Annotated in this window: 50 protein-coding genes (2 of these 50 running past the window's edge); 28 read left to right on the top strand and 22 right to left on the bottom strand. The window is 61.5% G+C overall.

Going from position 1 to position 56,356, the window contains the following annotated elements; translation table 11 throughout:
• Together gorA and galU are read right to left on the bottom strand one after the other, a co-directional pair.
• Window positions 1–1,096, bottom strand: partial view of a glutathione-disulfide reductase gene (gene gorA, locus AC0Z8Z_RS13050; RefSeq protein WP_485619388.1) — the 5' portion only. The gene continues 260 nt to the left of window position 1, outside the view; 1,096 of the gene's 1,356 nt are visible here — the first part of the coding sequence; it begins with the start codon at window positions 1,094–1,096; its stop codon lies beyond the left edge, outside the window.
• A 136-nt stretch (window positions 1,097–1,232) separates the two neighbouring features.
• A complete protein-coding gene (galU, locus tag AC0Z8Z_RS13055) occupies window positions 1,233–2,075 on the bottom strand; it encodes a UTP--glucose-1-phosphate uridylyltransferase GalU (protein ID WP_122534637.1) in 843 nt (280 codons plus the stop codon).
• Between the two features lie 349 nt (window positions 2,076–2,424).
• On the opposite strand from galU, the gene AC0Z8Z_RS13060 reads away from it, so the two are divergent.
• Window positions 2,425–2,610, top strand: coding sequence for a hypothetical protein (locus tag AC0Z8Z_RS13060; protein ID WP_172612574.1), 186 nt, complete (start codon window positions 2,425–2,427; stop codon window positions 2,608–2,610).
• A gap of 181 nt (window positions 2,611–2,791) precedes the next feature.
• A complete protein-coding gene (locus tag AC0Z8Z_RS13065; protein ID WP_065987192.1) occupies window positions 2,792–3,073 on the top strand; it encodes a hypothetical protein in 282 nt (93 codons plus the stop codon).
• 56 nt (window positions 3,074–3,129) lie between these two features.
• On the opposite strand, the gene AC0Z8Z_RS13070 is transcribed toward AC0Z8Z_RS13065, so the two are convergent.
• The gene (locus AC0Z8Z_RS13070) at window positions 3,130–3,486 is read right to left on the bottom strand and encodes a hypothetical protein (RefSeq protein WP_122534636.1); all 357 of its coding nucleotides are present in this window, start codon (window positions 3,484–3,486) and stop codon (window positions 3,130–3,132) included.
• Between the two features lie 201 nt (window positions 3,487–3,687).
• On the opposite strand from AC0Z8Z_RS13070, the gene AC0Z8Z_RS13075 reads away from it, so the two are divergent.
• From AC0Z8Z_RS13075 to alkB, 3 genes are all read left to right on the top strand, one after another.
• Window positions 3,688–3,993 (top strand): DUF1883 domain-containing protein, encoded by a 306-nt coding sequence (locus AC0Z8Z_RS13075; protein ID WP_037010615.1) that lies wholly within the window; start codon window positions 3,688–3,690, stop codon window positions 3,991–3,993.
• 80 nt (window positions 3,994–4,073) lie between these two features.
• Window positions 4,074–4,253, top strand: coding sequence for a hypothetical protein (locus tag AC0Z8Z_RS13080; RefSeq protein ID WP_122534635.1), 180 nt, complete (start codon window positions 4,074–4,076; stop codon window positions 4,251–4,253).
• 24 nt (window positions 4,254–4,277) lie between these two features.
• On the top strand, window positions 4,278–4,961 hold the full coding sequence (gene alkB / locus AC0Z8Z_RS13085; RefSeq protein WP_485619389.1) for a DNA oxidative demethylase AlkB: 684 nt from the start codon (window positions 4,278–4,280) through the stop codon (window positions 4,959–4,961).
• 693 nt (window positions 4,962–5,654) lie between these two features.
• Here alkB and AC0Z8Z_RS13090 read toward each other — a convergent pair.
• The 4 genes from AC0Z8Z_RS13090 to gnd form a co-directional block, all read right to left on the bottom strand.
• Window positions 5,655–7,460: a glycoside hydrolase family 15 protein gene (locus tag AC0Z8Z_RS13090; protein WP_485619390.1), complete on the bottom strand. Its 1,806-nt coding sequence runs from the start codon at window positions 7,458–7,460 to the stop codon at window positions 5,655–5,657.
• 97 nt (window positions 7,461–7,557) lie between these two features.
• Complete coding sequence (locus AC0Z8Z_RS13095) at window positions 7,558–8,376, bottom strand: HAD family hydrolase (RefSeq protein ID WP_485619391.1); 819 nt, start codon at window positions 8,374–8,376, stop codon at window positions 7,558–7,560.
• A complete protein-coding gene (gene zwf, locus AC0Z8Z_RS13100; protein ID WP_485619392.1) occupies window positions 8,373–9,896 on the bottom strand; it encodes a glucose-6-phosphate dehydrogenase in 1,524 nt (507 codons plus the stop codon). Before zwf ends, AC0Z8Z_RS13095 begins: the two co-directional genes overlap by 4 nt.
• A complete protein-coding gene (gene gnd / locus AC0Z8Z_RS13105; protein ID WP_205483016.1) occupies window positions 9,896–10,873 on the bottom strand; it encodes a phosphogluconate dehydrogenase (NAD(+)-dependent, decarboxylating) in 978 nt (325 codons plus the stop codon). The genes zwf and gnd overlap by 1 nt, the downstream gene beginning before the upstream one ends.
• Before the next feature lie 321 nt (window positions 10,874–11,194).
• Here gnd and AC0Z8Z_RS13110 point away from each other — a divergent pair, with 321 nt between their 5' ends.
• Both AC0Z8Z_RS13110 and AC0Z8Z_RS13115 read left to right on the top strand, forming a co-directional pair.
• Window positions 11,195–11,368 (top strand): DUF6026 family protein, encoded by a 174-nt coding sequence (locus AC0Z8Z_RS13110; RefSeq protein ID WP_108121958.1) that lies wholly within the window; start codon window positions 11,195–11,197, stop codon window positions 11,366–11,368.
• A gap of 347 nt (window positions 11,369–11,715) precedes the next feature.
• The gene (locus AC0Z8Z_RS13115) at window positions 11,716–13,461 is read left to right on the top strand and encodes a phosphoethanolamine transferase CptA (RefSeq protein WP_485619393.1); all 1,746 of its coding nucleotides are present in this window, start codon (window positions 11,716–11,718) and stop codon (window positions 13,459–13,461) included.
• 93 nt (window positions 13,462–13,554) lie between these two features.
• Here AC0Z8Z_RS13115 and AC0Z8Z_RS13120 read toward each other — a convergent pair whose 3' ends face one another.
• Both AC0Z8Z_RS13120 and AC0Z8Z_RS13125 read right to left on the bottom strand, forming a co-directional pair.
• On the bottom strand, window positions 13,555–15,111 hold the full coding sequence (locus AC0Z8Z_RS13120; RefSeq protein WP_485619394.1) for a TerC family protein: 1,557 nt from the start codon (window positions 15,109–15,111) through the stop codon (window positions 13,555–13,557).
• 400 nt (window positions 15,112–15,511) lie between these two features.
• The gene (locus AC0Z8Z_RS13125; RefSeq protein ID WP_205483011.1) at window positions 15,512–16,003 is read right to left on the bottom strand and encodes a GNAT family N-acetyltransferase; all 492 of its coding nucleotides are present in this window, start codon (window positions 16,001–16,003) and stop codon (window positions 15,512–15,514) included.
• Between the two features lie 605 nt (window positions 16,004–16,608).
• Between AC0Z8Z_RS13125 and glgA the strand changes: the two genes are divergently transcribed.
• From glgA to AC0Z8Z_RS13165, 8 genes are all read left to right on the top strand, one after another.
• On the top strand, window positions 16,609–18,195 hold the full coding sequence (gene glgA, locus AC0Z8Z_RS13130; protein ID WP_172612583.1) for a glycogen synthase GlgA: 1,587 nt from the start codon (window positions 16,609–16,611) through the stop codon (window positions 18,193–18,195).
• 26 nt (window positions 18,196–18,221) lie between these two features.
• Complete coding sequence (gene treZ / locus AC0Z8Z_RS13135) at window positions 18,222–20,048, top strand: malto-oligosyltrehalose trehalohydrolase (RefSeq protein ID WP_485619395.1); 1,827 nt, start codon at window positions 18,222–18,224, stop codon at window positions 20,046–20,048.
• Window positions 20,038–22,110, top strand: a complete 2,073-nt coding sequence (malQ, locus tag AC0Z8Z_RS13140; protein WP_485619396.1) for a 4-alpha-glucanotransferase — start codon at window positions 20,038–20,040, stop codon at window positions 22,108–22,110. The genes treZ and malQ overlap by 11 nt, the downstream gene beginning before the upstream one ends.
• Window positions 22,107–24,893 carry a malto-oligosyltrehalose synthase gene (locus AC0Z8Z_RS13145; RefSeq protein ID WP_485619397.1) on the top strand — a complete coding sequence of 929 codons (2,787 nt, stop codon included), beginning with the start codon at window positions 22,107–22,109 and terminating at the stop codon, window positions 24,891–24,893. The genes malQ and AC0Z8Z_RS13145 overlap by 4 nt, the downstream gene beginning before the upstream one ends.
• A gap of 16 nt (window positions 24,894–24,909) precedes the next feature.
• Window positions 24,910–25,383, top strand: coding sequence for a DUF2934 domain-containing protein (locus AC0Z8Z_RS13150; RefSeq protein ID WP_485619398.1), 474 nt, complete (start codon window positions 24,910–24,912; stop codon window positions 25,381–25,383).
• A 174-nt stretch (window positions 25,384–25,557) separates the two neighbouring features.
• Window positions 25,558–27,744, top strand: a complete 2,187-nt coding sequence (gene glgX / locus AC0Z8Z_RS13155) for a glycogen debranching protein GlgX (protein WP_485619399.1) — start codon at window positions 25,558–25,560, stop codon at window positions 27,742–27,744.
• Window positions 27,745–28,408: 664 nt separating this feature from the next.
• A complete protein-coding gene (locus tag AC0Z8Z_RS13160) occupies window positions 28,409–28,738 on the top strand; it encodes a hypothetical protein (RefSeq protein WP_074885710.1) in 330 nt (109 codons plus the stop codon).
• 207 nt (window positions 28,739–28,945) lie between these two features.
• The gene (locus AC0Z8Z_RS13165) at window positions 28,946–29,251 is read left to right on the top strand and encodes a DUF6482 family protein (protein WP_485619400.1); all 306 of its coding nucleotides are present in this window, start codon (window positions 28,946–28,948) and stop codon (window positions 29,249–29,251) included.
• Window positions 29,252–29,644: 393 nt separating this feature from the next.
• Here the strand turns inward: AC0Z8Z_RS13165 and adhP are convergent, their stop codons facing one another.
• Genes adhP through AC0Z8Z_RS13185 form a run of 4 tightly spaced genes read right to left on the bottom strand, consistent with a single transcriptional unit; the run spans window position 29,645 to window position 36,733 of the window.
• Window positions 29,645–30,676 carry an alcohol dehydrogenase AdhP gene (gene adhP, locus AC0Z8Z_RS13170; protein WP_485619401.1) on the bottom strand — a complete coding sequence of 344 codons (1,032 nt, stop codon included), beginning with the start codon at window positions 30,674–30,676 and terminating at the stop codon, window positions 29,645–29,647.
• Window positions 30,677–30,730: 54 nt separating this feature from the next.
• Complete coding sequence (locus tag AC0Z8Z_RS13175) at window positions 30,731–32,914, bottom strand: ornithine decarboxylase (protein ID WP_485619402.1); 2,184 nt, start codon at window positions 32,912–32,914, stop codon at window positions 30,731–30,733.
• A 49-nt stretch (window positions 32,915–32,963) separates the two neighbouring features.
• The gene (locus AC0Z8Z_RS13180) at window positions 32,964–35,468 is read right to left on the bottom strand and encodes a phosphoketolase family protein (RefSeq protein ID WP_485619403.1); all 2,505 of its coding nucleotides are present in this window, start codon (window positions 35,466–35,468) and stop codon (window positions 32,964–32,966) included.
• Between the two features lie 59 nt (window positions 35,469–35,527).
• Window positions 35,528–36,733: an acetate/propionate family kinase gene (locus AC0Z8Z_RS13185; protein ID WP_485619404.1), complete on the bottom strand. Its 1,206-nt coding sequence runs from the start codon at window positions 36,731–36,733 to the stop codon at window positions 35,528–35,530.
• A 208-nt stretch (window positions 36,734–36,941) separates the two neighbouring features.
• Here AC0Z8Z_RS13185 and AC0Z8Z_RS13190 point away from each other — a divergent pair, with 208 nt between their 5' ends.
• On the top strand, window positions 36,942–37,694 hold the full coding sequence (locus tag AC0Z8Z_RS13190; RefSeq protein WP_485619405.1) for a cyclic nucleotide-binding domain-containing protein: 753 nt from the start codon (window positions 36,942–36,944) through the stop codon (window positions 37,692–37,694).
• Between the two features lie 13 nt (window positions 37,695–37,707).
• Window positions 37,708–38,139, top strand: coding sequence for a potassium channel family protein (locus AC0Z8Z_RS13195; protein ID WP_172612590.1), 432 nt, complete (start codon window positions 37,708–37,710; stop codon window positions 38,137–38,139).
• A gap of 317 nt (window positions 38,140–38,456) precedes the next feature.
• On the opposite strand, the gene AC0Z8Z_RS13200 is transcribed toward AC0Z8Z_RS13195, so the two are convergent.
• The 4 genes from AC0Z8Z_RS13200 to AC0Z8Z_RS13215 all read right to left on the bottom strand — a co-directional run bounded on the left by AC0Z8Z_RS13200 (window position 38,457) and on the right by AC0Z8Z_RS13215 (window position 41,950).
• Window positions 38,457–39,242, bottom strand: coding sequence for a sulfite exporter TauE/SafE family protein (locus AC0Z8Z_RS13200; RefSeq protein WP_122534620.1), 786 nt, complete (start codon window positions 39,240–39,242; stop codon window positions 38,457–38,459).
• Window positions 39,243–39,388: 146 nt separating this feature from the next.
• Complete coding sequence (locus tag AC0Z8Z_RS13205; RefSeq protein WP_485619406.1) at window positions 39,389–39,892, bottom strand: cupin domain-containing protein; 504 nt, start codon at window positions 39,890–39,892, stop codon at window positions 39,389–39,391.
• Window positions 39,893–39,963: 71 nt separating this feature from the next.
• Entirely contained in the window at window positions 39,964–40,728 is a 765-nt protein-coding gene (tam, locus tag AC0Z8Z_RS13210; RefSeq protein ID WP_485619407.1) for a trans-aconitate 2-methyltransferase, read from the bottom strand.
• A 136-nt stretch (window positions 40,729–40,864) separates the two neighbouring features.
• On the bottom strand, window positions 40,865–41,950 hold the full coding sequence (locus AC0Z8Z_RS13215) for a glycoside hydrolase family 3 N-terminal domain-containing protein (RefSeq protein WP_485619408.1): 1,086 nt from the start codon (window positions 41,948–41,950) through the stop codon (window positions 40,865–40,867).
• 299 nt (window positions 41,951–42,249) lie between these two features.
• Here AC0Z8Z_RS13215 and AC0Z8Z_RS13220 point away from each other — a divergent pair, with 299 nt between their 5' ends.
• The 4 genes from AC0Z8Z_RS13220 to AC0Z8Z_RS13235 all read left to right on the top strand — a co-directional run bounded on the left by AC0Z8Z_RS13220 (window position 42,250) and on the right by AC0Z8Z_RS13235 (window position 45,665).
• Entirely contained in the window at window positions 42,250–42,597 is a 348-nt protein-coding gene (locus tag AC0Z8Z_RS13220) for a hypothetical protein (RefSeq protein ID WP_485619409.1), read from the top strand.
• A gap of 217 nt (window positions 42,598–42,814) precedes the next feature.
• Entirely contained in the window at window positions 42,815–43,378 is a 564-nt protein-coding gene (locus tag AC0Z8Z_RS13225; RefSeq protein ID WP_172612595.1) for a type 1 glutamine amidotransferase domain-containing protein, read from the top strand.
• A 197-nt stretch (window positions 43,379–43,575) separates the two neighbouring features.
• Window positions 43,576–44,241 (top strand): glycosyltransferase family 2 protein, encoded by a 666-nt coding sequence (locus AC0Z8Z_RS13230; RefSeq protein WP_485619410.1) that lies wholly within the window; start codon window positions 43,576–43,578, stop codon window positions 44,239–44,241.
• 149 nt (window positions 44,242–44,390) lie between these two features.
• Window positions 44,391–45,665, top strand: a complete 1,275-nt coding sequence (locus tag AC0Z8Z_RS13235; protein WP_216843222.1) for an Nramp family divalent metal transporter — start codon at window positions 44,391–44,393, stop codon at window positions 45,663–45,665.
• A 317-nt stretch (window positions 45,666–45,982) separates the two neighbouring features.
• On the opposite strand, the gene AC0Z8Z_RS13240 is transcribed toward AC0Z8Z_RS13235, so the two are convergent.
• Together AC0Z8Z_RS13240 and AC0Z8Z_RS13245 are read right to left on the bottom strand one after the other, a co-directional pair.
• Window positions 45,983–46,474, bottom strand: a complete 492-nt coding sequence (locus AC0Z8Z_RS13240) for a copper chaperone PCu(A)C (RefSeq protein WP_485619411.1) — start codon at window positions 46,472–46,474, stop codon at window positions 45,983–45,985.
• A complete protein-coding gene (locus AC0Z8Z_RS13245; protein WP_122534611.1) occupies window positions 46,474–47,082 on the bottom strand; it encodes an SCO family protein in 609 nt (202 codons plus the stop codon). Before AC0Z8Z_RS13245 ends, AC0Z8Z_RS13240 begins: the two co-directional genes overlap by 1 nt.
• Window positions 47,083–47,521: 439 nt before the next feature.
• On the opposite strand from AC0Z8Z_RS13245, the gene AC0Z8Z_RS13250 reads away from it, so the two are divergent.
• Genes AC0Z8Z_RS13250 through AC0Z8Z_RS13260 form a run of 3 tightly spaced genes read left to right on the top strand, consistent with a single transcriptional unit; the run spans window position 47,522 to window position 49,922 of the window.
• Entirely contained in the window at window positions 47,522–48,568 is a 1,047-nt protein-coding gene (locus AC0Z8Z_RS13250) for an acyl-CoA dehydrogenase family protein (protein WP_485619412.1), read from the top strand.
• Complete coding sequence (locus AC0Z8Z_RS13255) at window positions 48,565–49,326, top strand: PIG-L deacetylase family protein (RefSeq protein ID WP_485619413.1); 762 nt, start codon at window positions 48,565–48,567, stop codon at window positions 49,324–49,326. The genes AC0Z8Z_RS13250 and AC0Z8Z_RS13255 overlap by 4 nt, the downstream gene beginning before the upstream one ends.
• Window positions 49,323–49,922, top strand: coding sequence for an SAM-dependent methyltransferase (locus tag AC0Z8Z_RS13260; protein ID WP_485619414.1), 600 nt, complete (start codon window positions 49,323–49,325; stop codon window positions 49,920–49,922). The genes AC0Z8Z_RS13255 and AC0Z8Z_RS13260 overlap by 4 nt, the downstream gene beginning before the upstream one ends.
• Window positions 49,923–49,930: 8 nt before the next feature.
• Here AC0Z8Z_RS13260 and AC0Z8Z_RS13265 read toward each other — a convergent pair whose 3' ends face one another.
• Window positions 49,931–50,662: a GNAT family N-acetyltransferase gene (locus tag AC0Z8Z_RS13265; protein WP_485619415.1), complete on the bottom strand. Its 732-nt coding sequence runs from the start codon at window positions 50,660–50,662 to the stop codon at window positions 49,931–49,933.
• 354 nt (window positions 50,663–51,016) lie between these two features.
• Between AC0Z8Z_RS13265 and AC0Z8Z_RS13270 the strand changes: the two genes are divergently transcribed.
• Window positions 51,017–51,814, top strand: coding sequence for a CAP domain-containing protein (locus tag AC0Z8Z_RS13270; RefSeq protein ID WP_438826348.1), 798 nt, complete (start codon window positions 51,017–51,019; stop codon window positions 51,812–51,814).
• Window positions 51,815–51,858: 44 nt separating this feature from the next.
• Here AC0Z8Z_RS13270 and AC0Z8Z_RS13275 read toward each other — a convergent pair whose 3' ends face one another.
• Window positions 51,859–52,458, bottom strand: a complete 600-nt coding sequence (locus AC0Z8Z_RS13275; RefSeq protein WP_122534605.1) for a hypothetical protein — start codon at window positions 52,456–52,458, stop codon at window positions 51,859–51,861.
• Between the two features lie 147 nt (window positions 52,459–52,605).
• A complete protein-coding gene (locus AC0Z8Z_RS13280; RefSeq protein WP_485619416.1) occupies window positions 52,606–53,757 on the bottom strand; it encodes an ABC transporter ATP-binding protein in 1,152 nt (383 codons plus the stop codon).
• Window positions 53,758–54,000: 243 nt separating this feature from the next.
• On the opposite strand from AC0Z8Z_RS13280, the gene AC0Z8Z_RS13285 reads away from it, so the two are divergent.
• From AC0Z8Z_RS13285 to AC0Z8Z_RS13295, 3 genes are all read left to right on the top strand, one after another.
• Window positions 54,001–55,335, top strand: coding sequence for an ABC transporter substrate-binding protein (locus tag AC0Z8Z_RS13285; protein ID WP_485619417.1), 1,335 nt, complete (start codon window positions 54,001–54,003; stop codon window positions 55,333–55,335).
• A 91-nt stretch (window positions 55,336–55,426) separates the two neighbouring features.
• The gene (locus tag AC0Z8Z_RS13290) at window positions 55,427–56,332 is read left to right on the top strand and encodes a carbohydrate ABC transporter permease (protein ID WP_485619418.1); all 906 of its coding nucleotides are present in this window, start codon (window positions 55,427–55,429) and stop codon (window positions 56,330–56,332) included.
• 1 nt (window position 56,333) lies between these two features.
• Window positions 56,334–56,356, top strand: partial view of a carbohydrate ABC transporter permease gene (locus AC0Z8Z_RS13295; protein WP_122534601.1) — the start only. The gene runs 844 nt beyond the window's last position; the window shows 23 of its 867 coding nt (coding positions 1–23); its start codon is at window positions 56,334–56,336; its stop codon lies beyond the right edge, outside the window.

Below are 56,356 nucleotides of genomic sequence, written 5' to 3' on the forward strand. Positions count from 1 at the left end.
GCACCTCATACCCGTCCTTCATGGCTTCAGCCTCGGTGAGGCCCACCGTGCCGATGTTCGGCAGACTGAACACGGCAGTGGGAATGTGGCGGTAATCCACGGGGCGGTACTGCTCGGGTTTGAACAGACGCCGCGCGACGGCCATGCCTTCGGCGAGGGCCACCGGCGTCAACTGCACGCGACCGATGATATCGCCGACGGCAATGATCGAAGGCTCGGTGGTCTGGTAGTCACCGTTGACCTTGATGAAGCCCTTGTCATCCAGTTCGACGTTGACGGTGTCCATGCCCAGGTTGTCCAGCATCGGACGGCGTCCGGTGGCGTAGAACACGCAATCGGTGTTGAAACTGGTGCCGTCATTCAGGCTCAGTTGCAAGGTGCCGTCGGCCAGCTTTTCGATGCTGTTGATTTCGGTCTTGAAGCGAATGTCCATCTCGCGCTTGGCGAGCTCTTCGTGGAGATGGGTGCGCACGCTTTCGTCGAAGCCGCGCAGGAACAATTCGCCGCGGTACATCAGCGAGACGTCAGCGCCCAGACCGTTGAAGATCGAGGCGAATTCCACCGCGATGTAGCCGCCGCCGACCACGACGACGCGCTTGGGCATTTGCTCGAGGAAGAACACTTCGTTGGAGGTGATGGCATGCTCGCGGCCCGGAATCTCCGGCACCTGAGGCCAGCCACCGGTGGCGATCATGATGTGCTCGGCGGTGTGGACTTGGCCGTTGATTTCGACTTCGTGTGGGCCGCGCAGCCGTGCGTGGCCTTCCATCAACGTGACGCCGCTGCTGTCCAGCAACTTGCGGTACACGCCATTGAGGCGGCTGATTTCACGGTTCTTGTTGGCGATCAGGGTGGGCCAGTCGAAATGCGCCTCGCCACTGCTCCAGCCATACCCTTTCGCCTGTTCGAAGTCTTCCGAATAGTGCGCGCCGTAGACCATCAGCTTTTTCGGTACGCAACCGACGTTGACGCACGTGCCCCCCAGATAACGGCTCTCGGCCACCGCCACGCGCGCGCCGAAACCGGCGGAAAACCGCGCCGCCCGAACGCCGGCCGAGCCTGCGCCAATTACAAAAAGGTCAAAGTCGTAGCTCATGTGTCTCTCCTAAGCGATGCGCTAGCATAACCGCTTGAGCGCGCTCGGCAAGTTCCGCAGGGCAGAAACGACAAAGCCACCCGGAGGTGGCTTTGTCTGACAGCACAGCTAAACGCTGACTACCGATACAGATGCATCACTGAGTCGATTTGCCGGTCTTGTAGAAGTGCTCGAAGCAGAAGTTGGTGGCTTCAACGTAGCCTTCAGCGCCACCGCAGTCGAAGCGCTTGCCCTGGAATTTGTAGGCCAGCACGTTGCCTTCAGCCGCTTGCTTCATCAGGGCGTCGGTGATCTGGATCTCACCACCTTTGCCCGGCTCAGTGTTTTCGATCTTCTCGAAAATGTCCGGGGTCAGGATGTAACGACCGATGATGGCGAGGTTGGACGGAGCAACGTCCGGCGCCGGCTTCTCGACCATGTCGGTGACGCGGAACAGGCCTGGCTTGATTTCTTCGCCAGCAATAACGCCGTACTTGTTGGTCTCGTTCGGGTCGACTTCCTGAATCGCAACGATCGAGCACTTGTACTGCTGGTGCAGTTTGACCATCTGCGCCAGAACGCCGTCGCCTTCCAGGTTTACGCACAAGTCATCCGCCAACACCACGGCAAATGCCTCGTTACCGATCAGCGGACGACCGCTGAGAATCGCGTGCCCCAGACCTTTCATTTCGGTCTGGCGAGTGTAGGAAAAGCTGCACTCGTCGATCAGCCTGCGGATACCGACCAGGTACTTTTCCTTGTCGGTGCCCTTGATCTGGTGCTCCAGCTCGTAGCTGATATCGAAATGGTCTTCCAGCGCGCGCTTGCCGCGGCCGGTGACGATGGAAATTTGGTTCAAACCCGCAGCCAGTGCTTCTTCCACGCCGTATTGGATCAGCGGCTTGTTGACAACTGCCAGCATCTCTTTGGGCATGGCCTTGGTCGCTGGCAAAAAGCGAGTGCCGTAACCGGCTGCAGGGAACAAGCATTTCTTGATCATATAAATCCTTGATGAGCTGGGGGTGTTGCGGCGCAGTCTAATGAGGCGGCGATAACCTTACAATGCCGCTACTGGCCGTTAGCTGCCTAGGTAGAGGAACGCTGACGCAGATAGTTCCGCAGATAGCTCTGCAAATAGCTCAGCAAGTCGCTCCCTCGCAACGCTTCACCCACTGATTATTGGAATTCCATGCTGTCCTTCGTACGAGGGCATCCCGCGCCCCGTAACCGCCGTTCGGTGACCCTCGCAAGCGTAGCCCTGTTCGCCACCGCATGTGGGAAATTGTGCGATTGCCCTTTGGCATTTGCCGATTATCATGGGCGCCTGAATTATCAATCGAGACGAGTCGATGTCTGAAGTCAAAAGCGTTAACGGGTACCAGATCAAAAAGCTCCAGGACGGCCAATGGTGGCTGGTAGGCCATGACGGTGAAGCCGTGGCAGGCCCGTTCGCAAGCGAGAGCAGCGCCATTGAAGTCGCCGCCGTGTTTGAAGACACGCCAGCCCCGCGTCGTCGGGCTGACAAGAAGGACTGATCAGACGGCCCCGGCCCGCTCTGCAATGGAGTGCGGCCGAGGCCTTTCTTGCGCGGCTTCGGCCTCGAATGTGGCTGCAGGAGGCCTGCAAAAAATCTACGGTGATGCCGGAACGATGGCACAGCCTTTCAGTCTCAGACTAGCAATTCCCACACCGGCCCTCATCGCGAAGCATTCCACCATGATCAAGATCTTATCCGTCATTGCTGTACTGGCCCTGACCGGCTGCGCGACTGCGCAGAACACCTACCTCAAAGACGGCAAGCAGGCGTTGAGCATCGACTGCTCCGGCGAAGCCATGTCCTGGGCCGCCTGCTACGAAAAGGCTGACGCTTCCTGCGCGGGCACCGGCTACAACATCGTCAGCACCAACGGCACGCCGCAACCCAAGGAAGATGACAAAACCCTGGGTGTAGATGTCGGCAACTACAAGAACCGCACGGTGCTGGTGGTCTGCAAATAACGTATCACCCGTCTAACCGTTGAAACGCGTCACGCTTGATCCGCCCCGCAGCCGCATCACTCGCCCGAGATACAGGCCGTCACGGCGTGCTGCACGTCTTTGGGCCGCAGCGGGTTGTTCGACAAGCGCTCGAACAGCTTGATCGAGCTGCCGCTGGAGCGGGTCTCGATGTCGACGATGGCAGCAGGGTCACTGGTCAGCAACTTCTGTGGAACGATGATGCGCAAGCCCTCTTTGTGGGGCTCGATCTGCGGCGGCTTGCGGCTGTCAGAGATGCGCCCGACAAAGCACGCGGCATAATCTTTCGGCGACTTGCCGGACATGACGCTCATGGTTGCCGGGGTGTGTTCGATGTCCGTGACTGTGGCGCAACCGGTCATCGCCAGTGCCAGAATAACAACCGCCAATTTCATACAATCCCTCCAGTAAAGGTGCTTACGACAAGCCTGATCCGGATTAAATCCCGCGCGTCAGCTTTTTTAACTGCCAGTTGGCTATCAAGGCCGCGTCGATCAAGCGAGTCCTTGCTTAATTAAACCCGCCGTGATGATCAATGCTCAGGCTCGCCGTGCTATCGTTTCGGGTTTTCGAGAACGCTGTCTCCGGAGACACCCATGAAATTCGTTCACCAGCGCGAGCATCTTAACGAAGACGACATGGTCGTCATCGAGTGCTCCCAGCTTTGCAACATACGCCTGATGAGTGATGCCAACTTCCGCAGCTTCAAAAATGGCGGCCGTCATACCTACCACGGGGGCGCATTTGATCGTTTCCCGGCCAAGATCGCGGTGCCCAGCACTGGCTTCTGGAACATCACCATCGACACCGCCGGCCGCAAACTCGACAGCCATGGCGGTCGCAAGACTGCCTTCACCCATTCGATCAAAATCGTCCGCCGCTCGTCCTCGCGTCTGAGCTGATGCACCATTGAACACCGGCTGGCGTGAAAGCTTCGTGTTTTTTTCGCGGTCATCCGGTCAGCGTTTCCAAGGAGTCAAATGTGAGCACCCCTGCCCCCGTCGTCAAATATGCCATCAGCTACAAGCTCAACGGCGAGCGTCGTTTTGAATTCGCCCTGTTGCAGTCGCCTTCCGCCGATGAGGCGTTGGCGGCCCTGCAGAAGATGCACGGTGACAGCGCCGATATCATCAGCGATGTGAAGGTCAGCAAGGCCCTGTAAGCGAAATCTGAACCGGGGAAGCCCATGGTGATGCAGCGCAAAGGCACGACGCCGGCGACGTTCGATCTGTTCGCGGAGGATACGCCGCAAGCGCCCTCACGGGAGCAGATCGGGCCGGAGTCGTTCGTGTTCCGTGGCTTCGCCCTGCCCTTCATCAAGCGTTTACTGCCTGCGCTGGAGTCGGTTCTGACTCAGGCGCCGTTCCGCAACATGGTCACGCCCGGCGGTTACACGATGTCGGTGGCCTTGAGCAGTTGCGGGGAGTTCGGCTGGACCACTGATCGCAGTGGCTATCAATATTCTCCGATCGATCCTCTTTCAAGCCAGCCGTGGCCAGCGATGCCCGAAGCGTTTCTGGAGCTGGCGGTGGAGGCCGCTTCAGAGGCGGGGTTTGCGGCCTTTGCGCCGGATGCGTGCCTGATCAATCGATACATTCCCGGGGCCAAGATGTCGCTTCATCAGGATAAGGATGAGCGCGGTTTGGAGTGGCCGGTGGTGTCGGTGTCGCTGGGGTTGCCGGCGATGTTTTTGTTTGGCGGGCATCAGCGCAGTGATCCAACCGAGCGGGTGCCGTTGTTTCATGGGGATGTGGTGGTGTGGGGCGGGGTTGATCGGTTGCGCTTTCATGGGGTGATGCCGGTTCGGCAGGCGGAGCATCCGCAGTTGGGGGAGCAGCGGATCAATTTTACGTTTCGCAAGGCGCGGTGATTGGGGTTTACGTCTAAAGATCAAGATCAAGGGCGTCTGCCTGGGGGCAGACTGTTTCGCCTTCGGCGAGTTACTTGGAAAAGCACCCCAAGTAACCAAGGGTGCTTGCTCCTGGTTAGGTTCCTCCTTCGTCGGAATACCCTCACTCCGACGACGCTCCGTGGGCCCGCGCCGAACGGACATCCATGTCCTGACGGCGCTCTCGCCGCATCCATGCGGCTCGGCCCACTGCGCGTCGTCTACGTTCGGCCTGCACCCAAGTCGCGATTGGCGGTGTTTGGGCCTTTTGTGGTCGAAGATCAAAAGCAGATCAAAAGCTTCCAGCTGAAGCCGGTCCCACAGGGTGTCCGCGTCGCTTTTTAGTGGGACCGGCTTTAGCCGGGAAGAGGCCGGCCCGGGCACCCTCAATCCAGCGGTGTGATTCCGACGCCTTCCCCGCTGATGTCGTTTCCGCTATGACGGTGTGGCCGCGCGGCTCTTGACGGGGCAGACGACTCGGTAAAGATGTTGATCGTGCCCACGCTCCGCGTGGGTATGCATCCTCGGACGCTCCGCGTCCATCTCAGGCTGAGGCCGATCCGGCTGGCTGCACGAATTCTTGGTAGGACCGGCTTCAGCCGGGAAGAGGCCCGTGCAGGTGCCCTCAATCCAGCGGTGTGATTCATGACGCCTTCCCGGCTGATGCCGTTTCCGCTAGGAGGGTGTGGCCGCGCGGCTCTTCACGGGGCAGATGACGCGGTGAAGATTCAGGGCTGTGTTGATGATGCCGATGTGGCTGAAGGCCTGGGGGAAGTTGCCGAGCATGCGGTTTTGCCGGGGGTCGTATTGTTCGGCGAGGAGGCCGACGTCGTTGCACAAACCGCACAGGCGTTCGAACAGAACCTGGGCTTCTTCGTCGCGGCCTTGCAGCACGTAGACGTCGGCCAGCCAGAACGAACAGACCAGGAACGTCCCTTCGCTGCCCGACACGCCATCGGTGCTACGCTCGCTGTCGTAGCGCAGCAGCAGGCCGTCCTTCATCAGCGCCTGTTCAATCCGGGTGACCGTCCCGGTCACCCGGGGGTCGTCGACGGGGAGGAAGCCGGTCAGCGCAATCTGCAGCAGACTGGCGTCCATTTCCTGACCGCCGTAGGTCTGCACGAAGCTGCCCAGCGCGGCGTCGTACCCGTTGGCGCAGACGTCGGCGTGGATCTCATCGGCGACCGCCCGATAATGCCGTCCCCGCTCGCGGTCTTCGGGGTTCTCGCTTTGCGCCAGCACACCGGCATTACGATCGAACGACACCCACGCCATGACTTTGGAATGGGTGAAATGCCGTGGCGCCGAGCGGATTTCCCAGATACCGGCGTCCGGCTGGTGCCAGACCTTTTCCAGAAACGGCATGATCACTTTCTGGATTTCCGTGCTGCGCGGCAACGCCGGCAAACCGTTTTTGAGCGCCTGGGTCATGGCGTCGGCCACTTCGCCGTACACGTCAAGCTGCACCTGACTGGCCGCGCCATTGCCGATCCGCACGGGACGCGACTGCTCGTAACCGGCCAGCCAGGGCAACTCATACTCCAGCAAGCGCCGCTCGCCTGCCAGGCCGTACATGATTTGCACCTGCTCCGGGTTGCCGGCGATGGAGCGCAGCAGCCAGTTGCGCCACGCGGTCGCTTCTTCGAAGTAGCCCAGGTTCATGAACGCCAGCAGGGTCATGGTCGCATCGCGCAGCCAGCAGAAGCGGTAATCCCAGTTGCGTTCGCCACCCAGTTGCTCCGGTAACGAGGTGGTCACCGCCGCGACAATCCCGCCGGTTGGCGCGTAGGTCATGGCTTTGAGGGTGATCAGCGAGCGCTTGACCTGATCCGTCCAGGGACCGACATCGGGACAGCGGTCGGAAAATTCACGCCAGAACCTTTCGGTCTGTTGCAGCGCCTTCTCAACATCGAAGCCACCGCGCACCGGGTCATGGGAGACCTGCCAGGACAGCGCGAAACCCAGGCGCTGGCCGGCTTCAACGCTGAACAGGCTCTCGGTGTGATGGTCCATCGGGTGCAGTTCGGCGGGCGTGCGCAGCACCAGCATGTCCGGCCCTGCAACAGCGGTCATGGTGTGCGGCTCGCGTTTCTCGACCCACGGTACGGTGCTGCCGTAGTCGAAGCGAATTGCCAGGTCCATGGAGAAATCCACACGCCCTTCCACGCCGACGACGATCCGGACCACGCTGCTGTCGATTTCCATGGGCATGAAATCGATGAGCAGCGCCTGTCCGGTGTCGGTGGTGAAGAAGGTTTCGAGAATCAGTGTGCCGTCGCGGTAGCTGCGGCGTGACCGGGCGCTGCCGTCAACAGGCGCCAGCTTCCAGCGCCCGTTGTTGCTGTCGCCGAGTAGCGCGGCAAAACAGGCGGGCGCATCAAAGCGCGGGAAACACAGCCAGTCCAGCGACCCGTGGCGGGCCACCAGCGCTGCGGTCCGACAGTTGCCGAGCAGCGCGTAATCTTCAATCAACACAGCCATCGGGCGGTTGTCCCTCTTGGTGAGCACTTTATTTTTGTTGTCCGCCGCGCCCTCGAGTAGCGGTACCCGTGAGTAGCAGCGCAACCGCTGCCCCGAATCATCGAGGCAGGATGTATCGGTCGATGGCCTTGGCCAACCCGTCATCGACATTGCTGTCGGTGACGTAATTGGCCTGAGTCTTGACGCCGACTTCGGCCTGCCCCATCGCGATGGAAAGCCCGGCGCGCAGGAACATCGCCACGTCGTTGCCCGCATCACCGATTGCAGCCGTGTGGGACAGCGGCACGCCCAACGCATCGGCCAGCGTCTCAAGGGCTGTGCCCTTGTTGGCGTCCAGCGCGGTGACGTCCAGGTAGTAGGATTGCGAACGCGCTGCCAGTGCAGACTTGGCGATCAGCGGGTTGAGCTGGACCTCAAGGCGCTTGAGCAGCTCGAAGTCCTTGCTCGCCGCGACGATCTTGTCGATGCGGTCCAGGTACTCGTCGAAGCTGTCGACCTGAACGAAGTCGTAGCCCAGCGTGTTGCGCTCATGCTCCACGTAATCCCCTTCGGGATTGAGCAGCAGCCACTGGTCATCCGCAAACACCCAGACCGCCACCGCCTCGCTGGCGAACAGTTCGAGACTGGTGCGCGCCGCGGTGGCAGGGATGCGGTGAGCCTTCAACAGGCTGCCGTCCGGATTGATGATGTTGGCGCCGTTGAACGCCACGGTCGGCAGTTTGATGCCAAGGGCCTTGATCTGTTGACGCATGGCCCGCGGCGGACGGCTGCTGGCGACTGAGAAATGAATCCCGGCCTCCTGAAGTTTGCGCACCGCGTCGATATTGGCCTGACTCAGGCTGTGATCGGGGTGCAGCAGCGTGCCGTCGATGTCGGACAACATGAACTGGATGAGGGGTTGCGAGACCTCACTCATCCCAGACGCTGCCACGTGCGACCGTCACGGGCCAGCAACTCATCGGCCGCCGCCGGCCCGTCTTCGCCCGCGTGGTACAGCTCCACTTGCGGATCCTTGGCCCAGGCATCAATGAACGGTTGCACGGCACGCCAGCCATTCTCGATGTTGTCGGCGCGCTGGAACAGAGTCTGGTCGCCGGTCAGGCAGTCGTAGATCAGGGTCTCGTACCCGGTCGACGGCTGCATCTCGAAGAAGTCCTTATAGGCAAAACCCAGCTCGATGGTCTGCATGTCCAGGGTCGGGCCGGGCTTCTTCGCCTGCAGATCAAACCACATGCCTTCGTCAGGCTGGATCTGGATCTTGAGGAAGTTTGGCGCGACGCTGCCGACATCGGTGTCACGGAACTGCGCGTACGGCGCCGGCTTGAAGCAGATGGCGATCTCGGTGTCGCGCACGCTCATGCGCTTGCCAGTGCGCAGGTAGAACGGCACGCCCATCCAGCGCCAGTTGTCGATCATCACCTTGAGGGCGACGTAGGTTTCAGTGTTGCTCTCGGCATCAACGCGGTCTTCCTGGCGATAGCCTGTGACCGCCTTGCCGTCGACGCTGCTCTCGGAATACTGACCGCGCACCGAGTTGGCCAGCGCTTCCATTTCCGACCAGGGCCGGATCGCACCCACCACTTTGGCCTTCTCGCCGCGCACGGCATCGGCGCCAAATGCAGCGGGCGGTTCCATTGCCACCATCGCCAGCAGCTGGAACAGGTGATTGGGCACCATGTCCCGCAGCGCGCCAGTGGTCTCGTAAAAGCTGCCACGGGTTTCAACGCCCACGGTTTCGGCCGCGGTGATCTGCACGTGGTCAATGTAATGGTTGTTCCAGAACGACTCGAACAGACCGTTGGAGAACCGGCTGACCAGAATGTTCTGCACCGTTTCCTTGCCCAGATAATGGTCGATCCGGTAGATCTGCTTCTCGCTCATGACCTTCAGCAAGCAGTTGTTCAGCGCCACAGCGCTGGGCAGGTCGTGACCGAACGGCTTCTCGATCACCACGCGACGGAAGCTCTCGTCGTCTTCGACCATCAGCCCCGAGGAGCCCAGACGCTGGGCCACTTCACTGAAGAAACGCGGCGCGGTCGCGAGGTAGAACACGGCGTTGCGGGTGCCCGTGCTCTTGATCTTTGCGTTGATGTCCGTGTACGTGGAATCGTCGAGAAAATCGCCGGTGATGTAGGTGATTCGCTTCGACAGGCTGCCCCACAGCGCCGGATCCAGAGGCTCTTCGCCGCCCTGGGCGACCTTGCTGGCCGCCTCCTGACGAATGAAATCCTCGAGCTTTTTGGCAAAATCGGCATCGCTGACGGTGTTGTGGTCAACGCCGACAATGTGCAGGTCCTCCCCCACCAACCCGTCGCGAAACAGGTTGTAGAGGGCCGGCATCAGCAGCCGTTTGACCAGATCACCATGGGCGCCGAAGAGAAACAGCGTGGTCGCCGGAGCGACCGGAGCATTCTGCTTGCTGCGGGACAGACCCATTATTTTGGTTCCTTATGACCACCAAATCCGAAACGCATGGCGGACAGCATTTTGTCGCCGTACGTGCTTTGTTGACGGGAGCGGAAGCGGGCGAACAGCGAAGTGGACAAGACCGGAACCGGTACCGCCTGCTCCATGGCCGCTTCGATGGTCCAGCGGCCTTCACCGCTGTCGGCCACGGAGCCGGAATAGGCGTTGAGCTGTGGGTCGGTGGCCAGCGCATCGGCGGTCAGGTCCAGCAGCCAGGAGGACACCACGCTGCCGCGACGCCAGACTTCGGCGATGTCGCCCAGGTTCAGGTCAAAGCGCTGTTCAGCCGGGAGGTTGTCCGAATTCTTGGTCTTGAGGATGTCGAAGCCTTCGGCGAAGGCCTGCATCATGCCGTACTCGATGCCGTTGTGAATCATCTTGACGAAGTGCCCGGCGCCCGGCGGGCCGGCGTGGATATAACCGTGCTCGGCGCGCGGATCGGCGTCTTTGGAACGATCTTTGGTGCGCGGGATGTCGCCGATGCCCGGGGCCAGGGTCTTGAAGATCGGGTCGAGGCGCGTGACGACGTCGGTTTCGCCGCCGATCATCATGCAGTAGCCGCGTTCCAGACCCCAGACGCCGCCGGAGGTGCCGACATCGACGTAGTGCAGATTTTTGTCTTTCAACGCGAGGGAGCGACGGACGTCGTCCTTGTAGAAGGTGTTGCCGCCGTCAATGATCACGTCGTCGGCATCGAGCAAGGACGCCAGCTCGTTGATGGTGTCTTCGGTTGGAGCGCCAGCAGGCAACATCACCCAGACGGCTCGCGGTTTTTCCAGGGCAGCGACCAGTGACGCGAGGTCGTGGGCTGGTGTCGAACCTTCGTTGGCAAGCGTGGTGCGAGACTTCTCATCGCGATCATAGACCACAGTCGTGTGGCCATTGAGCATCAGTCGACGTGCGATGTTGCCGCCCATGCGGCCTAGTCCAACAATCCCGAGTTGCATGTAGAGGTGCTCCTTAATCAAATTCAGAGGTGCCTCAGTTTATAGCCCAGTGCCGCATAGTGGGTTAGTCCGGGGAGGCAAACTATGGTTTCCCGGTGAAAAAAGTTTCATGTGCAGGTTCGCAGAGGTCTGCAAGACTGCCCTATGGAGCAGGTTTTCGCGATCAAGAAACGTTCGCGACAATCATAAATAAAAAAGTTCCTTTTTTACGCAAAAGAAATCAGAATCCCGGCCGATAAAGGTAGTGAGCAGGACATGCCGAGTAGCAGACGTCCTTGCTTGAACCTTATGAAGTTGAACCCGCCATTTGCGAGGTGTGCAATGGGCACAGTACTGACAGCCAATGCTCCACAGACCCTTTACGTCACCATCCGTCGTGACGAGCTGCGCCAGCTCAGGGAAGAACGCGCCGTATTGCAGAACAAAGTCGCCCAGCTGACTTCGATGCTGCAGCACGCCCAGCTCATCGGCAGCGGCACCGCCCTGCACGCCTGACCCGCGACGCTCCTTCGCCACGCATTACCAGGCAAGCCCGATTTGCAGGCTTGCCGGCGCAACGTTCGATCCCGCTCGCGTCCTGACTCGTGTCCTTATAGTGCCGCACGCCTGGCACGCATTTCGACCTTCGTCGGACCCGACACACGCTGTTACGTTCCCCGCCCCGCTCTGTCGTGCGCGTTTGTAGCAGCTTTTTCCCGTTTCACCACCCTCCCCTGACAAAATTTTCACTCGCCTGAAAACATAATCCCGACCCTCAACGTATAGGTTGCTGGCCAATTGCTGGCACCTGAATGAATTCGGGCGATGTTTCGTCGCCTGAAAGGTCTGTAGCGGAGCGCTTGATGGCAACGATGAAACGGAGCACTGCGACTCCGAAAGGGTTCGACTGGGCCGGCGTGATCTGGCTGTTTGTGTTTTTCTGGTACTTCTCCGGCATCACCCAACTGCTTATCCAGCTCACCGGCATCACCGGTTTTGCCGGCTTCCGCCAGGCATTCGTCATCAGCGGCATCTGGCTCGCACCCATGCTGCTGTTTCCCCACAAGACCCGCGTCATGGCCGCCGTCATCGGCGTGATTCTGTGGGCCTGTTCCATGGCGAGCCTGGGTTACTTCTTCATTTACCAGCAGGAGTTTTCCCAGAGCGTCATCTTCATCATGTTCGAATCGAACATTTCTGAAGCCGGCGAGTACATGACCCAGTACTTTGCGTGGTGGATCGTGCTGGCGTTCATCGCCCACACCGCTTTTGCGATTTTCCTGTGGACACGCCTGCGTCCGGTGTACATGCCGCGCCCCCGCGCCTACGCCGTGGCCGCCGCATTATTGATCGGCATCATCGGCTACCCGCTGGCCAAACAGTTCGCCCGCCATGACGACACCGCCTCGGCCCTAGAAGCATTCGAGTCGCGCATCGAGCCGGCAGTGCCATGGCAGATGATCGTTGCCTATCACCGCTACACCCAGCAACTGGACGGCATGCAGGACATGCTGACCAGCAGCAGCAACATCGCGCCGCTGAAGAACCTCAAGGACCAGCAGGCCAACCTGCCGACCACTCTGGTGCTGGTGATCGGCGAGTCGACCAACCGCGGCCGGATGCACCTATATGGCTACCCGCGCCAGACCACACCGAACCTGGACGCCATGAAGGATCAGCTGCAGGTGTTCAACAATGTCATCACCCCACGGCCGTACACCATCGAGGCCCTGCAGCAGGTATTGACCTTCGCCGACGAAGAGAACCCGGACCTTTATCTGAAGACGCCGTCCATCGTCAGCGTGATGAAACAGGCGGGCTACAAGACCTTCTGGATCACCAACCAGCAGACGATGACCAAGCGCAACACGATGTTGACCACCTTCTCCGAGCAGGCTGACGAGCAGGTCTATCTGAACAACAACCGCAACCAGAACGCCCGCCAGTACGACGGCGACGTGCTGGCGCCGTTCGCCAAGGCCCTTACCGATGCCGCGCCGCGCAAGCTGATCGTGGTGCATTTGCTCGGTACGCACATGGCCTACCAGTACCGTTTCCCGGAGGAGTTCGCGAAATTCAGCGGACGTGAAGGCGTGCCGTCGGACATCGATGACAGCAAGCTGGAGTTCTACAACAGCTACGACAACGCGGTGCTGTATAACGATTTCGTGGTGTCCAGCCTGATCAAGGAGTACGGCAAGGCCGACCCGAACGGCTTCCTGCTGTACCTCTCGGACCACGGCGAAGACGTCTATGACTCGCCAGGCCGCAACACCCTGGGCCGCAACGAGAACAAGCCGACCATCCCGATGTACACCGTACCCTTCATTGCCTACGCCTCGCCGAAGTGGAAGCAGACCCATGACTGGAACTTCGAGAGCATCCACGACCGGCCTTACACCAGCTCGAACCTGATCCATACATGGGCGCAACTGGCGGGTTTGAGCTTTGATGAACTCGACACCACGAAAAGCCTGGTCAGCCTGGATTTCAAGGCACGGCCCCGCTTGATCGGCGACCCCTACGCGCCGAAAGGCTTGAGTGATTTTGCCCACATGGAGAAAGCGGCCAGCCAGCCCGGCGCGATGCCCGAGGTGGTACAGAAGTAACTGAAGCGAATGAGCGTTCGCTGCGTTCGAAAAGGCCTGCGCAATGCAGGCCTTTTTTGTTTTGGTGTCGGGAAGCTTATGCGTCAGCGACGATCATGAAGAAGGCGTCTGGCGCAACAGCACCCGGGTCACCCGCCGCTCCTGCACGTGCACGACCTTCATGCGCCAACCCTGCCACTGCACCTCATCGCCGATTGCCGGCAATCGATCCAGCAGGCTCACCACCAGTCCGGCCAGGGTCTGATAGTCATCCGTCGCCCGCGCTTTGAAGCCGATGCGCTCGCGCAAATGACTCAGGTTCATGGCGGCATTGACCAGCACGCCCTCGCCTTCTTCGATCAAGTCCGGCCCCTCGATCTCGCTGGCGTCCGGCAGTTCGCCGGCGATGAATTCGAGAATGTCGGTCATGGTCAGGATGCCAGCGAAATCGCTGAATTCGTTGATCACGAACGCAATGTGCGTGGACTGCGCGCGCATCTGTTCCAGGGCGTTGAGGATCGAGAAGCTCTCAAGCAGGTTGAGCGTCGGTCGGGCCAAGTGTTCGATGTTCGGCTCGACGCCGGACAGCCATGCGTTGAGCATTTCCTTCTTGTGCACGAAGCCCAGCGGCTCGTCGATGCGCCCGCCGCGGATCAGCGGCAGCCGTGAGTACGACGAGCTGACCAGTCGCTGGCGAATGCCGTCCGGCGTGTCGTCCAGATCGATTACGTCGACGTCGCTGCGCACCGTCATCACGCCGCGAATGGGCCGCTGCGCCAATTGCAGGACGCCGCTGATCATCACGCGCTCACGGCGGTCGAACACCACCTCGTCGCTGTCGCCCTCGAGCATGTCGGCGATTTCCTCGCCGACCTCCTCTGCGCTCGGCCTGCGCCCACCCAACAGGCGCAACACGGCATGGGCGGTGCGCTCGCGGCGTGGAAGGTCGCCTTTGACGCTGCGTTTACGCCGTGCCCGGGCGATCTGGTTGAACACCTCGATCAGGATCGAGAAACCGATAGCGGCGTACAGATAGCCCTTGGGAATATGGAAACCCAGTCCGTCGGCGGTCAGGCTGAAGCCGATCATCATCAGAAAGCCCAGGCACAGCATGATCACCGTCGGATGGGCGTTGACGAAGGCGGTCAGCGGTTTGCTGGCAATGATCATGATGGCGATCGAGAACACCACGGCGATCATCATGATCGACAGTTCATCGACCATGCCCACGGCGGTGATCACGGCGTCCAGGGAGAACACCGCGTCGAGTACGACGATTTGCGCGACGATGGGCCAGAACAGCGCGTAGGTCGTGCTGCCGGCGCGCTGAGTAACGTGGCCTTCGAGGCGCTCGTGCAATTCCATGGTCGCCTTGAACAGCAGGAACACACCGCCGAACAGCATGATCAAGTCGCGCCCGGAGAAGCTCTTCCCGAAGATTTCGAACAGCGGCTCGGTCAGCGTGACCATCCACGAAATGCTCGCGAGCAGGCCCAGACGCATGATCAAGGCCAGCGACAGACCCAGGACACGCGCGCGGTCACGCTGCTCGGGCGGCAACTTGTCGGCGAGGATGGCGATGAGCACCAGGTTGTCGATGCCCAGCACCAGTTCGAGCACGATCAGGGTCAACAGGCCAAGCCAGGCCGTGGGATCAGCGATCCATTCCATGGGTCAGCGCCCCTTCACAGTCAATGGGACAGACACGAAAAGGCCCGACGTGCCGGAGGGCAGGTCGAGCAAGACAGAAATATTGTTTAGACGGGATAAAGCGAGGTGAACACCTGCAACCCTGTATGAAGGGAATCGGCGACTGGGAGGTTCCAGAGAGAGCGACATGTGAGTCCTGAAAGTAATACGGGAGGCGATCCTATCGCGCTCCCGGAATCGTCTTACAGGACAGAACTGTTACAAATGGTTTGGAAGGTGTTGCTTGGGCAACAACAGAAACACCGCGGGTATTGAGTGGGACCGGCTTCAGCCGCGAAGGCTTATTGCGTCACACCATAAAATTGAAGGTGTTCAAAACGGCCTCTTCCCGGCTGAAGCCGGTCCCACTGACAGCGCTTTGCTAGAGCGTTTTCTGCCAGAACAACGCGCGGCCCATTTGCGGGTCCAGCTGGTAGTCGGCGAAGCCGAGCTTGCGGTAGGCGCCTTTGGCAGCTTCGTTGCCTTCCAGCACTTCGAGGGTGATTTTACAGCAGCCGCGCTGACGGGCGATTTCCTCGACCTTTGCCAACATCTTCTGGCTGATGCCCTGGCCTCGCGCCGAGGCGATCACCACGACATCATGAACGTTGACCAATGGCCGGCAAGCGAAGGTCGAGAACCCCTCGAAGCAGTTGACCAGCCCAACCGGCTCGCCAGCGATGAACGCCAGCACGCTGAACGCATGGGGGCGCTTGGCCAGTTCAATCGCCAGTTGCTGACGCGTATCAGCAGACAGAGACTGTCCGCCTCCCATGGCATCTTCGGCGTAGTGATTGAGCAGGAATCCGATGGCTTGGGCGTGTACCGAATTGCTGTAGCTGGCTTGCAGTACCAGAACCTCAGGGGCTTGCATTGACTTCCTCTACCGCTGATGAAACCTCAACAGGCGCTCGACTCAGTGTGCCGACGTGCCGCGTGGCGGCGATTCTAACGCCCTGGCCGAAAAAATATCCTTATACGGAAGTAGGAAATGTCTCTGATGGGGCAGGAATTTATCCTGCACGCACCGAGAAAAGGCAACTCGGCCAGATTGTTCTTTCCTCGACCCATAAAAGCGCAGGGGCCCGTCGGGAGTAGACCATTGGCCCGTTCATTGTCCAACAATCCGACCGGCGGCACCCCTGAATAAAGGCCCAGACCCCATGCTCCACAACGGCGCATTCAGGGCGTTGCAGATCGATGCAGTGCCTCGGAATCGACGATGCACCCCGGCGCAACCCCGCAGGCCAGAGATGGACACCCAAAAATAGTCGAAACTTCTGCGTGGGCGCAGAGGTCATGTGAATAGAGCAACTATGCTGTAGAAAAATCGAAGCAGAGTCCGCTTTCACCTTGTCCCTTAATGTGCAGTCGGTAAATGGGTATCGATCTTGCGTAGGTCTTGTGTGCCTGGCCATAGGGAATGGCCGTTTACAACCAAGTGCTGTACCAACACTGCATATCGAACTGGAGAAAACGATGATTAGTGCCGCTGTCAAAACCCAGAAGGGAGAGAGTTTTAATCAGCCGGCCAGCGAGCTGACCCATCTGCCGGTCTTCGCAACGACGAGCGCACCTGTGCTGCAACTGCCTCCTGTTCAACCAGTGATTTCTTCGGTTACCCGCAAGAAGATCCTGTTCGTGACTTCAGAGATGGCCGACCTGGTGAAAACCGGCGGCCTGGGCGACGTGTCTGCCGCACTGCCGCGCGCCATGCGCCACCTGCACGATGTACGCGTGCTGATTCCCGGCTATCCACAGGTCATCAACAGTGGCAACCCGATCCACATCATCAGTGAGCTGCCCGGCCATGCCGCGCTGCCTCCGTGCAAGATCGGCCGGATGGACATGAAAGACGGTCTGGTCATCTACGTCCTGATCTGTCCCGAGTTGTATGAGCGTGAAGGCACGCCCTACGGTGACAATGACGGTCGCGACTGGTCCGACAACCACATTCGCTTTGCCCGCCTGGGCCTGGCGGCTGCCGACTTCGCAGCCGGCGCGGTCAAGACCCAATGGTGCCCCGAGCTGGTTCACGCCCACGACTGGCCAGCGGGCCTGGCGCCGGCGTACATGAAATGGCGCGGGCAGACCACGCCGTCGATTTTCACCATTCACAACTTGGCGTATCAGGGCTTTGTGAGCATTGCTTCCAGCCGTGAGCTGGGCATTCCCGACTCGGCATTGAGCCCGGAAGGCATGGAGTTTTACGGCCAGCTGTCGTTCATCAAGGCCGGCATGGCGTACTCCAGCCATATCACGACCGTGAGCGCGACCTACGCCAAAGAAATCACCACCCCTGATTTTGGCTGTGGCCTGGAAGGTTTCCTGCAGAGCAAAGCCGATCGCGGTCAGCTCAGCGGCATCCCCAACGGCATCGACGAGAGCTGGGATGCTGCCACCGACGAGCACCTGATCTGCCGCTTCGCTCCGAACGAGTGGACCCGCAAGGAAATCAACGCTGACTACGTGCGCGAGCTGTTCGAGCTGGAGCCGTCCACCGGCCCGCTGTTCGCTGTGGTGTCCCGCCTGGTTTACCAAAAGGGTCTGGACCTGACCATCGGGGTTGCCGAGCACATCGTCAACAACGGCGGGCAGATCGCGATCATCGGCCGCGGCGAGCCTGAAGAAGAAGACGCCATGCGCGAACTCGCCGCCCGTTTCCCGGGCCAGGTCAGTGTTCGGGTGGGCTTCAACGAAACCGACGCACGTCGCATGTTTGCCGGCAGTGATTTTCTGCTGATGCCGTCGCGCTACGAGCCCTGCGGCTTGAGCCAGATGTACGCGCAGCGCTTCGGCTCGCTGCCAATTGCACGCCGCACCGGCGGCCTGGCTGACACCATTGAAGACGGCTGCACCGGTTTTCTCTTCGATGAATCTACCGTTGAGAGCTACAGCGAAGCGCTGACCCGTGCGTTCAAGGTCTTCGAGAGTCCATTGCTGCTCAACGCCATGCGTTGCCGCGCCATGGCCGCCCCGTTCGATTGGCACAAAGCGGTAGAACCCTACGCTGATCTGTACCAGGAGCTGCTGAAGAAAAACGCAGGTGCGGCTCTGCACTATTGATTGCACAACTGATTAAGGAATGACGGATGCCTTCGCGCACGGATCAAAACTGGCGCCACGGCGCCATCATGCTGGATTCACAACACACCCGGTTCGCCCTCTGGGCGCCGGATGCCAAAAGCGTCAGCATCGAATTCGAAAACGGGCCTGCCCAGGCCCTTCAGTCAGAGCAGGACGGCTGGTTCGTCCTCGACACCGACTGCGGCGCTGGCGCGCGCTATCGCTTCAACGTCGCCCTCGATGGACAAAACAACCTCATCGTTCCTGACCCGGCTTCCCGGGCTCAGGACGGCGACGTGCACGGCTACAGCATCGTCGTCGACCAGGCCGCCTATCAATGGAAGAACACCGAGTGGCAGGGACGGCCCTGGCACGAGGCGGTCATTTATGAGCTGCACGTCGGCGCACTGGGTGGCTTTGAAGGCGTTGAACAGCGCCTGCAGCATTTGGTGGACACAGGCATCACGGCCATCGAGCTGATGCCCATCGCGCAATTCCCGGGTGATCGCAACTGGGGCTACGACGGCGTATTGCCCTACGCTGCGCAGTCATCCTATGGCACGCCCGAGCAACTCAAGCACTTGATCGACACCGCTCACGGTCTGGGTCTGGCGGTCATTCTCGACGTGGTCTACAACCACTTCGGCCCGGACGGCAATTACCTCGGCGCCTACGCCAAGCATTTTTTCCGCAGCGACAAGAAGACGCCGTGGGGCGATGCGATCGATTTCCGTCGCAGCGAAGTGCGCGACTTCTTCATCGGCAACACGATGATGTGGCTCCAGGATTACCGGTTCGACGGCCTGCGCTTCGACGCCGTACATGCCATCGAAGACCCGACCTTCCTCGAAGACCTTGCCCGACACGTACGCGAGACGATTCCGTCGGAGCGTCACGTCTGGCTGACCCTGGAAAACGAATTCAACGAAGCCAAGCGCATGGATCAGGGCTACGACGCCCAGTGGGACGATGACGGCCACAACACGCTGCACGTCCTGCTGACCGGCGAGACTGACGCGTACTACACCGACTTCGCCGAAAAACCCACGCAAAAGCTTGCGCGGCTGCTGGGCGAAGGCTTTGTCTATCAAGGCGAATCCACCCGTCATGGCCACGCCCGGGGCGAACCGAGCGGCCACTTGCCGCCGACCTCCTTCGTGTTGTTTCTGCAGAACCACGACCAGATCGGCAACCGCGCCTTCGGCGAACGTCTGGTGCAACTCTGCCCGCCCCAGGCGTTGCAGGCCGCAACCGCGCTGTTGCTGCTCTCACCGATGATCCCGCTGATGTTCATGGGCGATGAGTGGGGCGCGAGCGAGCCGTTCCTGTTCTTCACCGACTTCCATGACGAGCTGGCAGACGCCGTGCGTGAAGGACGTCGGGGCGAGTTCAAGGATTTCGCCTCGTTCAAGGATCCGGCCAAGCGCGAGCAGATCCCTGATCCCAACGCGCTGAAAACGTTCGAAGCGTCGCGCCCGGCGTTCGATGCGTTACTGCTGGAAACCGACAAGGGTCAGGACCACCGCACCTGGCTGGCGCTCTACAGGACGCTGCTGGAAGTCCGCAAAACCGAGCTCTTCCCTCGCCTGCACGGCGCGAGTGCGCTTGGCGTCAAAGAGCTGGGCGACAAAGCCGTCAGTGCACGCTGGGCGCTGGGCGACGGCAGCGAGCTGCGGATCGACCTGAACCTCAGCGCCGAATCGGTCGAGACTGACGATTTCACGGCTTACCGAGTGCTTCATCAATCACACGCCAAGTCCGCAGAACTTTCCCCCTCCGCCACCCTCAATCCCTACACGGCCGTTGTCAGCCTGAAATCGAGTGACGTTGTGGAGGAACAGGATGAGCAATGAGCAACTGGAAACGCTGGCAGCCCAGGCGGGCCTGTCGGTTGACTGGAAGGACGCCAACGCCAAACCGCAACACGTAAGCCCCGAGGTCCTGCGCAAGGTGCTCGGCGGTCTGGGTTACCCCGCCGATACCGAACAAGACGTCGAGGCGAGCCTTAAGCGCCTGAACGAAGAAAGCCAGCCGGCCACCCCGCCACCGTTGATGACCGTCGACCATGGCAAGGATCTGGACCTGTCGAGCTGGTTTGCGCCAGCCACCGCATTCAAGCTGACGCTGGAAGACGGCTCGCTGCTTGAGGCGAAACTCACCGACAAGGCCGCCCTGCCCGGGTTGGCCGCCGTCGGCTATCACCAGTTGGAAGTCGATGGCCAGCAGTTGACCATCGCCGTCGCGCCTAAGACCTGCTTCAGCCTGACCATGGCCGGCAAGAAAGCGATTGCCCGCGACTGGGGCCTGACCACTCAGCTGTACTACCTGCGTCGCGAAGGCGATGGCGGTATCGGCGACACCCAGGGGCTGGAAGCCTTCGTTCGCGACGCCGGCACTAGTGGTGCCTCGGCCGTGGCAATCAGCCCGGTTCACGCGATGTTCTCCAATGACAGCGAGCGCTACAGCCCGTACTCGCCGTCCAGCCGTCTGTTTCTCAATGCGCTGTACGCAGCGCCGGGCACCATTCTCGGTGACCGCGCGGTTGAGCTGGCAATCGAGAAAGCCGGATTGGCCGATGAGTTCAAGCGTCTGGAATCTCTTGAGCTCATCGAATGGCCCGCCGCGGCCAAAGCAAAATATGCCCTGCTGCGTGAGTTGTATGCCGGTTTCATCGGCAGCGATCACCCCTTCCATGAGGACTTCAAAAGCTTCCGCCGTGCAGGCGGTGAAGCCCTGGAAAACCATTGCCGTTTCGAAGCCTTGCGCGTGGCGGGCGACGAATTGGGCATTGGCGGCAACTGGCATGAATGGCCGGAGCAGTACAAGAATCCAAAGAACCCTGCTCTCGACGCCTTCGCCGCCAAGCACGAGAAAGAGATCGGTTTCCACGCTTTTGCCCAGTGGCTGATCGCTCGCGGCCTTGAGCGCGCGCAGACCGCTGCCCGTACAAGCGGCATGAGCGTCGGCCTGATCGGCGATCTGGCGGTAGGCGCCGACGGTGCCGGCAGTCAGGCCTGGAGTCGTCAGGACGAGCTGCTTTCGGCGCTGACCGTGGGCGCGCCGCCAGACATTCTCAATCGTTCTGGTCAGAGCTGGGGCATCTCGGCGTTCTCGCCGACGGGCCTCAAGCGCAACGGCTTTCAAGCGTTCATTGAAATGCTCCGCGCCAATTTCGCCCACGCCGGTGGCCTGCGCATCGACCATGTGATGGGCCTCCAGCGTCTGTGGGTGATTCCGATGGGCTCACCGCCCAGCGAAGGCGCTTACCTGAACTACCCGCTGGACGACATGCTGCGCCTGTTGAGCCTGGAGTCCTGGCGTCACGAGGCAATCGTACTCGGCGAAGACCTCGGCACCGTGCCTGAGGGCCTGCACGAGAAGCTGTCCGAGCGCGAGATTCTCGGCATGCGCGTGTTGCTGTTCGAACAGGATGACGCGACGTTCAAGCCCATCACGAAGTGGTCCAGGGACGCACTGGCCACCACCAGCACCCACGACCTGCCCACCCTCACCGGCTGGCTGAGCGAGCTGGATGTGGGCTGGAACAAGAAGCTTGGGCTTGTCGATGACGAAGCCGAGCAAAAAATGCGCGACGGCCGCGACAGGGAACGCAAGGGGCTGATTACAGCGCTCAAGCAGAACTACACGCTGCCAAGCGATGCTGCGAAGGACGTCATCGATTACAGCATTGCGTACCTCGGCCACACCCCGGCACCGCTGGTGCTGCTCCCTATCGAGGACGCCCTCGGTATCGAAGAGCAGGCGAACTTCCCCGGCACCATCGACAGCCACCCTAACTGGCGACGTCGGCTCAACGGCGACAGCGGTTCACTGCTGGACAACGCCGACGCAGCGCGACGTCTGAAAATTCTGGCAGCGGCACGGCAACAAGCCGCGGAGCGTGATCAAAAATGAGTACCCCTCTTAAATCCCTGCGCGCCACCCAGCGCCTGCAGTTTCACAAAGACTTTACGCTGGACGACGCCACCAGGCTGGTGCCGTACTTCGCCAGCCTCGGCATTAGCCACATCTACGCCTCGCCCCTGCTGAAAGCTCGCGCCGGTTCCATGCACGGTTATGACGTGGTCGACCCACGGGTGATCAACCCCGAACTGGGCGGTGAGCCAGCATTGCTGCGCCTGGTTGCGGCGCTGCGCGAGCACGGCATGGGTCTGATTCTCGACATCGTCTCCAACCACATGGCGGTCGGCGGCAATGACAACCCGTGGTGGCTTGACCTGCTCGAATGGGGTCAACGCAGTCCCTACGCGAAGTTTTTCGACATTCAGTGGAATTCCCCGGACCCGCTGCTCAAGGGCCAACTGTTGCTGCCGTTCCTGAGCACCGACTACGGGACCGTCTTGCAGAATGGCGAAGTGCCCCTGCGCTTCGATGCTGAAAATGGCAGCTTCCATGCCGAGCACTATCAGCATCACTTCCCGATCAACCCGGCCACGTATGCGCCGCTGCTGAAGGCGGCGAAACGTCCCGAACTGGAGGACCTGGCCCAGCGTTTCGCGGAGCTCGATCACTACCCTCAGGCCTACGAGCGTGCCCGTCAGGCCAAGGCGGAGCTGGCCGAAGCGGTCAAAGCCAAGCCCGAGCTGGTCAAAGCCGTGGAAGAAGGCCTGGCGGATTTTGATTCCAGCAAACCGGAAGGCTTTGATCGCCTGCACCGTTTGCTTGAGCAGCAGGATTACCGTCTGGCCAGCTGGCGTACGGCGGGCGACGACATCAACTGGCGGCGCTTCTTCGACATCAACGAGCTGGGCGGCCTGAAGGTCGAGCGCTCCCAGGTGTTCGAGGCCACCCACGGGAAAATTTTCGAACTCATTGCCAAAGGCCTCGTGGACGGCCTGCGCATTGACCACATCGATGGCCTGGCCGATCCGCGCGGTTACTGCCGCAAGCTGCGCCGTCGCGTCGACAGCCTGATGAAGCTGCGCCCGGCGGGCACTGAAGTGGATCGCCTGCCGATCTTCGTCGAGAAGATCCTCGGCCCTGATGAGCAGCTGCGTACTGACTGGAACGTCGACGGCACCACCGGTTATGAATTCATGAACCAGGTGTCGTTGCTGCAGCACGACCCGAAAGGCGAAGCCGTGCTGGGCGAGCTGTGGAGCCGCATCAGCGGACGCACGGCCGACTTCAACAAGGAAGTGCTGGAAGCCCGCGATCTGGTCCTGCACGGCACCCTGGCGGGGGATTTCGAGAACCTGGCCCAGGCGCTGTTACAGGTGTCCCGCAGTGACGTGATGACCCGCGACCTGACCCTCGGTGCCATTCGCCGTGCGTTGCTGGCGCTGGTCAGCAACTTCCCGGTTTACCGCACCTACCTGACCGCCTGCGGCCGTTCTGCTGAAGACGAGCGTTTCTTTCAGCAGGCCATGGACGGTGCACGCGAAATGCTCAGCGAAGGCGACTGGCCTGTGCTGGACTCGCTCAAGCTGTGGCTGGGTGGCGAGAAGCTCCGCGACTATCCGACGGGCCCGCTGCGCGAAATGCGCCGCAAGGCTGGCAACCGTTTCCAGCAGCTGACCTCCCCGGTGGCGGCGAAGTCGGTAGAAGACACCTCGTTCTATCGCTCTGCCGTGCTGCTCTCACGCAACGACGTGGGCTTCCATCCGCAACATTTCAGTGCGCCGGTCGAGGCGTTTCATCAGGTCTCCATCGAGCGGCACAAGAGCTTCCCGAACAACCTGCTGACCACCGCGACCCACGACCACAAGCGCGGCGAAGACACCCGCACCCGCCTAGCTGTCCTCAGCGAGCTGGCGCCGTGGTATGCCGAGCAAGTGGAGCGTTGGCAGCAGTTGTCGGCACCGCTGAAGTCGGGCGACACCCACATCAGCCCCGGTGACGAGTTGATGCTGTATCAGGCGATCATCGGCAGCTGGCCGCTGGACCTCGAAGGGGAGCCGGCCTTCGAAGCCTACGCAAAACGCCTGACTCAATGGCAGGAAAAGGCCCTGCGCGAAGCCAAACTGCACAGCAGCTGGAGCGCGCCCAACGAAGCCTACGAGACCGCTTGCCGCGAGTTTCTTCAGCACGTGCTGCTGAACGCTGACGGCCTGGCACTGCGCCAATCCATCGGTGCGACGGCCAATCGCATCGCAGCGGCCGGCGCGCTCAACAGTCTGGCGCAAACTTTGCTGCGTATGACCGCGCCCGGTGTGCCTGATCTGTATCAGGGCACCGAATTCTGGGACTTCAGCCTGGTGGATCCGGACAACCGTCGTCCGGTGGATTACCCCGCTCGCGAACGTGCGTTGCAGGCGTCCGTGCCGGTCGCCGAGCTGTTGAAGCAGTGGCACGACGGCCGGATCAAACAGGCGTTGATTGCCCAAGTGCTTAACTTGCGCAATGAGCATCCCGCGCTGTTCTGTGAGGGCGAATATCTACCCCTTGAAGTGGTGGGTGAAAAAGCCGACCACGTCATCGCTTTTGCCCGGGTAACGAAAGAGATGCGGGCTATTGTTGTGGTTCCGCGCTTGCCGGCTGAACTATTGGGCACTGCGCAAACTCCATTCATCAATGCAGCAAATTGGGGCGATACACGAATCAACCTGCCGTTCGCTGATTCACATCCAAATTGGAAGGGACTTTTTTCACAGGCTACAGTCACATCCAGCAAGGAAATGTTGCTCAGCGCAGCGCTCAAGGAAATTTCTGTAAACCTGCTTATACAAACCTTGTGATACCGGGAGTGTCGAGATGAGTGCCGACGAAAAAAGAATCAGCGAGCTTGCCCACCAGATCTGGGAAACGGAAGGCAAGCCACATGGGCAGGACGCCCGCCACTGGGAAATGGCTCGCAAGCTGGCCGCCGCCGAGGCGAAAACGCCTAAAAAACCGGCTGCTGCAAAGACGGCGAAGTCCAAGCTTGACGGCAAGGCGGAGCCCAAGGCTGCCGCCGCCAAACCTGCCCCTAAGGCTGCTGCAAAACCCGCTGCGAAGTCTGCTGCAAAGCCTGCAGCCAAATCTGCAGCCGCATCAACAGCAAAATCAGCAGAGAGCTCCGCTGATCAGGCTGCAGCCAAGCCCGAAGCAAAAGCTGATGCCAAGCCAGCAGCCAAGGCGCCTGCGAAGCCCAAGGCGGCTGCAAGCGGCGCCGATGCTGCCAAACCGGCCAAGCCTGCGGTCAAGTCTTCTGCCAAGAAGCCTGCCGCGACCAAGCCTGCATCTTGATGACACACCGTAACGCGTCACTGCTGCGCAGCTAACACCCCTACCGCAGGGTCCGACTCACAACCGTCGTCACCCTGCGGTAACTTTCAACCCTGTTGCATCGATGGCGCAGTCCTGTACTGAGGCCACGGCTTTGTTCGCCTTCAGGAACTCATTCGCACGTCAGGAATACACATGAGCACGCAAGATAAGAAATCCGCCACACAGAATGAATCCGGCAACGCTGGCAGCCCCGAAGTCACGGCCTCGCGCATTCGGGAAGGCCTGCCCTTCCCGCTGGGCGCCAGTTGGGACGGCCTCGGCGTCAACTTCGCCATCTTCTCCGCCAACGCCACCAAGGTCGAACTGTGCCTGTTCGACGCCGCCGGCGAAGTCGAGCTTGAGCGTATCGAGCTCCCGGAATACACCGACGAGATCTACCACGGTTACCTGCCCGACGCCCACCCGGGTCAGGTGTATGGCTACCGGGTTTACGGTCCGTACGATCCGAAGAACGGCCATCGTTTCAACCACAACAAGCTGCTGATCGACCCGTATGCCAAGCAACTGGTCGGCGAGCTGAAGTGGTCCGAGGCGCTGTTCGGTTACACCATCGGCCACCCGGACGACGACCTGAGCTTCGACGAGCGTGACAGTGCGCCCTTCGTGCCCAAGTGCAAGGTCATCGACCCTGCCTACACCTGGGGCCGCGAACAGCGCGTCGACGTGCCGTGGGACAAAACGATTTTCTACGAGACCCACACCCGCGGTTTCACCATGCGTCACCCGTCCGTGCCCGATGAAGTCAAAGGCACGTTCGCCGGCCTGATGGTCGATGACGTGATCAAGCACATCAAAGGTCTGGGCGTGACCTCGATCGAATTGCTGCCGATCCACGCCTTCGTCAACGACCAGCATCTGCTGGAAAAAGGCATGACCAACTACTGGGGCTACAACACCCTGGCGTTCTTTGCACCGGACCCGCGCTACCTGGCCCACGGCAAGATTTCCGAGTTCAAGGAAATGGTTGCGCACATGCACCATGCCAACCTGGAAGTGATTCTGGACGTGGTCTACAACCACACCGCCGAAGGCAACGAGCGCGGCCCGACCCTGTCGATGCGGGGTATCGACAACGCCTCGTATTACCGCCTGATGCCGGATGACAAGCGTTACTACATCAACGATTCCGGTACCGGCAACACCCTCGACCTGAGCCACCCGTGCGTCCTGCAGATGGTCACCGACTCACTGCGTTACTGGGCGACCGAAATGCACGTCGACGGCTTCCGCTTCGACCTGGCCACCATCCTCGGCCGTTACCACGATGGTTTCAGCGAGCGCCACAGTTTCCTCGTGGCCTGCCGCCAGGACCCGGTGCTGCGTTCGGTGAAACTGATCGCCGAGCCATGGGACTGCGGCCCGGGCGGTTATCAGGTCGGCAACTTCGCGCCGGGCTGGGCGGAGTGGAACGACAAGTTCCGCGACAACATCCGTGCGTTCTGGAAAGGCGACGAAGGCCAGCTGGCCGACTTCGCCAACCGCATGACCGCGTCGGGCAACCTGTTCAACCAGCGTGGCCGTCGGCCGTACGCGTCGGTGAACTTCATCACCGCCCACGACGGCTTCACGCTGCATGACCTGGTGTCGTACAACGACAAGCACAACGAGGATAACGACGAGAACAACCAGGACGGCAGCAACGACAACCGTTCATGGAACTGTGGCGTCGAAGGTCCGACGGATGATCCGGAAATCAACGCGCTGCGCCTGCGTCAGATGCGTAACTTCTTCTCGACGCTGCTGCTGGCCCAAGGCACGCCGATGGTGGTCGCCGGTGACGAGTTCGCCCGCACTCAGCACGGCAACAACAACGCCTACTGCCAGGACAGTGAGATCGGCTGGGTCAACTGGGACCTGGACGAAGACGGCAAGGCCCTGCTGGCCTTCGTCAAGCGCCTGATCAAGCTGCGTCAGTCGTACCCGATCCTGCGTCGTAGCCGCTTCCTGGTAGGCGATTACAACGAGGCACTGGGCGTAAAAGACGTGACCTGGTTGTCGCCAAGCGGCGAAGAGATGAGCATCGAGCAGTGGGAAGATCCAAATGGTCGCTGCCTGGGCATGCTGATGGATGGCCGCGCGCAGGAAACCGGTATCCGTCGTCGCGGCTCTGAAGCCACGCTGCTGCTGCTGGTCAACTCCCACCACGACGGCGTCAACTTCACGCTGCCGGAGGTGCCGGAAGGTCTGAACTGGACCAGCCTGATTGACACCAATCAGCCAGAGATCGATGGCACGGATCAGTTCGAGTTCGGCAGCGAGTACACGGTGACGCCGCGATCGCTGTTGCTGTTTGAACTGCAAAAGGCTCCACAGGCGTAACGCGTTTCGCCTGAAGCCCAAGCGACACCCGCTTGCCCGCGATGGGGTCAGTCAGCCAGATGTAATGGCTGACTGACCCGGTCGCGGGCAAGTGTCGTTTCAAGCCCCCCGCTTCCCCTCTGCGTTCCGTCCCTGTGCTGCGCCCCCCGGATTCATTGACTTTGTAGTCACGAATCGACCTTCGTGTTCTTAAACTACAAATTATGTAGTGCGTTAAATTAATCACTACAAAACCGTTGACGAGGGCTTTTGCCGACGGCATAGTGCAGGCGTCTCCCCGATCGGGAGAGCTGGCAAAAATATTCCGGGCCCGTTCGACACAGCCGTCGAACACCCTCTGGATGTGTGCTGCCCACAAGGCAGATTGATGAAGCGGAACCTGCAAGATCGACCCACCAGGCCGAGTGCTGGCGAAACGTCCTCATGACACTTGTGGTCGACCACTCAGTCGCACGTGTCCTCAGGCGTCCGCCCTTGCTCTCCCGGATTCGACCTTCCTTGTCTGCGCTCATTAATACCCACACCCTCGCAGCCCGGCACCGGCTCTGTGTACCGACGGACCTTGTTTGTCAGCGACTGGAAGGACTGCGAATCGACGGACGATTCGCCATTGCGTTTGAACTCACTCGATAGATTAACCAGTGGTCAAAAAGGGGTAACAACCATGAACCTGAACAACCAACCTACCATTGATCAATTGGCTCGACTGTTCGCCGCACGCAAGGATTCCCTTGATAGCCACATCCTCTGGGTGTGCGAGGAAGGCAACGTGCACATGGACGGCCTGGGTGCCTGCACCGAGGAAGAACAATTCGAGAGTCAGCACCCGCACATGCGTGCCCGGCTGAAGATGTACCGCAAGGGCCACGGCTACGTGGGCAAGAAGGCCGCAGCGGACAAGCAGTTCCTCGGTCAGGTGCTGGAAACCCTGAGCAGTGAGTGGGGCGCCGTTCAGCAAGCGCCCGGCCTGCGCGTCATCGACAAGCTCTGCTGACTGAAGCGCCGTTGCCTGCCTGTTTTCGATGGGCAGGCAACGGCGGTTCTCGCGACGCTGCTCCCGTTGCAAGCCCCCTCGTCCGCCTCCCCCGTTTTGTCTTGAACTTGGCACCACCGCGCTCTTCCAATGCATGCAGGCCGCTTCAACGGTTTCGCATCAATCCATGGAACAGACAACGCCCGTGTGCGTAATTAAGGTGCCGTAATGGATCTGGACAAGCTCAGCAAACACGTCAAAGCCGGCGAGATCACCGAGATCAATCTCATGTCGATCGAAGGTGGCTCGTATGCCATACATGCGCTCATGGACGGCAAATCCAATGCCGTTACCAGCCCGGACGGCAAAGTCCTGCACGTAGCCTCGGTTGACGAAGCGCGCAAATGCCTGTCGTCCACCCAGGAAGTCAAACTGTTCATCGTCCACCCGGTGGTCTACGACGAAATGGTCGGGCAGCCGCACACCACTCCCGAAGCGCCGCGCCAGCCCATTCCGTTTCGCTCGGGTAATTGATCTAAATGCGCGCGATGCGTGCCGGTTCTTGCTGAATGCATACATTGCATGAGTGGGACCGGCTTCAGCCGGGAAGAGACCTGCATGAGCACCCTCGATTCTGCGGCGTGACGCATGACCCCTTCCCGGCTAAAGCCGATCCATCTGCCACGGCGTTCACCCCTGTGGGAGCGAGCTTGCTCGCGAAGAGGCCGGTACATCCGCTGCAACTCTAGCGGCTGGAATACTTGATTCGCGAGCAAGCTCGCTCCCACATTGACCGTATCTCACCTACTCCGCGCATATCGCCTTCCCGGCTAAAGCCGGTCCCACAGGTTCGCGTCGCGTCAGGTCTCACTGGGTGCATACAGGACATCAGTGGGACCGGCTTCAGCCGGGAAGTGGCCGGGTCGATCACCCGCGAAAATCGATGACGATCCTCGACTGCACTTCGCCGTCGCCAAGTTCCCTGAACACCTCATTGATGTCTGCCAGCGGTCGCAGCTCGATGTCGGCCTTCACCTTACCCTCGGCGGCGAACGCCAGCGCTTCGGCCATGTCCTGCCGGGTACCGACGAACGATCCGCGCACAGTGATGCAATTGGCGACCACCTCGAACAACGACAAGGGAAACTCGCCCGGTGGCAATCCCACCAACACACAGGTGCCGCGTTTACGCGTCATGCCCACCCCTTGCTTGAAAGCCGCCAGCGAAGGCGCGGTGATCAGCACGCCATGGGCCCCGCCATTGGTGAGGTCCTTTACAGCTTGCACCGGATCGCCGTGGCGGACATTCACCACCGCATCCGCACCCAGCCTGGTGGCATGGGCCAGCTTGCCGTCGTCGACGTCCACCGCACAGACGCGCAGGCCCATCGCCCTGGCGTACTGCACCGCCAGATGCCCTAGCCCGCCAATCCCAGAGATCACGATCCACTGACCCGGCCTCACATCGGCCTCTTTTATGCCTTTGTAGGTGGTCACCCCGGCGCAGATGATCGGAGCGGCCTCATGGGGGGCAAGTCCGGCCGGAATGTGCGCGACGTATTCAGGGTCAGCGAGGATGTATTCGGCGAACCCGCCATTGCGGGTGTAGCCGCCGAACTCAGCGCTGGCGCACACCGTTTCCCAGGCGCTCAGGCAATACTCGCAATGACCACAGGCGGAATACAGCCACGGCACGCCGACGCGATCCCCCTCGCCTACGCTGGTCACGCCAGCGCCCAGGGCGACCACAATGCCGATGCCTTCATGGCCCGGAATGAAAGGCAGCGTCGGCTTCACCGGCCAGTCGCCCCGCGCCGCGTGCAAGTCGGTGTGACACACCCCGCACGCTTCGGTCTTGATCAGGATCTGCCCGGGGCCCGGCGTGGGGATGTCCCACTCGCGAAGCACCAGGGGGCTGCCGAACGCTTCTACAACTGCCGCTTTCATTGTGCCGTTCATGGCGTTTTCCTTTGCTTGGACAAATTAGGTTCGGGCGACGGGCACGCGTGCCGCTCACTGCTGAAGCACATGCCCATACGCGCGGATGCGGCCATCTGTTTCAGTGCGCAGGTACACGCCCTGAAGCTCTGGATTGAACCCGGGAAACTCGTTGATGGCGTCTTGTAGCGCGAGAAAATACGCCAGCACCGCGCCGTCCCAGATCTCGCCGGGCACCACGCACAAGCCCCCCGGGGGATACGGCAATGCGCCTTCGGCTGCCACGCGTCCATGCGCATCTTCCAGCGCAATCAGCTCGACTTTGCCACGTACGAACTCCAGATTGGCCTCGCGGGGATCCATCGCCACGACGGGCATGCTCGCCTGGCGGAACATGGCCTTTTGCAGCTGCTTAACGTCGTGGCGGGCATACAGCGAATGCATTTCCTGACACAGCTGGCGGATGCTGTAGTCGCGGTAGCGGGCCTGATGGGCTTGATAGACCGCTGGCAGCACATCGGCCAGGGGCGCGTCGTCCTTGATGAACCGCTCGAAGCGGCCGATTTGTGCAACCAAGTGCTCCATTTTTGCTTTGCCCTCGGCCGGTGTCAGCAGAAACAGAATCGTGTTCAGGTCGTTCTTTTCAGGGACGATCTCGAACTGGCGCAAGAACGTCGCCAGCACGCCGGCGTGAATGCCGAAGTCAGTGTATTGCCCGCTGACGGCATCGATTCCCGGAGTGGTGAACAACAGCTTGCAGGGGTCGATGAAGTACTGGTTTTCTGTGTAACCCTCGAATGCATGCCAGCGTTCGTCCGGGTGAAAGCGGAAGAACCGCAGGTCGCGGGCGATCTCGTCCGTGGGGTAGTCCTGCCAATAGCGACCGTCGATAGTCGGTGGCACGAAGGGCTTGATCAGCGTGCAGTTGTCCATCATCAGTTTGCGCGCCTCGATACCGGCCCGGACGCATTCGTCCCACAACCGATGGCCGCTGCGGCCGCTGTGCATGCGCGCGTTGACATCCAGGCACGCAAACAGCGGATAGAAAGGGCTGGTCGAGGCCTGGGCCATGAATGAATTGTTCAGGCGCAGATGGTTGCAGTAACGTGCCTGGCCCTTGATGTGACGGTCCTTCTTGTGAATCTGCGAGGCCTGGGAAAAACCGGCCTGCTGCTTGTGAATCGACTGCGTGACGAAGATCCCCGGATCCTCGGGGCCCAGTTCCAGCAACAAGGGCGAGCAGTCTTTCATCATCGGGATGAACTGCTCGTACCCCAGCCACGCCGAATCAAACAGGATGTAATCGCACAGGTGGCCGATACGATCAACGATCTGCCGCGCATTGCAGACCGTGCCGTCGTAGGTGCCCAGCTGAATGATCGCCAGGCGGAACGGCCGCGCGTCATCGGCTTTGGCCGGCGCAATGAGGCTCAATTGCTCACGCAAGTAGCGCTCTTCAAAGCAGTGCGAATCGATACCACCGATCAAGCCATATGGGTTGCGCGCCGTTTCCAGATACAGCGGCGTCGCACCCGCCTGAAACAGCGCGCCCTGATGAATGGACTTGTGGTTGTTCCGGTCGAACAGCACCACATCGCCGGGGGTCAGCAAGGCTTGAGTCACGACCTTGTTGGAGGTCGAGGTGCCGTTGAGGACGAAATAGGTCTTGTCGGCGTTGTAGACTTTTGCCGCTCGCTTCTGCGCCTCCAGGGGTGCGCCCTCGTGAATCAACAGGTCGCCCATTTCGATGTCGGCGTTGCAGCGATCCGCGCGAAACAGCGTTTCCCCGAAGAAGTCGAAAAACTGCCGGCCCGACGGGTGTTTGCGGAAGAACTGTCCACCCTGATGGCCCGGGCAGGCAAAGGTGGTATTGCCGCGCTCAACGTAGTGCTTCAGCGCGCCGAAGAACGGCGGCAGCAAGGCTTCCTCATACAGCGTCGCCGCCCGCTCCAGTTTGTGGCCATAGAACTCGGCATTGTCAGCGCCCAGATCAAACACGCCGCTGACTTGCAGCAGCACCTTTTCCACATCGAGAATCGCTTCCCGGGTCAGCTCGTCCTCTTTGGCCACGGCGAAAAACACCGGTATGTCGAAGCCGGATCGGCAGACATCATCAACGCGGCCCTCGCGCCAGTCCTGCGCAGTGAGTACGACTGCCGCAACGTCGGTCAGGTCGGTCGCGCTGAAATCCACCAGCACGCGGGAGGTGTTAAAGCAACTGCGCGCTTCTGCGCTGGCGACGATTTTGAGTCTGTTCATGTAGGCGGCCTTCCGTTGCAGGTGGGAAATCGATTGATCGGGCGGCCTGTCACGCGTCCGTAAAGGTCTGCCCGCGGACATGCCCCCTGGCCAACGGCGGCGGCGTTTCGGACTCGCTGAAATCGGCTGTCCAGCGCCAGTTTCTGATCTCCGGCATGTCCTCGAAGTGCTCACGAATCCAGGCATCATGTTTGCGTAGCTGGCTCTCGAAGAAGTGCACGGCATCCAGGCTGTGGGCACGCAGATGCGGGACGTGGCTCAACGCGTCGATCGCCAGGTGGTAGCGGCTCATGCGGTTAAGCACCACCATGTCGAAGGGCGTGGTGGTGGTGCCTCGGTCGCTGAAACCGCGCACATGAAAACGGGCCTCGTTGGCGCGGCCGTGGACCATCGAGTGAATGACCCAGGTCGAGCCGTGGAAGGCGAACATCACGGGCGCGTCCCGGGTGAACAGCGCCTCGAAGGAGGCGTGATCCATGCCGTGGGGCCGATCTTCGGGGGCACTCAGAATGCCGAGGTCGACCACGTTCACCAGTCTCACCCGAATGCCTGGCACGTACTTTTGCAGCAACCACGCCGCGGCCACGGCCTCGGTGGTGGGCACATCCCCCGCACAGCCGAGCACCACGTCCGGGGCTTCGTCATCACCGCTGCCGGCAAACGACCAGATCGACGCGCCCTGGGAGCAGTGCCTGAGGGCCGCATCGAAGTCCAGCCACTGGAAATCCGGCTGCTTGCCACAGGTCACGACGTTCACGTAGTTGCGGCTGCGCAGGCAGTGGTCGAAGACATTGACCAGGCAGTTCGAGTCCGGCGGGTAGTACACGCGAACCACATCCGAGCGACGCTGCAGCACGTTGTCGACGAACCCGGTGGACTGATGGCTGAAACCATTGTGGTCGTTGCGCCAGGCGTGACTGCTGATCAGGATGTTCAGCGAGGCCAGCGGCCGGCGCCACGCAAACTCACGGCTCTGCTGCAACCACTTTGCGTGCTGCGTGACCATGGAATCGACCACCTGCGCGAACGCTTCGTAGGTTGACCACATGCCGTGGCGCCCGGTGAGCAGATACCCTTCCAGCCAGCCTTCGCAGAGATGCTCACTCAGCACCTCCATGACACGCCCGTCGGAGGCGAGGTGGTCATCGATGCCCAGACACGGCCCGGCGGCGGTCCGGTTGCTCGCTTCGAACACGGCATTGAGCCGGTTGGAATTGGTCTCGTCCGGCCCGAACACGCGAAAATTGCGCGGGTTGTTGCGCATCACGTCGCGCAGGTACTCGCCGAGCTTGCGCGGCGCTTCGGCGATGACCTGGCCCGGCCCCGGGACTTCAAGGCCGTATTCGGCGAAGTTCGGCAGGTCCAGCGCGACCAGCATACGGCCGCCGTTCACGTAGGGAATTGCGCCCATGCGCAGCGCCGGTGGCGGCGTCAGCGCTTGCAGTTCCGGCGCCAGACGCCCCTGTTCATCGAACAGCGTCTGCGGTTCATAGCTGCGCAACCAGTCTTCCAGCTGCTGGAGGTGCTCCGGGTTACCGATGACGTTGGCGAGGGGAACCTGATGGGCGCGGAACGTGCCCTCCACCGGCAGACCGTCGACGACCTTGGGGCCGGTCCAGCCTTTGGGGCTGCGCAGAATAATCATCGGCCAGCGCGCGCGCACCGCCCCGGCACCTTCTCTGGCGGCGGCCTGGATCTCGCGGATGAGATCATCACAGCGGTTGAGCGCGGCGGCGAAGCGCTGGTGCATGCCCGGCAGGTCATCGCCGGCGACGATGATCGGCTGGTAACCCCGGCCTCGATAGAGCTCGAGCAAATCGTCATCGGCGAGCCGTGCTTCGACCGTCGGCCCGGAAATCTTGTAGCCGTTGAGATGCAGAATCGGCAGCACTGCGCCGTCCCGGCGGGGGTCGAGGAAATGCACGCTTTTCCAGCTGCCTTCCAGCGGACAGGTTTCGGCTTCGCCGTCGCCGATCACGCAGGCCACCAACAATGAGGGGTTGTCGAACACCGCGCCAAAGGCATGCATGAGCGAATAGCCCAGCTCGCCCCCTTCGTGGAGCGAGTTGGGCGTGTGCGGCCCGCAGTGACTGGGCACGCCGCCGGGGGTGGAGAAGCTGCGAAAGAAGCGCAGCATGCCGGCTTCGTCTGCAGAGATGTCCGGGTGCACTTCGCTGTAGGTGCCTTCAAGCCACGCGCAGGCGTTCATGGTCGGACCGCCATGCCCGGGCCCTGAAATAAAGAGGGTCTCGGTGCGACGCTCGCTGATCAGCCGGTTCAAGTGCACATAGATGAAATTTTGCCCGACCGAGGTCCCCCAGTGCCCCAGGAGCCTGGGCTTGATGTGTTCGGCCAGCAGCGGTTCACGCAGCAAGGGATTGGCCTTGAGGTAGATCTGACCGACGCACAGGTAATTCGCGGCGTTCCAGTAGCGGTGCAAGCGCGAGAGCAGTTCGGGAGCCAAGGGGCCTGGCGAGGTGTCGGGCTCGATCCAGGACACACGGCTGACGTTGGTTTCATCGACGCTGGAGAGTGACGGGTTGAAGCTGTACATGGCGACTCCGCTGGGTGCAATTCGCAAGGTGTGCGGCGCACGAATGCGCTCAGGTCGATTCACGCGACGCTGTGCAGCAGCTCGAGGGCGTGGCGGGCGATGACGGCGTTTTCGTCAGTGGCAATGGTCCATGCTGAAACCTTGCTGCCGGGCAGCGACAGGCAGGCGCCTGGTGGCGCGTCGGATGAAGACGAGTGCGCCAGGCCAAGCCAGGCGCAGCCATCAAGGATCGCGTTACGAACCGGCGTCGAGTGTTCGCCGATGCCGCCGGTGAAGACCAACGCGTCGAGCCCGCCCAAGACCGCCGCCATCGCGCCGATCTCCCGCACCACGCTGCGCACGAACAAGGCAACGGCCTCTTCCGCCGCTGGCGCCGTGCTGGCTGTCAGTTCGCGCATGTCACTGGCGATGCCGCCGGACACACCCAGCAACCCGCACTGGTGATACAGCAGGTCTTCGAGGGCTTCGGCGTTCATGCCCCGCTCGCGCATCAGGTACAGCAGAACGCCAGGGTCCAGCCGACCGGGACGCGTGCCCATCAACAAACCGTCCAGCGTGCTGAAGCCCATGGTCGTGGCCCGGCTGACCCGGTTATGCATCCCACACAGACTGGCGCCGTTACCCAGATGCGCCACAATCGTGCGGCCCTTCGCTGCGCGCTCATCGTATTCGGGAAGGACACCGGCAATGTATTCGTAGGACAGCCCGTGAAAACCGTAGCGACGCAGGCCCTGTTCGGTCATCTCGCGGGGCAGCCCGAATGAGGTCTCCAGCGGATCGAGCGTGTGGTGGAAGGCCGTGTCGAAGCAGGCATATTGAGCAAGGCCGCTGTGCTCTCGAGCCAGATAGAGAATGGGTGCCAGGCACAGCGGCTGATGCAGGGGCGCCATGGGCACGAGCGCGTGAAGCTCGCGCATGAGGGTCGAATCCACGCGGGCGCCTGTCAGCGTGCGGTCGCCGCCGTGGACCACGCGGTGGGCTGCCGCGCAAAGGCGTCCTTCGGTGTGTTGCTCAATCCACCCCATCATGTTTCGCAACGTGCCGGTGTCTGCTGGGCCGTCGGCGTGTGGCCATTGTGCGCGTTGATGCGTGCCGTCGGCGTGGCGGAAGGTCAGGTGCTCAGCGTCGGCGTGCACCTCGAAACTGCCGTGGCCGAGACAGGCGTTGTCCGCTGCGGCATCTGCGGCGGCGTCGTAGAGGGAAAACTTGACGCTGGAAGAACCCACGTTCAGCACCAGCAGTGACGGGCGCGAATGATCAGTCATGGAGTTGCCTCATGAGCCTCCCATGATCGCGATGGGTTTGGCGGTGGCTGACCAGAATCAACCGACGACCAGTGTGCTCGTCTGAAGTGGCCCGGTATTGATCTGGATCAAGAAGCCCTGAGTCAGCGCCCCCGCTCATCCACTTCAACGATGCCCGCTGTCACTGGCCCGCGCGGGCGCCTATGCTGGACCGCTCAAGGAGATGCACATGACTGCCCATCTGGCTGCCGTTCCCGGTTTATTCCTCAACGCAGAGTGCGCGTTCTTCAACGTCGGCGAGCTCTGCCTGTCCCTTGGCATGAGCGTGCATGACACCGATCGCTTGTCCACCATCATCCCGCAGCGGCTGAAAATCAAAAAAGGTGCGGTGCTGTTCCGTGCCGGCGACCCCCTTCGCTCACTCTATGCGGTGCGCTCAGGCTATTTCAAAACCACCATTACGTCCCGGGATGGACGTGAACGGCTGATCGGGTTCCCAATGTCCGGCGAACTGCTGGGCTGCGATGCCATCAGCAATGATCGTCATGAATGCGACGCCATGGCGCTGGAGGACAGCGAAGTCTGTCCCATCCACTTCAGCCAGCTGGAGCGGCTGGCGCGCGAGTTGCCTTCCCTGCAGCGCAACCTTAACCGGGCGCTCAGCCTGGAGATCGTGAGGGACCACGAGATGCTGCTGATGATGGGTCAACTCAATGCCGAGGAACGCATGGCCGCCTTTCTGTTCGATCTTTCCTGCCGCATGGCGGACCGGGGCTACTCCGGCACTGCCTTTGTTTTGCGCATGAGCCGGGAGGACATCGGCGGATATCTGGGCCTGCGCCTGGAGACGATCTGCCGCGCCATCGGCTCGCTGCGCAGTCAGGGAATCGTCAGGATCTCCGGACGCGCGGTGGACATCCTCGACCTGGAGCGGCTGCGAACCCTCATCAGCGGCTACGAAAAAGGCCTGACGACGCTTTGATCGGGAGAGCGTCATGTTCGCCGTCACCCTCATCAATATCGTGATCATCACCACGGTGGTGCTCGTGCACTACGAATGCCTGATTCGCCTCAATCAGCTCATGCCCAGGCTTGGGGTTCGGCATCGGTTCAGGGTCGTCATCGGCGTGCTCGGTGCACTGGTCGCCCACGCCGTTGAAGTCTGGATCTTTGCCCTGGGCTATTACCTGATGAACCGGTCCGACACATTGGGCCGTCTGACAGGAAATTTCGACGGCAGCTTCATGGACTCGGTGTACTTCTCGTTCACGACCTACACCACCATCGGTTTTGGCGACATCACGCCCAGCGGGCACCTGAAATACCTGACGGGGCTGGAAGCGTTGACGGGCCTGGTTCTGATCACCTGGACCGCGTCGTTTCTGTTCATCGAGATGCAGCGTTACTGGGGGGCGGAGAAGGAGTGAGCCCGGGCGTGCGGGCGCTGAATGTCTTGCAGCAAACACATACCCCGCGGGAGTGACCGGGGTGGCGCTCCACCTTGCTCACGAAGACGGCATTCCCGTCATTGAAGATTTAGCGGATGTACCGGCCTCTTCGCGAGCAAGCTCGCTCCCACAATTCGTGTATCCGTCGCCACATTCGCGTTGTCGTTTGATGAGAATGAGCTTGCTCACGGAAACGAGCAAGGTGGCGTTCCGACCGCTGAAGATCCCGCGGATGTTCCCACCCCAGCAGGCCGACGCCCATGACCGCTATGTCGACAGGCGCCTCTGAAGAGCTTTTAGAATGCCAATTTGTACCCGATCGCCAACAGCATCAGCGCCAGGCACGGACGCAGGATGGCGTCGGGGATGCGGCCGGTCAGGTGGCTGCCGATATAGATCCCCGGCAGCGAGCCCATCAGCAGGTAGCCGAGCATCGACCAGTCCATGTTGCCCATGCTGGCGTGGCCGATGCCGGCGACGAGGGTGAGCGGCACGGCATGGGCGATTTCGGTGCCGACCAGGCGCCGGGTTTCGAGGAAGGGATAAAGCAGGAACAGCGCCACGGTGCCGAGCGCGCCAGCGCCGATAGACGTCAGCGCGACCATGGTCCCGAGGATGACGCCGGTCAGCACCGTGAGCCCGTTCAGGCTTCGGCTGCTGAGGCGGTAACGATCACCGGCGTGGCGCTGGGCAAATGCCAGCAGGCGTTTCTTGAAAAAGATCGCCAGGGCCGTCAGCAGCAGCACCACGCCCAACGCCTGTTTGATCACCAGGTTCATCGCGTCCGGTGCGGTGTGCAGGGTGTTCAGGTACCACAGCGTCAGCCCGGCAGCCGGCACGCTGCCCAGGGTCAGCCAGCCGGTAATGCCCCAGTCGATGTTGTCGTTCTTTTTGTGAACCAGCACGCCGCCACTTTTGGTGATGGCGGCGTACAGCAGGTCAGTGCCGACCGCGGTGGCGGGGTTGATGCCGAACCACAGCAGAATCGGGGTCATCAGCGATCCGCCGCCCACCCCGGTCATGCCAACGATGAAACCGACCACCAGCCCTGCGACGACGAAACCTGCGTTGCCAAAATCCATTGCTCTGCCTGACTGCACATTCAAAAGCCGGCGGGCAGGATAGCGATTTTTGCTCTAGGGACTGCGGTTTTTCTTATATCGAGCCTAGATCGAGACGTTCTATGGTTATAACCAAACGAACCAGCGGCGCACACATGACCCTTGCATCAAGGCTCGCCCTCCCAGTAATCCAGTGTCGCGTCGGGGCGCTGCACGGCCGCAAACGCACGTGCTCCATTGAGGGTGACCATCGCCTGATACTTGCCGGAGTCCGGGTATTCGCACACCTCAGGCGTTTCGCGGGTGCTGATGGATAAATACTTCAGCGGCGCGTCAGAGGTGTTGATGATCTGATGGGGGTACTCCGGACCGGGCGGAATGAAGATCACATCGCCGCTGCGGATCGGAAGCATTTGCCCCGCAACCCGCAGTGTGCCCTCGCCGTCGAGGATGACGAACATCTCTTCCTGAGCGTAATGAAAATGATAGGGGCAAGAACGCTTGCCCGGCGCGACGATGTCCACCGACGCGCCCAGCTTCTGCGCGGCGGTGTCGGTGCCCAGGCGTGCGGCGTGGCTCTCGTACAGCGGGTCGCGGCGCTCGTGCTGCAGCGGCACATCGTTGAAATTGCGAATCAGGCGCGCGGCCAGTTCGGCGGGGTCATTGCTCATGCTCACTCCATCAGGAAACGGCGGTATCGATCTCGGCTCGCACAACAGGGGCTTAGCGCAAGCCGCACGCTTCAACGTGTCGCAACGATGAACAAGCGCGGGAACGGCAGCAGCACCGTGCCGTCGTCCAGCGCCGGGTAGGCGTGGCTGATCGCCCGCAGATACGTTTCAAGAAACGCTTGTTGCGCCGCCTCGTCGAGCTTTTGCAAATAGGGCCGCAGCGCAGATCCCTTGAACCACTCGACCACCGCCCCGTGCCCGCCGGCAAGCGGGTGGTGATAGGTGGTGCGCCAGACATCGACCTCAGCGCAATGGGGTCGCAGCAGCTCGAAATAATAGGCCGCTGGGTGTCGGTCCGGGTGTTTGACGTCGCCGACCCTGCTCGCCCACTCGCTGCTCGCGGCGATTTCCCGTGCCAGACGATGGGCGGGTTCCTCCAGGTTGTCCGGCGTCTGCACCGCGAGCACGCCACCGGAATTCAGCCGGCTGACCAGCCGCGGATACAGCGTCGCGTGGTCGGGCACCCATTGCAGCGAGGCGTTGGCAAGGATCACGTCGTAGGTCTGCGCCGGGTTCCAGGCGCCGATGTCGGCCAGCTCGAATGCCACGTTTGGCAGCCGCTGACGGGCCTCACGCAGCATGTCGTCGGAGCTGTCCAGCCCCGTCACCGTGGCATCGGGAAAACGCTCGGCAAGGACTTCGGTTGAATTACCGGGACCGCAGCCGAGGTCGACGGCGATTTGTGCGGACGCCAGAGGAATGGCGGCGACGAGGTCGCGGACCGGTCGGGTGCGTTGCTGCTCGAACAGGGAGTACTGCGTGGCGGACCAGCTCATCGGGCCTTCCTTTTGGGTGTACAGAGTGGGATGTACAGAAGGGCGAGAGTAGAACGCGCGGGCCGGGAGTACAAATGAGGTGAGCGGCAAGCCACAAGCTGCAAGCTGCAAGTGGTCGGCAGCAAGCAGCGGGGGTTCAGATCATGACTCGGCGGGTCAGATGCCCGCCCGAGACCGGGTAGGACACGTACAGGCCTGCCTCCACCTGGGCTCGGGATGCATGGGCGTGGGCGCGGACTGTGTGCGCCGCTGCCAGCAGGCGTTGCGCATCAAGTGCTCGCTGAGCCACGGCATCGACGATGGCTTGGGCGAGGTCGTCCAGGCCCGCTTCGGCTGACACCAGCAACAGATGCGCGCCGGCATTCAGGGCTGCGATGGCGGTGTCGGCGATGCTGTTGCCGCGCAGGATGGACACGGCGTCGAGGTCATCGGACACGATGAGCCCATCAAAACCCAAGGTCTCTCGCAGCATGCCGATCACCGCCGCCGAGGTGCTGGCCGACTGCTGCGGATCCAGCGCCGGGAACACCGCAGGCCCGGGCATGATCGCCCCGACGCCGGCTGCAATGACCTGCCTGAACACGTCCATTCCGTCGCTGAGCGCGGCGGCGTCATCGGGCACGAATGCCCGCGCTGTCGCCGGGTCGTGCTCGAGCCGGTGATGACCGGGAAAGTGCTTGGCCGTGGCGATCACGCCGGCACGCTGCACACCCCGGATGAATGCGCAGGCAATGCGCGCCACTTCGACGGGATCGGGACCGAGATTGCGCTGATGCAGCCAGGGATTGACCCCGGTGACCACGTCGACAATGGGCGCCAGAACGAGATTGACGCCCATGATCCGCGCCGAGCTGGCCATTTCATAACAGCGCGCCTCGATGTCTTCGCTGCTCATCTGCTTCAGTTCGGTGGAGCTCGGCATGCCGGGGACCAGACCGTGCAGGCGCTGGATACCGCCGAGCTCCTGGTCCACAGCGATCAGTACAGGCGCCGCCGCGAAGAGCGCCGCCTCCCTGGCAATCACGGAAAAATGCCCATGGGTCTCTGCGCGGCGGCGCTCGAAACTCATGCTCCGGGCCAGGTATTCGTCGCGGGTCTCGCCCAGTAAAACCGCCACCCCGCCGGCATGCAGATGGCGACGCAGGGGTTCATCCAGCGCCAGTCCGGAAATCGCGGGCATGAGGACTGAGCGCGCAGCCCTGTGCAGTTCATCGTGTGGCATGTGCTCTCCGTCGATCAGGCGATGACGAGCAGAAGCCGCAACACTACGACTGCTCGTTTATGCTCACTTTATTCCTTAAACGAGCAATGTCAATCGAAACGAGCAACATACGGCGCAGTGGCGTGGAGGCTAAAACGCTGAAAAAATTCCTCACAGGCTCGACGCGCGCTGCGGCCAACAGCCATGGACGAGAGAGAAAAATTTTGATCACCCGTGCTTTTCATTTGCACGGTTGCTGGTCAACATAGGCGCCCATCGACCCGGTCGAACTGTTCCGTTTTCTTATTCAGGATGAATTGATGCGCCGTTTATTTCCGTACTCATTACTGGGCTGCGCCATGGCCGTGGTACTGACGGGTTGCAACTCCACACCGAACAACCCCTCGTTCAATTTCGACACCGCCAAGACGCCGTCCGATTACGCCAAGTGCATCTACCCCAAGTGGCAACAACTCAAGCCCGGCACGACGATGACCGAGAGCAAGGGCCACTACAAACTGCTGGTCTCCGGGAAGATCGCGTCCGATGAGATTCTCGAGGTCTACAAAGGCAACCCCAATACCCGGGTTTTCCTGTATCAACGCACCCCGCTGTCGTCAGCTTTCGGCCGTAATGCGCTGGAAAAAGCCGTTCGCGAATGCCTGTGACGACGTTGTAGATCACGCTGCGCCGTTTCGTCGCACGACATTGTTCCCAGACCCCGAAATTCGGGTGCGCGGCCTGGATTCCGGGACACCATCCTTAAGCCCGGTTACGCAATCGGGCTGAACTTTTGCTTTTCCGGCTTCCTCTGAAAGTGACACCGCCTGCTCGCAGCAGGTGCAGTTTCAACTTCAGCACTTCAATTCAGAGGAAAGCGTAAGCATGAGCAATCAATTGAACGGCAAGAAGGTTTTGATCATCACGTCCAATACCGGCATCGAGCGCGACGAACTGCTCAAGCCGCTGGAAGCGTTGAAGGGTCAGGGGGCTGCAGTCACCCACGCCTCCATCGAAGGCGGCACCGCGCAACTGTTCCTGAACGACACCGACAAAGACGCCGTCGTGACGTCCGACACCAAGCTGGCCGGCCTGTCTGCCAATGATTTCGATGCACTGGTCATCCCCGGCGGCACGGTCAACGCCGACACCCTGCGCCAGGACAGCGATGCCCAGAAGCTGGTCAAGGCGTTCGCGGATGCCGGCAAAACCGTCGCCTCGATCTGCCATGGTCCATGGCTGCTGATTGATGCCGGCGTTATCGAAGGCAAGACCTTGACTTCATACCCGAGCGTGCGCACTGACCTGGTCAATGCCGGCGCGGCCAATTGGGTCGACGCCGAGGTCAAGGAATGCCCGGCCAACGGCTGGACCTTGATCACCTCCCGCACGCCGGACGATCTGCCGGCGTTCAACGAGGCCATTGCCAAGGCGCTGCTGGCGGGCTGAAGCCTGATTCGGACGCCATAACGTAACGCCACCGACGCCGCTGACCAGCGGCGTCGGTGCGTTTGGGGTAAGGCTCAGACCCTGACAAGCGAAACGCTAGTCTTCGCAAACGAAAATAGTTGAAACCAATTTTCCCTCGCTTCGGTCGACATCGAAGGACGCCGCGATCAGCGCAGGTGCCGAGACGAGACACTTCGATGATTGGAATTATTGTCCCCGCGCACAACGAAGAAGATTTCCTGGACGACTGCATCAAATCCCTGATCGCCGCTTCCGTCCACGAAGACCTTCGCGGCGAGCCCGTGGAAATCCTCATCATGCTTGACGACTGCTCCGATGCCTCGGCCCGGGTCGCCGCCGCCCATGGCATCACGACCCACGTTTGCGCCTACCGCAACGTTGGCATGACCCGCGCGGAGGGCGCACGGCTGATGCTCGAGCGCGGTGCTCGCTGGCTGGCATTCACCGATGCCGACAGCGTGGTGCCCTATGCCTGGCTGGCCCATCAGGTCAGCCTGAACGTCGACGCGGTCTGCGGCATCGTCGATGTCGATGACTGGTCAGGTCATCCGGAACACGTGCGCCAACGTTACGATTCGCTGTACCGCCCGGTCGATGACCACCGGCACATCCACGGCGCCAATCTGGGGGTGAGTGCCGATGCCTATCGGCGCGCCGGCGGATTCAAGGCATTGGCCGCCCATGAGGACGTGCATCTGGTCGCCGACCTCCAGCGCATCGGGGCGTCCATCGCGTGGATTTCCGGGAACAGCGTCACCACCAGCGCTCGAAAGGACTACCGCTGCAAGGAAGGCTTTGGGGATTATCTAAACTCCCTGGCAGCAACCTCGTTGTCGCGCTGAGGCTTATCGGGTTCCCGCGGTACCGTTCATTGGCGCCAGGCGAACTGCCTCCCCCACCCCTTTTGACTCTTTGCTCTTAACGCCGGAATGCCTTGATGCCGCCCATCGATCACCCTGCCAGCCCTGGCGACGACACACTCGGCGGGGGCATGCCCAGCGCCAGTGTCGCCATGCCCAAGACCGGCAACTGGTTCAAGCGGCTGCTCGCGTTCACCGGCCCCGGCTACATGGTCGCCGTGGGTTACATGGACCCGGGCAACTGGGCCACCGACATCGCCGGCGGTTCGAAATTTGGCTACCTGCTGCTGTCCGTGATCCTGTTGTCGAACCTGATGGCCATCGTGCTCCAGGCACTCTCGGCTCGGCTGGGCATCGTTACCGGCTGGGATCTGGCGCGGGCCTGCCGCGAGCGCTGCAGCCGGCCGGTGTGCATCGCGCTGTGGATGGCCTGCGAGATCGCGATCATCGCCTGCGACCTGGCCGAGGTGATCGGCACCGCCATTGCGCTGAACCTGCTGTTCGGCATTCCGCTGATCTGGGGAGCGGTGATATCGGCCGTCGATGTGTTCCTTATCTTTCTCCTCATGGGCCGCGGGTTTCGGGCGCTGGAGGCGTTTGTCATCGCGCTGCTGCTGGTCATCTTTGGCTGCTTCGCGATCCAGATGGTGCTGGCCCAGCCCGATCTGGCGGAGCTGTTTGCCGGCTTCATCCCCAAGGCCGAGGTGGTCACCAATCCCGAAGCGCTGTACCTGGCGATCGGCATCATTGGCGCGACGGTGATGCCGCACAACTTGTACCTGCATTCGTCCATCGTGCAGACCCGCGCCTACCCTCGCACGGATGAAGGCCGGCGCATCGGCCTGCGCTGGGCGGTGACCGACAGCACCATCGCGCTGACCCTGGCCCTGTTCGTCAATGCGGCGATTCTGATCACCGCGGCCACGGTGTTTCACAAGGCGGGCAAGACCGATGTGGTGGAAATCGAGCAGGCCTACCATTTGCTTTCGCCGATGCTGGGGGTGGGCATGGCGTCGATGCTGTTCGGTGTGGCGTTGCTGGCGTCGGGGATCAATTCCACGGTCACGGCAACCCTGGCCGGGCAGATCGTCATGGAAGGTTTTCTGCGTCTGCGCCTGCCGGGCTGGATTCGCCGCCTTTTGACCCGGGGTCTGGCGATCATTCCGGTGATTGTGGTGACCAGCATTTATGGCGCCCAGGGCACCGCGAAATTGCTGGTGCTGAGCCAGGTCATCCTGTCGATGCAACTGCCCTTCGCCATCGTGCCGCTCGTGCGCTTCGTGTCGGACCGCAAGCTGATGGGGGATTTCGTGACCGGCCCAATCTTGACGACCCTGGCCTGGGGCATCGCACTGCTGATCATCGTGCTGAACGTGGTGTTGCTGCTGGGGGCGTTTGGGGATTAAGGCATGCCCAATAGCGAATGCGGTCTTGTGGGAGCGAGCTTGCTCGCGAAGGCGCTGGTACATCCACTGAATTTTCAGGGACCGGACTAAAGTCTTCGTGAGCAAGCTCACTCCCACCGGTTTTTCATTTCATGCAGATATTCGGTCAGGGCCGGAAACTGGATGTTGGTGGAACTGTCAGGTCCCACTGAGCCTACGCGGTGCATTTGTAGAACTGGGTTTAGCCGGGAAGACGTCGGTGTGGCCACCCTCATTTTTGCGGTGTGGCACCTCGCGCTTTCCCGGCTGAAGCCGGTCCCACACGTCGGGGGTCCTGCTTAATGAGTCATCCCATGATCATGACTCATGTCCATCGCTCCCCGCGCCGGGGCGGTGACATTCACGACTTCGGTCTCGCCCCTGGCATTCTTCACGGTCAGGGTCAGTGGCACCTGATCGCCCTCTTTGATCTGGCCCTTCAGGCCCATGAGCATCACGTGGTAGCCATCCGGGTCCAGGGCCACGGTCTTGCCTGCCGGCAGCGGCACGGCGTCGACCGGGCCCATGCGCATGACGTCGTTGGTCATGCTCATTTCGTGGATCTGCACGTCTTTGGCCACCGGCGAGCTCACGCTGAGCAGCGTACTGTCGGTGTCAGCGGTAATACGCATGAACGCCCCCGATGACGGCTGACCAGCCACCGTCGCACGCACCCACGGATCCTCGACCCGCGTCTGCGCGGCAGCAGTCAGGCTGACCCCAGCCAGAAGAGCAACCGCAACGGCACGTGAAACGAATGAGCGCGAGACAGCATTCAACAAAGCATTCATCAGCAGACTTCCATGACAGTGAGCAAATCTTCCGCACATTGCTTGGCGGAAAGCGAAGGCGACAGCCCCAGGCGCAGGTTACCCCGGGAGTCGAAAACGAAGCTGGTGGCGGTGTGGGACATTGTGTAGGTGTTTCCCGCGGGGACCTTCTCGTAGAACACGCCGAATTCCTTGGCCACGTGAACGGTTTGTTCCAGCGTGCCGCGCAGGGCGACGAAGGTCGGATCGAACTGTTTAACGTAGGCGTCGAGGACCTGGGGCGTGTCGCGCTCGGGATCAACGGTGATGAAGATCACCTGCAGCGTCTTGCCGTCTTCGCCCATCAGCTTTTTGATCTGCGCAGCGCGGGCCAGTGCCGTCGGGCATACCGCCGGGCATTGGGTGAAGCCGAAAAACACCATCGGCATCAAGCCGCGATAACTCGACAGGGTTTTGACCTCACCGTCGGTGTCGGTCAGCTTGAAGGTGCGGCCCATGATCTTGTTGCTCAGATCTTTGCCGTACTTGAAATCCAGCGCAGTGGTCGAACCGTCACAGCCGGCCAGCAGGCCCAAGCCCAACAGGCCCATGCCGGTGACCACCTGACGGCGGGTCAGAAACTCATTCATCTGGCGAACTCTCGAAAGCAGCGGCTGGCGCCCACGCCAACCCTTTTTTCGTCCACCTTGCAGTAGCGCAGGCGTCATTGGCAGTCGCAATGCAGCAGCAAGGGACGAAGCGAAAAAAACAGGTGCCCCACAGTGTCGCGCAAAACCGGGCTGAATGGGTTACGAGCGCATTTTGCCGACACCACTCGATGGCGCTGTACCCCTTGACGCCCATGGGTCGAGAAACGCCCACTGCGACAAAACCGCGCACCCGGGCGTTTACCGTCGAGCACCGTGCTGGCCTATTCTCCCTGTGGAAAATCATCCAACCGGTCCGGCAGACGAAATGTTTGAACCCCGCCCCGCTGGCGCTGCCGAATGCCATCAGCAGGCCACGCAAGCAGGCCATGCCACAGCCCGCGCACCTCGCGTCGGCGTCAACGGACGGAGGCAGTCAGCCATGCGGGACGATGCACAAGGACTTGAATCACTTTTGGCGGATTTCGCCCAGCGTGACAATCCCCAGGTATCGGCCGCTCCCCTGCGTGATGCCATGCTGCGCTGCCTCAACAGCGGCCTTGACCGACTGCCGTTGCCGGGCGGCGGTCAAACCCTCGAACGCTGGCGCCAATTGGCGACGGTGGCGGGCGTCGATCTGGCGCTGCTCAAGCTCTACGAAGGCCATACCGACGCCCTCGCGATTCTTCATGAATTGAGAGCCAATGAACTCAATGCCGCGCCTTTCGAAGCACCCGGTATCTGGGGCGTGTGGGCCGCGGAGCCGCCTGACGCCAAAGTCGGCGTCAGTCAACGACACGGCAACAAAGTGCGCCTCAATGGCCGAAAAGCCTGGTGCTCCGGCGCCCAACAGCTGGATTACGCACTGCTTACCGCCTGGGCCAGCGATGAGGCGCCGCAACTGGTGGCCGTCGATTTGAAGCAGCCGGGCGTGCGCTTCAGCAGCGAGACCTGGCAGGCCGTGGGCATGGCCGGGACCGCCAGCGGCGACGTGCACTTCGACGGCGCGGTCGGCATTTGCGTGGGCAACAGCGGCGAGTACCTCTCCCGGCCAGGGTTCTGGCAAGGCGGCGCCGGCATCGCTGCTGCCTGGTACGGCGCGGCAGTGGCACTGGCGAAGACCTTGCGCGCGCACCGACACAATGGACGGCCCGAGCCCCACGCCGACGCTCATCTGGGCAGCGTCGATGCAGCGCTGTGTGGTGCGGCGGCGGCCTTGCGCGAATGCGCCGAATGGATCGACGCGCATCCGCACAATGACGCGAGCCTGCCGGTGCAGCGCCTGCGGGCGCAGGTCGAAATGGCGGTCGAACAGGTGTGCCGGCATGTCGGCCGGGCGCTGGGTGCCACGCCGTTCTGCCGCGATCCGCACTTTGCCCGCCTGGCCGCCGACCTGCAGGTGTTTATCCGACAAAGCCACGCCGAACGTGATCTGGCGCATCTGGGCCAGCGCGTCGCTACGGGCGAAACCGAGGATTGGTCACTATGAACGAAGCACACCCATTCGGCGTCAGCGGGACACCGCTGAGCGCTTGGCAAAACAGCGTGGCGTTACGCGGTGTACGCACCATCACCCTGGAAGAACTGGTCCCACCGGGTGCGCGCCTGATCGTGCTCGCGCCGCACCCCGACGATGAGATTCTGACCTGCGGCGGCCTGCTCGCGGCGATGGCCAGGCGGCAGAACGATGTGCAGCTGGTTGCCGTCACCGACGGAGAAGGCAGCCACCCGCAATCACCGCTGTGGCCCGTGCAGCGTCTGCGCACCGAGCGTCGGCGGGAAAGCGAGCAGGCCGTCGCGCACCTCGGACTGGACGTGTCGAGGTTGTCCTGGCAACGCCTCGGAATGGGTGACGGCCAGGTGGCCGAGCATGCCGAGTCGTTGATTGCCCTGCTCAGCGAAGACCTGCGTCCCTCGGACGTCTTGCTGACCACCTGGCGCCACGACGGCCACTGTGACCACGAAGCCGTCGGTCATTGCGCGGCCCAGGCGGTCGCCAGCACCGGCGCCACGCTGGTAGAAATTCCGGTATGGGCCTGGCATTGGGCGGAACCGAACGACCCGCGCATCCCCTGGGAGCAGGCCCGCAAATTCTGGCTCAGCGATGAGCAACTGCGGCGCAAGCGCGAGGCCATCGGCGCCCACTTGAGCCAGCTGGAAAAAGACCCGAGCACCGGCGCGCCTGCGGTGTTGAACCCCCAGACGCTGGAGCGTCTGCTGCAACCTTTCGAACTGGTGTTTCTGTGAGCGTTTCCGGTGAGTATTTCGACGCATTGTTCGCCAACAGCGACGACCCGTGGGCCTTCCGCACGCGCTGGTACGAACACCGCAAACGCGACCTGACCCTCGCCGCCCTGCCGCGCCAGCGCTATGGACGCATCTTTGAGCCGGGCTGTGCCAATGGCGAATTGAGCCTGCGCCTGGCCGAACGCTGCGACGCGCTGCTGTGCATGGACCTCAGCCCCCGGGCCGTCACCCTGGCCCGCGACCGTTTGAGCGGGCACGCCCATGTTCAGGTGCTGGAAGGCTGTCTGCCCCAGGACTGGCCGACGGGGGAGTTCGATCTCGTGGTCATCAGCGAATGGGCCTATTACCTGACGCCGGATGCCTTTGGGGAAATCATCGAGCGCATTCGCGAAAGCCTGACCCCCGATGGCGCGGTGCTCGCCTGCCACTGGCTGCACCCGATCGAAGGCTGCCCGATGGAAGGCCACGAAGTGCATCAGGTCCTGGCGCGGCATCTGGCCATGGAACGCACGCTGCATCACGCCGAGCGGGATTTCCTGCTGGAAATGTGGAGCAAGGACCCGCGCGGGATAGACCTCAATGAGGCCGTTCGCTGAAGCGTGAGTTAAACCAGCCGCGGACCGATAAAGGCGTCCGCCCCCGACTCGCCCAATAATCCGTTCACGAACAGACGCGCCTGGCGGGTCAACTGGTCGATGTGCCGATCACGCTGTTTTTCCGCGTCGGTCATCGCGCGCTTGCCGTGCTGTTTCAACAGATAGCTGTGGATTTGCCGCACCTCCAGCGAGTTGTAGATCGGCGCAATGTCGAGCACGGCCAATAATCCCTCGGTCTGTTGCTCGCGGGTGTTCATCAGCACCTGTGGACCGCGCGCGCCCAATACTTGAAAGCCCAGCGCCTCGAACACCGGCACCTTGGCGACGAAGCACGCCAGCTCGGCATGGGGGTAGCATTCGGTCATTTTCTCCAGCATGGCCCGCGCCACGCCCTGACGACGGCGCGCCGTCTGCACCGCCATATACGCCACAGCGCACGCCTGCGGGTCCTGCTGGACCGGCAGATAGAGCAAAAAGCCGATGACGATCGAAGGGTCCTCGGCATCCAGCGCCACGATCAGTTCCACCGCAATCCCCCGCGATCCGTCCATCGCCTGCACGTACTGATGCACCTCATGGCCGACGCCGTATTGATACAGCGGGTACAACGGATTGCTCGGGGCGATGGCGACCATGCTGAGCTCGGTGACGTAGTCGATCACCATCTGCATGATCTGGCTCTTGATCGATTCCGGTGGTGTGGCGTCGAGGCGCATGACAGTAAACGTGGGGCTGGGCATTGTGATCCTGAATCCGGGCGATGGCGGTAGCGTACAGAGCGGTAACCTGTAGAGCGCTGCATCATACCTGCCGGCCCGGTCACGCGGCACTCATCAGGGTCTGCGCCGGCTGAAATGAATGCAGTGCGTGGGCTGACCTCCACTCAGAAGCGCTCGTCACTGACCGATTCACCTGGTTTTCGCGCCGGCTATTGCAAAATCCTTGCTGATCGCTGCAACCTCCACGGTTTGTGCGGCTCAGACTATTCGCGACAGGTAAAATCGCGCACCGTGGGCGCGTCAGTTCGAGGGAGATTTTCCATGGGTTTCAGATCATTCATCCAGTGTCTCGCCGTTGTGCCCCTGGCATTGCTGATGGCAGGGACAGCCGTGGCCAGCGAAGAAACGCAGCTGATCCAGTCGATCAATTCATACCGCAGCCAGGCCCAGCCTTGCGCCAATGTGGCGTCGAACGAGCTGCCGCCGCTGAACAGCGACCCGCGCCTCAACCTGCCCGCCAGCGGCACGGTCGATCTGCAACCCATGCTGGCCCGGGCGTCGTATCCGATGGTCAGCGTTCAGGCGATCACCCTCTCGGGCCCGCGCGATGCGCAAGCGGCCATGGCGGCGATTCAGGAGAGTTTTTGTCAGGTGGTGCTCAATCCGCAGTTCGTCGACATCGGCGTCAGCCGCAACGAACGTGACTGGCGCATCGTACTGGCGCGTCCACTGCTGGCAGGCGGCCTGGGCAATGCGCAGGCCGAGGGACAGAAACTGCTGGGCCTGATCAATGAAGCGCGCAGGCAGCCTCAGCAATGCGGCGCTCAGTCGTTTTCCGCTGCTGCCCCGCTGGTGTGGAACGACACCCTGATGAGCGCAGCCGAAAGCCATTCGCGCTCCATGGCCAACAATAATTACTTTGATCACAAGGGCCGCAACGGCGGGACGCCGGGGGATCGTGCGGAACTGGCCGGGTACATCGGCCAGCAAATCGGCGAGAACATCGCCGCCGGGCAGGACAACGCGCGCAAGGTGGTCGAAGGCTGGCTGGCCAGCCCCGGCCATTGCGCCAACCTCATGAACCCGCAGTTTCATGACCTCGGCGCTGCATACGCCACCGACCCGAAAAGCGACGCCGGCATTTACTGGACGGCGCTGTTCGGGGTGCAGTGAAGACTGATGCCGAGTGCGAGCCGCTTTAGCAGGCGGCTCCGCGATCAGAGGCCATCAGCAGCGTGCAACGTGCGCAGTTCAACGTCCGCCGCGCTTTTCTTCTGCCAGACCGGCCAGTACTCAACCCGCTTGGACTCGACCGAGGTTTTGTTGCTCTCGAACCAGCTCAGGGATTTCGGCGAGTTGGTCATCAACTTGGTGTCGGCGATCCAGTCCTTGAAGTCGCTGGACTGAGAGCTGTATTCAGCCTTCGGATCGCGGGCGACCGGCCATGGCGAGAAGCGCGCTTTCCACATGCCCATGCGCGGGATGACCATCGAATAGTAGGTCTTGCCCGGGGCGAGGTCGGCTTCCATGAAGTCCGCCGCTTCGGAGACCACCATGAAGGTGTGGTGGCCCGGCGTCGTCGGGTAGGCGACCTTGGTGCCGTTGGCCAGAATGCCGATGAACTGGGTCTTGCCGCCGGTCACGTCATACACGGAGGCATCGATAGCCTTGGCCATGAACGCGCTGCGCATGAAAACAACCTGTGCGCTGTCCTGGGGACTGGCTTCGATAACCTGGTTGTCGGCAGGTTTCATCATGGACGAACAGCCGGTCAGCAGTACGGTGCCGACCAACGCCAGAAGGTGGGTAATGCGCATTTACAGCTCCTTGAGATAAACATCCGGCCCGAAAACGGATCGAGCCCGGGGCTGTATCGGCGCTGACACTTTTCTCTTGAATGAAAAATCAGCGCAAGGCCCTCTGGAACGGGCGTCCCAAGGCGCCTTGATCGAAGCTCAGGCATATTACCCCGCCTGGATCGCCGACGCCGGAACCTGCCCGCCACTCACGTTCGCCTCGGTGTAATGCTGCCGGTGCGCCAGCGCCTGACCCTGCTCATCGAACAGATGGCAACGGTGGCCCTGCACACCGACGCGCAGCAATTGCCCCGCCTTGACCGCCGACATGCCCTCGCCTTTGACCATCAGATCATGGCCCTCGTCCGTCTGTGCGTGGGTAAACGTCTCCCCGCCCAAATGCTCGACGACCAGGGTTTTAACCGGAATCTGCGCATCGCCCTCGCCTCGATCCGACAAATGCTCGGGGCGCAGGCCTAGGGTCAATGGGTCGCCCGCTTTAACGTGCTCGGCCGTCACCGGAACCCACAACAGCTCGCCACCCGGCAGGCTGACCTGAACGCCTTCGGCACTGATGGCCGCCGCCGTGACGGGTAGAAAACTCATCTGCGGCGAGCCGATAAAGCCCGCGACAAAGCGGTTGCGCGGATGGTGATAAAGCTCCAGCGGCGAGCCCACCTGTTCGATGCAACCCTTGTTGAGCACGACGATTTTGTCGGCCAGGGTCATGGCTTCGACCTGGTCATGGGTGACGTAGACCATGGTCGCCTGGAGGTCAGCGTGCAGCTTGGCGATCTCGATACGCATCTGCACCCGCAGGGAGGCGTCCAGATTGGAAAGGGGTTCATCGAACAGAAAGACTTCCGGCTCATGGACGATCGCCCGGCCGATGGCGACGCGCTGACGCTGGCCACCCGACAATGCCTTGGGCTTGCGGTCGAGCAGCGGTTCGAGCTGCAGGATGCGCGCGGCGTTGCGCACCTTGGCTTCGATCTGCTCCTTGGGGGTCTTTTGCATCTTCAGCCCGAAGGCGATGTTGTCGTAGACCGACATGTGCGGGTACAGCGCGTAGGACTGGAACACCATGGCCACGCCACGATCGGCCGGCTCCAGGTAGGTCACGTCGCGGGCGCCGATGCGAATCTGACCCTGGGTGATGCTCTCCAGGCCAGCGATACAGCGCAGCAAGGTTGACTTGCCGCAGCCCGAAGGCCCGACGAACACCACGAACTCGCGGCTCTCGATACTCAGGTGGATGTCGTGCAAGACCTTGATCTCGCCATAGGCTTTCTCGACGCCACTCAAACTGAGCTCAGTCAAAATCGTATCCCCTGAATTATTGTTGTTTGGGCATCTTTTACGGCAATGGCGCCGTGATTTGACAGCGATGTATTTTGTCCTACGATCATTTGTAATTCGTAAATTACAAATGTCAAGGAGCTCATCAAAAGCGGCTGGCCCGCCAAGCATGCCGGCCAGAGATAACCATCAGCACCCCCTGCAGGCATCGCACGCACATGTCCCCGCGTAACCCTCACCCACAACAATAATGAGGTCACGTAAATGAAGAAGCTGGTTTGGAATGCCCTCGCCCTGTCGATTGCGCTGGGTTCCGGCGCCGCACAGGCCTGGACGCTGGAAGAGGCCGCCGCGCCATACAAGGGCACCGAAATCAAGGCGATTTTCCTCGACCGCCCCGGTTATGCCGCCGCCATCAAACTGCTGCCGGAGTTCGAAAAGAAAACCGGCATCAAGGTCAGCTACGAAACCGTCCCCTACGAGAATAGCCGCGAACGCGAGGTGCTGAGTTTCACCTCCGGCGAGCAGCTCGACGTTGTGCTGACGGACGTGGTGTGGATCGGCGAGTTCGCCGGCAACGGCTGGCTTGAACCGGTCACCACGTTCACCCAGGACGCCAAGCTCGCCGACCCGGACCTCAAGCTGGAGGGTTTCTTCCCGATCCTGCTGGAGTCCTTCGGCAGTTGGGACAAACAGACCTACGGCCTGCCCTTCGATAACTACTCCGGCCTGCTGTTCTACAACAAGTGCATGCTCAAGGACGCCGGCTTCGACCAACCGCCGGCCACGTGGGACGAGCTGCTCAAGGATTACGCGCCCAAGCTCACCGACAAGACCAAAGACCGCTACGCCTACGCCCTGCAATCGCGGCGCGGTGAAACGCAATCAGCGGACAGCTTCATGCGTTTCCTCTGGCCTTTCGGCGGTTCGCTGCTGGATGACAAGTTCAAATCCAACCTCAATTCCAAGGCGTCCCAGCAAGGGCTGCAATTTCGTCAGGACCTGATGAAATACATGCCGCCGGGCATCGTCGATTACGACCACAACGAAGCGGTCAACGCCCTCGCCCAAGGCAAGGTCGCGATGATCACCGAATGGTCAGCGTTCTACGGCACCTTGGCCGACCCGACCAAATCCAAAATCACCGACTGCCTGGCCGTAGCCACCGAGCCCAAGGGCCCGGCCGGTCTGAAGCCGGCGCTTGGCGGGTTCTCGCTGGGCGTGAACGCCAAGTCCGACGACAAGCAGAAGGCCGCTGCATGGCTGTTTATTCAGTGGGTCACCTCCGAAGCGATGGCCCGGCCGTACCTGGACGCCGGTGGCGTGAGCGGGCGGATGTCGGTGTACAAGGACGCCGACGTGCAGAAGAAATACCCGTTCGTGCAGCCGATGGTGACCTCGTGGGAAGGCGGCGTGCCTGACTACCGCCCGCGCTTCCCGCAATGGCCGGAAATTTCCGAAGTGGTCGGCGAAAACGGCACGGCGATCATGCTTGGCAAAACCAGCGTGGAAGACGGTGCCAAGGCAATCGGCAGCAGGATGGAGGAGATCCTGAAGAAGGCCGGGTATTACGACGGCAAGGTCAAATTGCTGAAGTGACGGGCTGAACATCCACCGTGGGGCGGCTGCTGCCGATTCCCACGGTGAATCAGCAAAACGCCGCGAGATGTCCGTACCCTCGAGACTTCCCATGACCAACAAGAAAAAACCACCCTTCCCGACCCTGTGGAATAACACCCGCGCGGCCTTCGCCTTTCTCGCCCCGGCGACCGTTGCCCTGGCGCTGATCGGCATCTTTCCGACGGTGTTCGCCCTGGTGAACTCGTTCCGCCAGTACAACCTGGCCCGGCCAAAAGACGCCACGCCTTTCATCGGCTTCGACAACTACCTCAATGTGCTCAACGACGCGTCGTTCTGGGCCGCGCTGGGGCGAACCGGGCTGTTTCTCATCACCGTGGTGCCGATCCAGCTGGCGCTGGGGCTGATCATCGCGCTGATGCTGCACAAGCCTGGCCTTTCCGGTTTCAAACTGCTGGCACGCATGAGCCTGGTCATCCCGCTGGCCACCGCGCCCGCCGTAGCCGGGCTGATTGGCCGGCTGATCTTCAACCGCGATTTTGGGGTGGCCAACGCCCTGCTCTCAGTGGTCAATGCCGGGCCGGTCGAATGGCTGGGCGACACCACCAACGCGTTCATTGCCGTGGCGCTGATGGACATCTGGCAATGGACGCCCTTCTGCGCGCTGGTGCTGCTGGCGGGGCTGACCATGGTGCCTAATGAGATTGAAGAGGCCGCGCGCCTGGAAACCCGCAGCCGCTGGCAGATCGTGCGCTACGTGCAGCTGCCTTTCCTGCTGCCAAGCGCGACGGTGATTCTGATTCTGCGCACCGCTGACATCCTCAAGATGTTCGACACCGTGTTCACCATGACCCGCGGCGGGCCGGGCGCGGCAACCGAACTGGTCAGCGTGTACATCCAGCGCATCGGGTTTCGGGTGTTCGATCAGGGCGTCGCGTCGGCGCAGGCGATCCTCATGCTGATCCTGACCATCGTGCTGGCCCGGCTGTACATCAAATTCGTTTATCGGGAGATCTGACATGGCCACCGTACCCGCTGCAAA

The organism is Pseudomonas sp. 1L-C-7-B-C1 (assembly GCF_057291635.1).

Excerpts from the sequence above, each read along its gene's own strand:
- galU (WP_122534637.1), bottom strand. The coding sequence starts at position 2,075 with ATGATCAAGAAATGCTTGTTCCCTGCAGCCGGTTACGGCACTCGCTTT.
- AC0Z8Z_RS13060 (WP_172612574.1), top strand. The coding sequence starts at position 2,425 with ATGTCTGAAGTCAAAAGCGTTAACGGGTACCAGATCAAAAAGCTCCAG.
- AC0Z8Z_RS13065 (WP_065987192.1), top strand. The coding sequence starts at position 2,792 with ATGATCAAGATCTTATCCGTCATTGCTGTACTGGCCCTGACCGGCTGC.
- AC0Z8Z_RS13070 (WP_122534636.1), bottom strand. The coding sequence starts at position 3,486 with ATGAAATTGGCGGTTGTTATTCTGGCACTGGCGATGACCGGTTGCGCC.
- AC0Z8Z_RS13075 (WP_037010615.1), top strand. The coding sequence starts at position 3,688 with ATGAAATTCGTTCACCAGCGCGAGCATCTTAACGAAGACGACATGGTC.
- alkB (WP_485619389.1), top strand. The coding sequence starts at position 4,278 with ATGGTGATGCAGCGCAAAGGCACGACGCCGGCGACGTTCGATCTGTTC.
- AC0Z8Z_RS13090 (WP_485619390.1), bottom strand. The coding sequence starts at position 7,460 with ATGGCTGTGTTGATTGAAGATTACGCGCTGCTCGGCAACTGTCGGACC.
- AC0Z8Z_RS13095 (WP_485619391.1), bottom strand. The coding sequence starts at position 8,376 with ATGAGTGAGGTCTCGCAACCCCTCATCCAGTTCATGTTGTCCGACATC.
- zwf (WP_485619392.1), bottom strand. The coding sequence starts at position 9,896 with ATGGGTCTGTCCCGCAGCAAGCAGAATGCTCCGGTCGCTCCGGCGACC.
- gnd (WP_205483016.1), bottom strand. The coding sequence starts at position 10,873 with ATGCAACTCGGGATTGTTGGACTAGGCCGCATGGGCGGCAACATCGCA.
- AC0Z8Z_RS13110 (WP_108121958.1), top strand. The coding sequence starts at position 11,195 with ATGGGCACAGTACTGACAGCCAATGCTCCACAGACCCTTTACGTCACC.
- AC0Z8Z_RS13115 (WP_485619393.1), top strand. The coding sequence starts at position 11,716 with ATGGCAACGATGAAACGGAGCACTGCGACTCCGAAAGGGTTCGACTGG.
- AC0Z8Z_RS13120 (WP_485619394.1), bottom strand. The coding sequence starts at position 15,111 with ATGGAATGGATCGCTGATCCCACGGCCTGGCTTGGCCTGTTGACCCTG.
- AC0Z8Z_RS13125 (WP_205483011.1), bottom strand. The coding sequence starts at position 16,003 with ATGCAAGCCCCTGAGGTTCTGGTACTGCAAGCCAGCTACAGCAATTCG.
- glgA (WP_172612583.1), top strand. The coding sequence starts at position 16,609 with ATGATTAGTGCCGCTGTCAAAACCCAGAAGGGAGAGAGTTTTAATCAG.
- treZ (WP_485619395.1), top strand. The coding sequence starts at position 18,222 with ATGCCTTCGCGCACGGATCAAAACTGGCGCCACGGCGCCATCATGCTG.
- malQ (WP_485619396.1), top strand. The coding sequence starts at position 20,038 with ATGAGCAATGAGCAACTGGAAACGCTGGCAGCCCAGGCGGGCCTGTCG.
- AC0Z8Z_RS13145 (WP_485619397.1), top strand. The coding sequence starts at position 22,107 with ATGAGTACCCCTCTTAAATCCCTGCGCGCCACCCAGCGCCTGCAGTTT.
- AC0Z8Z_RS13150 (WP_485619398.1), top strand. The coding sequence starts at position 24,910 with ATGAGTGCCGACGAAAAAAGAATCAGCGAGCTTGCCCACCAGATCTGG.
- glgX (WP_485619399.1), top strand. The coding sequence starts at position 25,558 with ATGAGCACGCAAGATAAGAAATCCGCCACACAGAATGAATCCGGCAAC.
- AC0Z8Z_RS13160 (WP_074885710.1), top strand. The coding sequence starts at position 28,409 with ATGAACCTGAACAACCAACCTACCATTGATCAATTGGCTCGACTGTTC.
- AC0Z8Z_RS13165 (WP_485619400.1), top strand. The coding sequence starts at position 28,946 with ATGGATCTGGACAAGCTCAGCAAACACGTCAAAGCCGGCGAGATCACC.
- adhP (WP_485619401.1), bottom strand. The coding sequence starts at position 30,676 with ATGAACGGCACAATGAAAGCGGCAGTTGTAGAAGCGTTCGGCAGCCCC.
- AC0Z8Z_RS13175 (WP_485619402.1), bottom strand. The coding sequence starts at position 32,914 with ATGAACAGACTCAAAATCGTCGCCAGCGCAGAAGCGCGCAGTTGCTTT.
- AC0Z8Z_RS13180 (WP_485619403.1), bottom strand. The coding sequence starts at position 35,468 with ATGTACAGCTTCAACCCGTCACTCTCCAGCGTCGATGAAACCAACGTC.
- AC0Z8Z_RS13185 (WP_485619404.1), bottom strand. The coding sequence starts at position 36,733 with ATGACTGATCATTCGCGCCCGTCACTGCTGGTGCTGAACGTGGGTTCT.
- AC0Z8Z_RS13190 (WP_485619405.1), top strand. The coding sequence starts at position 36,942 with ATGACTGCCCATCTGGCTGCCGTTCCCGGTTTATTCCTCAACGCAGAG.
- AC0Z8Z_RS13195 (WP_172612590.1), top strand. The coding sequence starts at position 37,708 with ATGTTCGCCGTCACCCTCATCAATATCGTGATCATCACCACGGTGGTG.
- AC0Z8Z_RS13200 (WP_122534620.1), bottom strand. The coding sequence starts at position 39,242 with ATGGATTTTGGCAACGCAGGTTTCGTCGTCGCAGGGCTGGTGGTCGGT.
- AC0Z8Z_RS13205 (WP_485619406.1), bottom strand. The coding sequence starts at position 39,892 with ATGAGCAATGACCCCGCCGAACTGGCCGCGCGCCTGATTCGCAATTTC.
- tam (WP_485619407.1), bottom strand. The coding sequence starts at position 40,728 with ATGAGCTGGTCCGCCACGCAGTACTCCCTGTTCGAGCAGCAACGCACC.
- AC0Z8Z_RS13215 (WP_485619408.1), bottom strand. The coding sequence starts at position 41,950 with ATGCCACACGATGAACTGCACAGGGCTGCGCGCTCAGTCCTCATGCCC.
- AC0Z8Z_RS13220 (WP_485619409.1), top strand. The coding sequence starts at position 42,250 with ATGCGCCGTTTATTTCCGTACTCATTACTGGGCTGCGCCATGGCCGTG.
- AC0Z8Z_RS13225 (WP_172612595.1), top strand. The coding sequence starts at position 42,815 with ATGAGCAATCAATTGAACGGCAAGAAGGTTTTGATCATCACGTCCAAT.
- AC0Z8Z_RS13230 (WP_485619410.1), top strand. The coding sequence starts at position 43,576 with ATGATTGGAATTATTGTCCCCGCGCACAACGAAGAAGATTTCCTGGAC.
- AC0Z8Z_RS13235 (WP_216843222.1), top strand. The coding sequence starts at position 44,391 with ATGCCCAGCGCCAGTGTCGCCATGCCCAAGACCGGCAACTGGTTCAAG.
- AC0Z8Z_RS13240 (WP_485619411.1), bottom strand. The coding sequence starts at position 46,474 with ATGAATGCTTTGTTGAATGCTGTCTCGCGCTCATTCGTTTCACGTGCC.
- AC0Z8Z_RS13245 (WP_122534611.1), bottom strand. The coding sequence starts at position 47,082 with ATGAATGAGTTTCTGACCCGCCGTCAGGTGGTCACCGGCATGGGCCTG.
- AC0Z8Z_RS13250 (WP_485619412.1), top strand. The coding sequence starts at position 47,522 with ATGCGGGACGATGCACAAGGACTTGAATCACTTTTGGCGGATTTCGCC.
- AC0Z8Z_RS13255 (WP_485619413.1), top strand. The coding sequence starts at position 48,565 with ATGAACGAAGCACACCCATTCGGCGTCAGCGGGACACCGCTGAGCGCT.
- AC0Z8Z_RS13265 (WP_485619415.1), bottom strand. The coding sequence starts at position 50,662 with ATGCCCAGCCCCACGTTTACTGTCATGCGCCTCGACGCCACACCACCG.
- AC0Z8Z_RS13270 (WP_438826348.1), top strand. The coding sequence starts at position 51,017 with ATGGCAGGGACAGCCGTGGCCAGCGAAGAAACGCAGCTGATCCAGTCG.
- AC0Z8Z_RS13275 (WP_122534605.1), bottom strand. The coding sequence starts at position 52,458 with ATGCGCATTACCCACCTTCTGGCGTTGGTCGGCACCGTACTGCTGACC.
- AC0Z8Z_RS13285 (WP_485619417.1), top strand. The coding sequence starts at position 54,001 with ATGAAGAAGCTGGTTTGGAATGCCCTCGCCCTGTCGATTGCGCTGGGT.
- AC0Z8Z_RS13290 (WP_485619418.1), top strand. The coding sequence starts at position 55,427 with ATGACCAACAAGAAAAAACCACCCTTCCCGACCCTGTGGAATAACACC.